This is a genomic window from Paraburkholderia sp. BCC1885 (genome assembly GCF_900996235.1).
Classification (GTDB): Bacteria; Pseudomonadota; Gammaproteobacteria; order Burkholderiales; family Burkholderiaceae; genus Paraburkholderia.
Genome location: NZ_CAAJGM010000214.1, coordinates 1 through 50,440, shown reverse-complemented (window position 1 = coordinate 50,440; position 50,440 = coordinate 1). Strand labels below are relative to the sequence as shown.

The 50,440-nt window shown below is 63.5% G+C and carries 38 protein-coding genes; 20 read left to right on the top strand and 18 right to left on the bottom strand.

The features are described from left to right. Positions 1-299: 299 nt before the first annotated feature. The 7 genes from FQ755_RS23795 to FQ755_RS23765 all read right to left on the bottom strand — a co-directional run bounded on the left by FQ755_RS23795 (position 300) and on the right by FQ755_RS23765 (position 9,311). Complete coding sequence (locus FQ755_RS23795) at positions 300-794, bottom strand: hypothetical protein (protein WP_144157472.1); 495 nt, start codon at positions 792-794, stop codon at positions 300-302. 100 nt (positions 795-894) lie between these two features. Then, positions 895-2,202, bottom strand: a complete 1,308-nt coding sequence (locus FQ755_RS23790; protein WP_144157471.1) for an MFS transporter — start codon at positions 2,200-2,202, stop codon at positions 895-897. Between the two features lie 222 nt (positions 2,203-2,424). Continuing rightward, positions 2,425-4,620 carry a catalase/peroxidase HPI gene (katG, locus tag FQ755_RS23785; protein WP_144157470.1) on the bottom strand — a complete coding sequence of 732 codons (2,196 nt, stop codon included), beginning with the start codon at positions 4,618-4,620 and terminating at the stop codon, positions 2,425-2,427. A gap of 265 nt (positions 4,621-4,885) precedes the next feature. After that, a complete protein-coding gene (locus FQ755_RS23780) occupies positions 4,886-5,656 on the bottom strand; it encodes an EAL domain-containing protein (RefSeq protein WP_186308645.1) in 771 nt (256 codons plus the stop codon). Positions 5,657-6,269: 613 nt separating this feature from the next. After that, positions 6,270-7,304: an ABC transporter substrate-binding protein gene (locus tag FQ755_RS23775; RefSeq protein ID WP_144157468.1), complete on the bottom strand. Its 1,035-nt coding sequence runs from the start codon at positions 7,302-7,304 to the stop codon at positions 6,270-6,272. Positions 7,305-7,437: 133 nt separating this feature from the next. Next, complete coding sequence (locus tag FQ755_RS23770) at positions 7,438-8,262, bottom strand: ABC transporter ATP-binding protein (RefSeq protein ID WP_144157467.1); 825 nt, start codon at positions 8,260-8,262, stop codon at positions 7,438-7,440. After that, positions 8,256-9,311, bottom strand: a complete 1,056-nt coding sequence (locus tag FQ755_RS23765) for an ABC transporter permease subunit (protein WP_144157466.1) — start codon at positions 9,309-9,311, stop codon at positions 8,256-8,258. Before FQ755_RS23765 ends, FQ755_RS23770 begins: the two co-directional genes overlap by 7 nt. Before the next feature lie 290 nt (positions 9,312-9,601). On the opposite strand from FQ755_RS23765, the gene FQ755_RS23760 reads away from it, so the two are divergent. The 6 genes from FQ755_RS23760 to FQ755_RS37585 all read left to right on the top strand — a co-directional run bounded on the left by FQ755_RS23760 (position 9,602) and on the right by FQ755_RS37585 (position 14,344). After that, on the top strand, positions 9,602-10,372 hold the full coding sequence (locus FQ755_RS23760) for a GntR family transcriptional regulator (protein ID WP_144157465.1): 771 nt from the start codon (positions 9,602-9,604) through the stop codon (positions 10,370-10,372). Continuing rightward, positions 10,369-12,108, top strand: a complete 1,740-nt coding sequence (locus FQ755_RS23755) for a fumarate reductase/succinate dehydrogenase flavoprotein subunit (protein ID WP_144157464.1) — start codon at positions 10,369-10,371, stop codon at positions 12,106-12,108. Before FQ755_RS23760 ends, FQ755_RS23755 begins: the two co-directional genes overlap by 4 nt. Positions 12,109-12,120: 12 nt before the next feature. Beyond that, a complete protein-coding gene (locus tag FQ755_RS23750) occupies positions 12,121-12,366 on the top strand; it encodes a ferredoxin family protein (RefSeq protein WP_074299197.1) in 246 nt (81 codons plus the stop codon). A 101-nt stretch (positions 12,367-12,467) separates the two neighbouring features. After that, on the top strand, positions 12,468-13,463 hold the full coding sequence (locus FQ755_RS23745; RefSeq protein WP_144157463.1) for a HEAT repeat domain-containing protein: 996 nt from the start codon (positions 12,468-12,470) through the stop codon (positions 13,461-13,463). After that, positions 13,460-13,795: a gamma-butyrobetaine hydroxylase-like domain-containing protein gene (locus FQ755_RS23740; protein ID WP_144157462.1), complete on the top strand. Its 336-nt coding sequence runs from the start codon at positions 13,460-13,462 to the stop codon at positions 13,793-13,795. Before FQ755_RS23745 ends, FQ755_RS23740 begins: the two co-directional genes overlap by 4 nt. A 93-nt stretch (positions 13,796-13,888) precedes the next feature. Next, positions 13,889-14,344 (top strand): hypothetical protein, encoded by a 456-nt coding sequence (locus FQ755_RS37585; RefSeq protein WP_186308644.1) that lies wholly within the window; start codon positions 13,889-13,891, stop codon positions 14,342-14,344. 22 nt (positions 14,345-14,366) lie between these two features. On the opposite strand, the gene pgm is transcribed toward FQ755_RS37585, so the two are convergent. Together pgm and FQ755_RS23725 are read right to left on the bottom strand one after the other, a co-directional pair. After that, positions 14,367-16,013 carry a phosphoglucomutase (alpha-D-glucose-1,6-bisphosphate-dependent) gene (gene pgm, locus FQ755_RS23730; protein ID WP_144157460.1) on the bottom strand — a complete coding sequence of 549 codons (1,647 nt, stop codon included), beginning with the start codon at positions 16,011-16,013 and terminating at the stop codon, positions 14,367-14,369. Positions 16,014-16,186: 173 nt separating this feature from the next. Further along, entirely contained in the window at positions 16,187-17,482 is a 1,296-nt protein-coding gene (locus FQ755_RS23725; RefSeq protein WP_144157459.1) for an MFS transporter, read from the bottom strand. Positions 17,483-17,868: 386 nt separating this feature from the next. Here FQ755_RS23725 and FQ755_RS37580 point away from each other — a divergent pair, with 386 nt between their 5' ends. Then, positions 17,869-18,027, top strand: a complete 159-nt coding sequence (locus FQ755_RS37580) for a hypothetical protein (protein ID WP_186308643.1) — start codon at positions 17,869-17,871, stop codon at positions 18,025-18,027. 4 nt (positions 18,028-18,031) lie between these two features. Here FQ755_RS37580 and FQ755_RS23720 read toward each other — a convergent pair whose 3' ends face one another. Further along, positions 18,032-19,963 carry a S9 family peptidase gene (locus FQ755_RS23720; RefSeq protein ID WP_144157458.1) on the bottom strand — a complete coding sequence of 644 codons (1,932 nt, stop codon included), beginning with the start codon at positions 19,961-19,963 and terminating at the stop codon, positions 18,032-18,034. Between the two features lie 176 nt (positions 19,964-20,139). Here FQ755_RS23720 and FQ755_RS23715 point away from each other — a divergent pair, with 176 nt between their 5' ends. Further along, entirely contained in the window at positions 20,140-22,074 is a 1,935-nt protein-coding gene (locus FQ755_RS23715) for a tetratricopeptide repeat protein (RefSeq protein WP_144157457.1), read from the top strand. A gap of 10 nt (positions 22,075-22,084) precedes the next feature. Here the strand turns inward: FQ755_RS23715 and FQ755_RS23710 are convergent, their stop codons facing one another. The 5 genes from FQ755_RS23710 to FQ755_RS23690 all read right to left on the bottom strand — a co-directional run bounded on the left by FQ755_RS23710 (position 22,085) and on the right by FQ755_RS23690 (position 31,780). After that, complete coding sequence (locus FQ755_RS23710) at positions 22,085-26,287, bottom strand: bifunctional nitrate reductase/sulfite reductase flavoprotein subunit alpha (protein WP_144157456.1); 4,203 nt, start codon at positions 26,285-26,287, stop codon at positions 22,085-22,087. Positions 26,288-26,303: 16 nt separating this feature from the next. Further along, a complete protein-coding gene (nirD, locus tag FQ755_RS23705) occupies positions 26,304-26,651 on the bottom strand; it encodes a nitrite reductase small subunit NirD (RefSeq protein WP_144157474.1) in 348 nt (115 codons plus the stop codon). 43 nt (positions 26,652-26,694) lie between these two features. Further along, positions 26,695-29,238 (bottom strand): nitrite reductase large subunit NirB, encoded by a 2,544-nt coding sequence (nirB, locus tag FQ755_RS23700; RefSeq protein WP_144157473.1) that lies wholly within the window; start codon positions 29,236-29,238, stop codon positions 26,695-26,697. A 389-nt stretch (positions 29,239-29,627) separates the two neighbouring features. Further along, a complete protein-coding gene (locus tag FQ755_RS23695) occupies positions 29,628-31,031 on the bottom strand; it encodes an MFS transporter (RefSeq protein WP_144157455.1) in 1,404 nt (467 codons plus the stop codon). Positions 31,032-31,054: 23 nt separating this feature from the next. Beyond that, the gene (locus tag FQ755_RS23690) at positions 31,055-31,780 is read right to left on the bottom strand and encodes a type IV pili methyl-accepting chemotaxis transducer N-terminal domain-containing protein (protein ID WP_144157454.1); all 726 of its coding nucleotides are present in this window, start codon (positions 31,778-31,780) and stop codon (positions 31,055-31,057) included. Positions 31,781-32,411: 631 nt separating this feature from the next. Between FQ755_RS23690 and FQ755_RS23685 the strand changes: the two genes are divergently transcribed. The 11 genes from FQ755_RS23685 (at position 32,412) to FQ755_RS23635 (ending at position 46,051) form a co-directional block, all read left to right on the top strand. Next, complete coding sequence (locus tag FQ755_RS23685) at positions 32,412-33,902, top strand: MDR family MFS transporter (RefSeq protein WP_144157453.1); 1,491 nt, start codon at positions 32,412-32,414, stop codon at positions 33,900-33,902. A gap of 528 nt (positions 33,903-34,430) precedes the next feature. After that, entirely contained in the window at positions 34,431-34,997 is a 567-nt protein-coding gene (locus FQ755_RS23680; RefSeq protein ID WP_144157452.1) for an acyloxyacyl hydrolase, read from the top strand. Between the two features lie 178 nt (positions 34,998-35,175). Further along, a complete protein-coding gene (locus tag FQ755_RS23675) occupies positions 35,176-35,541 on the top strand; it encodes a hypothetical protein (RefSeq protein ID WP_144157451.1) in 366 nt (121 codons plus the stop codon). A gap of 238 nt (positions 35,542-35,779) precedes the next feature. Beyond that, positions 35,780-37,111, top strand: coding sequence for a TAXI family TRAP transporter solute-binding subunit (locus FQ755_RS23670; RefSeq protein ID WP_144157450.1), 1,332 nt, complete (start codon positions 35,780-35,782; stop codon positions 37,109-37,111). A 116-nt stretch (positions 37,112-37,227) separates the two neighbouring features. Next, positions 37,228-38,619 carry a cytochrome ubiquinol oxidase subunit I gene (locus tag FQ755_RS23665; protein WP_144157449.1) on the top strand — a complete coding sequence of 464 codons (1,392 nt, stop codon included), beginning with the start codon at positions 37,228-37,230 and terminating at the stop codon, positions 38,617-38,619. A gap of 61 nt (positions 38,620-38,680) precedes the next feature. Then, the gene (cydB, locus tag FQ755_RS23660) at positions 38,681-39,679 is read left to right on the top strand and encodes a cytochrome d ubiquinol oxidase subunit II (RefSeq protein WP_144157448.1); all 999 of its coding nucleotides are present in this window, start codon (positions 38,681-38,683) and stop codon (positions 39,677-39,679) included. Between the two features lie 20 nt (positions 39,680-39,699). After that, entirely contained in the window at positions 39,700-39,921 is a 222-nt protein-coding gene (locus tag FQ755_RS23655; RefSeq protein WP_144157447.1) for a DUF2474 family protein, read from the top strand. Positions 39,922-40,063: 142 nt separating this feature from the next. Beyond that, a complete protein-coding gene (locus FQ755_RS23650) occupies positions 40,064-41,278 on the top strand; it encodes an MFS transporter (protein WP_144157446.1) in 1,215 nt (404 codons plus the stop codon). A gap of 252 nt (positions 41,279-41,530) precedes the next feature. Continuing rightward, positions 41,531-44,665 (top strand): CheR family methyltransferase, encoded by a 3,135-nt coding sequence (locus FQ755_RS23645; RefSeq protein ID WP_144157445.1) that lies wholly within the window; start codon positions 41,531-41,533, stop codon positions 44,663-44,665. A 17-nt stretch (positions 44,666-44,682) separates the two neighbouring features. Further along, positions 44,683-45,054 (top strand): response regulator, encoded by a 372-nt coding sequence (locus FQ755_RS23640; RefSeq protein WP_144157444.1) that lies wholly within the window; start codon positions 44,683-44,685, stop codon positions 45,052-45,054. A gap of 241 nt (positions 45,055-45,295) precedes the next feature. Then, a complete protein-coding gene (locus FQ755_RS23635; RefSeq protein WP_186308642.1) occupies positions 45,296-46,051 on the top strand; it encodes a DUF3667 domain-containing protein in 756 nt (251 codons plus the stop codon). A 180-nt stretch (positions 46,052-46,231) separates the two neighbouring features. On the opposite strand, the gene FQ755_RS23630 is transcribed toward FQ755_RS23635, so the two are convergent. From FQ755_RS23630 to FQ755_RS23620, 3 genes are read right to left on the bottom strand one after another with little or no spacing between them, the layout of a single operon-like run. Next, a complete protein-coding gene (locus FQ755_RS23630) occupies positions 46,232-47,587 on the bottom strand; it encodes a sensor histidine kinase (RefSeq protein WP_144157442.1) in 1,356 nt (451 codons plus the stop codon). A 40-nt stretch (positions 47,588-47,627) separates the two neighbouring features. After that, on the bottom strand, positions 47,628-48,317 hold the full coding sequence (locus FQ755_RS23625) for a response regulator transcription factor (protein WP_144157441.1): 690 nt from the start codon (positions 48,315-48,317) through the stop codon (positions 47,628-47,630). Between the two features lie 10 nt (positions 48,318-48,327). After that, positions 48,328-49,158: a MipA/OmpV family protein gene (locus FQ755_RS23620; RefSeq protein ID WP_260858819.1), complete on the bottom strand. Its 831-nt coding sequence runs from the start codon at positions 49,156-49,158 to the stop codon at positions 48,328-48,330. 523 nt (positions 49,159-49,681) lie between these two features. Here FQ755_RS23620 and FQ755_RS23615 point away from each other — a divergent pair. Then, complete coding sequence (locus tag FQ755_RS23615) at positions 49,682-49,981, top strand: hypothetical protein (RefSeq protein WP_144157439.1); 300 nt, start codon at positions 49,682-49,684, stop codon at positions 49,979-49,981. Positions 49,982-50,440: the final 459 nt, after the last annotated feature.

The window sequence follows — 50,440 nt, the reverse complement described above, 5'->3', positions numbered from 1 at the left end:
GCAATTCCTTTTTACTGTGCTGTCGCAAACCTAACGGATTCCAACAAAAATTTCCATGGCAGGAACCTGTTTTGGATTAACTTTGACAACACTTCACAGTCCTGATGTTTTTTTACTCTCCGGACTACAGGATCGACGCTTTCGAACCATTTCACTTCATCCGGAGTTGTGTCCTCGATCCTTACCCGACAGGAAATCGATGATGCGACCAATCGACGACACCCGGCGCGAAATGCCGCTGAAGCGGCGTGAAACTTAATCGAAGGGGGTGCAAGCCGATCAGACCGCCGCACGCCAGCTCAGTCCGACTTCACCATGACGAGGGCAAAGAGATGCGAGTAGCCCCAGGCCCTGTCGCCGACGTAGCCCAGCACCTGCAGCGTCGCGCCACCGCGCATGGCATCACCCAATGCTTCGTCGATCTTGTACTGGTATAGCGAAGCGGTGTGCCCTTGCGCGTCGTAATCGTAGGCCCATTTGGCGGTCTCCTTGAGTACGGAGGGATCTTCGATCCCTTTGTATTTCAGCAGAACAGCCGCGCTATTGAGCGTGATAACCGAGCCGACCGCCGGCAAGCCGTACTCGTGCAGGAGCTTGCCGGAGGTATCCAGTTTGTAGCTCACCGCGTTGACGGTGACAGCGTGAGTCTCCGGCAGCACGGCAATCTGGCTATCGGGGATATAGAGGTAGCCTATGTTGCCGGCGCACCCGACCATCCAGCACTTCTGCGCAAAGGCGGAGAACGGTGCAAGCAGTATGACAAGGCTCAGAACGAGGCGCGGCCAGGTGGGCAAAAAACTCTCCAATGGAACAGGGGCAAACAGAAGCATAAACGACGCAGCACCGGGCGCGCACAAACTGCCACGATGCCGCGTCTTGATGCCTCGGCTTGGCTTATGCCGCGTTGTCGTCGCGGATCGGCTGACGGGCCATGAACCAGTAGAACAGCGCCGCGCATCCGGCGATCACGCCGCCCGAAATGAAGGCAAGTGCATAAGAGCCCGTATGGTCGACGACAAACCCTGCCACGACCGGTGAAAACGCCCCGCCAAAATAGCCGCCAAAGTTTTGGATTGCACTCACCGACGCCACCATCGACGACGGCGCGATATCCGCCGCGAGCGCCCACGCCGACCCCACCACGGCGGCGATGAACGCGAGGCCGACGGTAAACAGCACGAGCGTCACGCTGAGCGCATGCGTAAACGGCAGTGCAATCGCGCACACGGCAGCGCCTGTCGCGCAACCGGCAATCAACAGCCGCTTGGCGTCGATCGGCGAGGCAAGCTGGCGATCCACCATCTTCTTCGCCAGGTAGCCGACGGCGATTTCACCGAGCGCGCCACCGGCCCACGGAATTCCCGCCACCGCGCCGAGTTGCGTGAACGAGATATGAAAGCGGTCGAGCAGATACAGCGGCAGGAACACCAGAAAGATATTCCACAGCCAGATCGTGCAAAAGTAGCCCAGAATCATGCCCCACACGCTGCGCCGCGTGAACAGCGAGCGCCACTTGAGCGACGAGGTCGCCAGCGAGCGTTCGTGACCCCCGCCGCCCGCTTCGATATAAGCGAGTTCCGGTTTCGACAGGCGTTTGCTGTCGATCGGGTTGCGATAAAACATCAAGAACAGCAAGGCAAACGCAATCCCGAACGCGCCTGTCACATGAAACAGCGAACGCCAGCCGAATGCGATCATAAGCGCAACGAGCATGGCGGGTGCAAGCGCCGGTCCCCACTTCGATGACGAATCCCACACGCCGGTCGCGAAGCCGCGTTCCTTGGCGGGAAACCATGCCGCGGTGATTTTTGCGGAGGTCGGCCAGCACGGCGCTTCGCCTACCGCGAGCAAGGCGCGCATCACCAGCAAGGCCGAGATGGAACCGACCACGCCCGTCAACCAGGTGGCGACGCTCCACCAGATCATGCCGAGCGCGTAGGCGCGTTTCGCGCCGAAACGGTCGATCACCCAACCCGCCGGCAACTGCATCACGGCATAAGTCCATGCGAACACGCTGCCGAGCAGACCAATCTGCGTGCGGGTCAGGCCGAGTTCGTGGATCATGCCGGGCGCGGCAATCGACAGGCTGGCGCGGTCCATATAATTGATGATGCCGCCCACCAGCAGCCAGAGCAGCACATGCCAGCGGTAATTGAAGCGAGCGGGTGGCGCCGCCGCGGCGGAAAGGGTCTGTTTGTCCAACTCGTGTCTCCATCCGGATGGCCTTTGCGCGGCCATTCATCGTTGTCTTGGGCAATCGGTGACTGACCGGCACTGAACGGCCAGTGTACGGATGCGGCCTCCCCGCTCCAATGTCGAAACCGCATGAGGCGATAGCGTTTGCGTTATCGGCGCTCGATGTAGAAACAAAAACGGCCGGTCTCGCGACCAGCCGTTGTGCTCCCACGATCAGCCGTCTACAGCCTACCGTTTGTGATCGGCCAGATCGAAACGGTCGAGGTTCATCACCTTGACCCAGGCAGCGACGAAGTCACGCACGAACTTTTCCTGCGCATCCGTGCTGGCGTAGACCTCGGCAAGCGCCCGCAACTGCGAGTGTGAGCCGAAGATCAGATCGACACGCGTGCCGGTCCACTTCAATTCGCCGGTGGCGCGGTCGTGCCCCTCGAACACTTCTCGCTCTTCCGATACCGGCTTCCATTCCGTGGCCATATCGAGCAGATTGACGAAGAAATCGTTGCTCAGCGTTCCCGCCCGCTTCGTGAACACGCCGTGCTGGCTTTGTCCATGATTGGCATTCAGGACTCGCAGGCCGCCGACGAGCACCGTCATTTCCGGCGCGGTCAATTCCAGCAGTTGCGCCTTGTCGACCAGCAACGCTTCAGCCGTCACCGCGTACCTGCTCTTCAGGTAGTTGCGAAAACCATCCGCGATGGGTTCGAGCACGGCGAAGGCGTCCACATCCGTTTGCGCCTGCGAGGCGTCCATGCGTCCCGGCGCGAACGGCACCGTGACATTATGACCGGCATTCTTCGCGGCCTGTTCGACACCCGCGTTGCCGGCCAGCACGATCAGGTCGGCCAGCGAAATCTTTTTACCGCCGGATTGCGCGCCGTTGAACTCGCCCTGAATGCCTTCGAGAGTCTCCAGCACTTTCGCCAGTTGCGCGGGCTGATTGACCTCCCAATCCTTCTGCGGCGCGAGACGAATGCGCGCGCCGTCCGCCCCGCCCCGCTTGTCCGAGCCGCGAAACGTCGAAGCGGACGCCCATGCGGTCGACACCAGTTGCGAAACCGACAAGCCCGCCGCAAGGATTTTCGCCTTCAGTGCTGCGATGTCCTGCGCGTTGACCACTTCGTGATCGAGCGGCGGAATCGGGTCTTGCCAGATCAGTTCTTCGGCCGGCACTTCCGGGCCGAGATAGCGCGCACGCGGACCCATGTCGCGATGCGTCAGCTTGAACCACGCGCGCGCAAACGCGTCGGCGAGCTGGTCCGGATTCTCGAAGAAGCGCCGTGAAATTTTTTCGTAAGCGGGGTCGAAGCGCAGCGCGAGGTCGGTGGTCAGCATGGTGGGCGCGCGGCGCTTCGACGGATCGTGCGCGTCCGGAATGGTGCCGGCGCCGGCATCGCCCTTCGGCTTCCACTGATGCGCGCCGGCCGGACTTTTCGTCAATTCCCACTCGTAGCCGAACAGGTTTTCGAAAAAGCCGTTACCCCATTGCGTCGGCGTGCTGGTCCACGTCACTTCCAGGCCGCTGGAAATCGCGTCGCCGCCGGAACCCGTGCCATAACTGCTTTTCCAGCCGAGACCCTGCTGCTCGATGGGCGCCGCCTCCGGTTCCGCTCCCACGCTGGTCGCGGGACCCGCGCCGTGGGTCTTGCCGAAGGTATGGCCGCCCGCGATGAGCGCCACCGTTTCCTCGTCGTTCATGGCCATGCGAGCAAACGTCTCGCGGATATCCACGGCCGCCGCGAGCGGATCCGGGTTGCCGTTCGGACCTTCCGGATTGACGTAGATGAGGCCCATCTGCACCGCCGCCAGCGGATTTTCGAGGTCACGTACCCCCGAATAGCGTTTGTCGCCTTCCAGCCAGATTTTTTCCGTGCCCCAATAGACGTCTTCTTCCGGCTCCCAGACATCCGGGCGGCCACCGGCAAAACCGAAGGTCTTGAAGCCCATCGATTCCAGCGCGACGTTGCCGGTGAGAATGATCAGGTCGGCCCAGGAAATCTTGCGGCCGTATTTCTGCTTGACCGGCCAGATCAGCCGGCGAGCCTTGTCGAGGCTGACGTTATCGGGCCAGCTATTGAGGGGCGCGAAGCGCTGCTGGCCGGCACCGGCGCCGCCGCGGCCGTCGCCGGTGCGATAGGTGCCCGCGCTATGCCATGCCATGCGGATGAAAAACGGTCCGTAGTGGCCAAAGTCCGCCGGCCACCACGGTTGCGAGTCGGTCATCACCGCCAGCAGGTCCTTCTTCACGGCGGCGAGATCGAGCGTTTTGAATGCTTCGGCGTAGTTGAAGCCCTCGTCCATCGGGTCCGATAGCGACGAGTGCTGATGCAGGATTTTCAGGTTGAGTTGCTTCGGCCACCAGTCCCGGTTCGACGTGCCGTCGCCGGATGTGTGGTTGAAAGGACATTTCGCTTCGGTCGACATGCGCTTCCTCCTTCGGTGCGTCCTGTTTGTTCCTGTCAGAACATGAGGCCACAGGATATACCAACGGCGTTGCGCCTGCGTGGACGGGCGTCAGGCCTTCTTTTGGGAGGTATTGCCTGACAGTTTGCCTGCACGAACCGGCGGATCTTCCAATCCGGATTGTGCGTTCGATCAGGCTTTACTGATCATGCCAGGCACCCCAGAATATTATTTCGCATTCCTATATTCTAAAGTCGAAGGCAGAGAAAGCACCCTGCCCGCCGGATCAGCCCAGCAGTTCAGCCAGGCCTTTCACCGGCTTGGCCAGATACAGACCCTGAGCGAAAACATTCTCCCACCGACCCACCCACTCCGCCTGCGCCGCCGTCTCGATGCCGCTCACCACGATCCTCACGCCGAGCGAATCGAGCAGTGTGAACAGGCCCGCTGCAACCGCACAGGCGCGCGTGTCGTGCGGCACGGCGGCCAGGATGCCGGGCGCCAGCTTCACGGTATCCACGCAAAGCGTGGCGAGGTACGTCAGCGACGCGCCGCCCGCACCGAAATTGCCATACGACATTGCCACGCCCGCATCCCGAAGCTCGCCGCTCAACGCCCGGATCGACAGCAGTTGCGCGGCATCCTCGCTTTCGGCCAGTTCGATTTCGAGCAGATTAGGCGCGACGCCCTCAGCGCGCGCAATCTCACTGACGTCCTGGGCAAAACGCTCATGCAGCACCACCGACGGATCCACCTCGAGCGCGATCCGGCACGGTTCGAGTCCTTGCCGGACGCAGGCGCCCAGTTCGCGACAAGCGCTTCGCACCATAAAACAGGCCAGTTCATACAGCACTTGTGCCGACTCGATCTGCGCCATGAAAACGCCAGGCAGCAACAGCCCGTACTCGGGATGCGTCCAGCGCACCTGTGTTTCGACGCGCGACAACCGGCCCGTGCCTACGTGATAGACACCCTGAAACATGAGATGGAACTCGCCCGCGCGCAGTCCGTGCGACACGCGAGGCCCGAGTCCATCCTGTCCATTCCCCTTGGCCATTCGATTCTTCTGCCTGCTTGATAGCGTGATTACCGCACCGCCAGTGCGCGGACGCTCCGGCTGACTCCGGTTCTGATTGGCCTGCATGACCCGCCCTATCCCATGCCAAATGGACTGCTGTGCGCAAATTGCATGCCAATTTTAGGCGCAACCGGCGCGTCGCCTTATGACACGGACAAAATCTTTCTATAACAAGGGTTTATCACGCCGTGGCAGATAGGAACGTTCGTTAGCCCACGGTCTCGCCGGACGTGTTGCACGGCGGTGTTACGGCGCGCATGTTACGGCGTGACGTAACGCCCATGGCTTTACGGCCGCGTGGTAAGGAGGGCCTTGGACGTCGCAGCGGCGCTATATATCGGGGCAGCGTTGTGCCATGCGACGCGCATAACGCGTCTGCCTTGGAGGGCTGGAACAGAAGTCTTCAAGGAGAGGATGCGGCTTTTCGCCGGTTTGCTGAACCCGGAATAATGGCGTTGATAATTTTTCGGGGAGGAACGCCGCGGTGTCTTCCACGCGGCGCCTGAGATTCGATAAACCGCTGCGCGGCCGCTCACGGCCTGCAAAGGAGGCCGCGCACATATCCACGCGCAGCCCCTTTGCCCGCTTCGACTTACACCAGCACGTCCGCAAACACGCGGTTTGCAAAGCGCGCCGAGTCCGTGCCGCTGTTGACGACGCCCACGGTCTTCAGGTCATCCGCGTAAAGCGCGATTTCCTTTTTGAACGCATCGCCCACCGGATGATGATGGTCCGTGTGGCTTTTGAGCATGGCCGTGAGTTGGCCGACATCGGCCTGCGGCGCGTGCTCGGAGAAAATGGCTGCCGCTTCGGCCGGATGATTGGCGGTCCATTCGGTGGCGTCGAGCAGTGCCTGGGTCAGCGACTGCGCTGTCGCGCGATCCTTGCGCACCAGCGATCCCCGCACACCAAGCACGCAGCACACACGGTTTTCGTATTCGCCGCACAGGTTGTTCGACACTTCGATCAGATGGTCCGAGTCGCGAATGCTCCAGATGGTCGGATCGCCGTCCGCGATGGCCTGCACTTCGCCCTTTTTTAACGCTTCGCCCAGCAGACTCGCTGGATACTGACGCCATTGCACCTGGCTGTCCGGATCGACGCCGAGCTTCTTGAGCGTGATGGCGAAGAAATTCTTCGCGGGACTGGCCATATCGCTGACGCCGACCGTGCGTCCCTTGAGACCTTGCAGATCGACGATTCCCGATGCGCGCGTCGCCAGCAGGCGCATGCAGCCACCGTGGATACCCGCAGTCAGCTTGACGTCGAAGCCCTGCTCCAGCGGCTTGATCCAGCGTAATGCCATGCCGACGCCTGCATCCGACTTGCCGGTGGCGATGGCTTCGAGCAATTGGTCCGTCGAACCGGCGAAGTTGACGAGTTCGACCTGCAAGCCGTGCTGCCTGAAAAAGCCCTGCTTGACCGCGACCGCGACGGGCGCCGTGCAGATTGCGCCCGCGTTCCACGAAAGCTTGAGCGGTGTCAGCGGCGCTTCTGCAAAGGCGAGCGAACTGGACAGGCCGAGCGACGTGCCGCCCAGCGCCGCCGCGCCGGCGGCCCACGCCGTCTTGCGCAACCACGCGCGGCGCGCGAGGCTGGCGGGAGAAGTGTCGTCGAAAGATGTCATGGCGGGTGGTTCCTCAAGTCATTATTGGTCTGATGCTGCGGGTTTTGTGCCGCAGGTTTTGTGCTGCGCGAGACGCGGCGACGCGCATGGAGACACTCGTGCATTTGCGCACGGGCGTTCATACATCGATCGCTCACGCCTCCAGTCCGAGTTGCGCGAGTACCTCACGGCGCAACGAAACCAGCTTTGGGTCGTCGCGATGCCGCGGATACGGCGCGTCGTTGTGAACCTCGGCGACAATTCGCGCCGGCCGTTCGCTGAACACGATGACGCGATTCGCCAAAAATAAGGCTTCCTCAACATCGTGCGTGACCAGCAGCACCGAAAACTGCGCGTCCTGCCACAGCCGCACGAGTTCGCCCTGCATGCGGATGCGCGTGAGCGAATCGAGCTTGCCGAACGGTTCGTCCAGCACCAGCAGCGCCGGATCGTTCACCAGCGCCCGCGCAAGCGCCACACGCTGCGCCATGCCGCCGGAGAGTTGATGCGGAAAGGCATCGGCGAATTCGGCGAGGCCAACCAGTTCGAGTGCCGCATCGATGCGTTGCGAGACGCCATCCGGTTCCTGCTTGGTCCACCAGCCGTGCTTGCGACGCTGCGCTTGCGGCCCGAGGCCTACATTGGCGCGCACCGTGCGCCACGGAAATAACGTCGGGTCCTGAAACACCACCACGCGCGACGGGTCCGGCCCTTCGATCACGGCGCCATCTGCATGGACACTCCCCTGTGCAGGTTTATCGAGGCCCGCGACCAGGCGCAACAACGTGGACTTGCCGCAGCCGCTCGGTCCCAGCAGCGCGACGAACTCGCCCGGTTCCACCGCGAAGTCGACCTCCTGTAGCACCGGCAACGCCGCGCCCTGAAACGTGAACCGGTGACTGACGTTGCGCACGTCGATGCGCGCACCGCCGCGCTGCGCGGCAGGCGGCCCTTCGTTCAATGCGGGTATGGCTACCATTTGAGCAATCCTTTCTGCCACGCGAGCAAACGGTCGCGAAAGCGGAACAACAGCGTGATCAGGCCCGAGCACATCAGGGCCATCACCAGTAACGCCGCGTACATGTTCGAATACGCGGCCCAGCCTTGGGCCCATTGCAGATACCAGCCGAGACCCGCTTTTACGCCCATCATCTCCGCCACGATCAGCACGGAAAACGACACGCCAAGGCCCATGAACAGACCCACGAACACCGAGGGCAACGCGGCCGGAATCGCCACGCGCAGAATCAGGAAGGACGGCCGCGCGCCGAGCGTGCGGGCGATGTCGTAGTACGCGGCGTTCACGCCCGCGACGCCCGACCATGTCAGCACGGCCACCGGAAACGCCGTGGCCAGCGCAATCAGAAACACGCTTGCGCTAAAGCTGGACGGAAAGAAGAAAAACGCCAACGGCAGCCACGCGGTGGACGGCAGCGGTCCGATCAGGCGCAACACCGGATGCAGCCAGTAGCTCACCGCGCGCGACCAGCCGATGCTCACGCCAATCACGAAGCCCGTCACGGCGCCCAGCGCATAGCCATACGCGAGCAGGCCGAGCGAATGCACGACGCTCGAACCGAGACGCGGGAAGTCCTCCACGTAGACGGCAATCAGCGCCTGGGGCGGCGCGAAGAACGGCCGCGGCAGCCATTCGAGCTTCGCCGTCAGCACTTCCCACACCGTGACGCCCAGCGCCAATGCAACCAGCCACGGCATCGCGCCGAGCCAGCGGTCGATGCGCGAGGGCGGATCCTGACCCTCGTTCTGGTCCGCTTCGCCCGGGCGCACGCGCCACCCTGCGATGCCGAGCAGCGCGGCAATCGCCGCGAGCACGAGCTTGATAGCAACGAGCTCGCTGGTGTAGGGCCAATCGTCGAGATTCGGCCACCATTGCGTAAGCGCGGCGCTGCCCAGCCATGCCAGGGCGGCGAGCCCGGCGATCACCACGCGCCGCGACACATGACGCAATGGCGTCGCGCGGCTCGCGCGCGCCGTGCTCGAAGGGATCGTTTCAGATTGAGTAGACACGGTAGTAACACGCTCCGTCAGGCCGGCAAACGTCCTCGCGGACGGATTCAACGCACAGCGTAACGGTCCGGAACGCCGTTGAGAATTATTCGATTTGTATATGTTTATTCGAATCCGACATTTAAGGTTTGCATGTTCTCGCCGATGCCCCGCGCCGGTGCAACGCGTCCCGTCGTCGCTTTCAGGTGGCGCTTATCAGCAAAGCCGCCAATAGATATCGCAAATGCTTGGTTTGCTACGGCCGCCCTCCTGACTACACTCTGCATTCATCTTGTTATGACAAGTGATTCATGCCCAAATCCAATCTCGTGCCTTTCTCGCCGCAGCCGCTCTATGCGCAGATCAAGGACACCTTGCGCGGCCGGATTCTCGACGGCACTTACGCGCCGCACAGCCAGATGCCGTCCGAGCACGAACTGTGCGCGCTGTTCGGCGTGAGCCGCATCACCGTGCGTCAGGCGCTCGGCGATCTGCAGAAAGAGGGACTGTTGTTCAAGTTGCATGGCAAAGGCACCTTCGTCTCCAAGCCGAAGGCATTTCAGAATGTCACCTCGCTGCAGGGCTTCGGCGAGGCGATGACGTCGATGGGCTATGAAATCGTCAACCAGTTGCGCAGTTTTCGTATCGTCGAAGCGAGCCGGCAGGTCGCCGCCAAACTGAATCTGCCGGAAGGTGCGCCTGTCGCCGAGATCCATCGGGTGCGTCTGTTGAATCGCGAGGCTGTTTCGCTCGAAATTACCTGGTTACCCGAAGTATTCGGCAAGCGCCTCGCGAGCGCCGATCTCGTCACCCGCGACATCTTCCTGATACTCGAAAACGACTGCGGCGTGGCGCTCGGCCATGCCGACGTCGCCATCGACGCGATCCTCGCCGACGACGAGATAGCCGCTGCCCTGCCGGTCGAGGAAGGCAGCCCGGTGCTGCGCATCGAGCGCCTGACGCACGATGCGTCCGGTGCGCCGATCGACTACGAATATCTCTACTTCCGTGGCGACGCGTTTCAATACCGCTTGCGCACGGACCGCCACAAACCGCGCGGCACGACGAGGAAAGCCCCATGAATACGCATGTTCTGGAGTACGACATTGTGGTGGTGGGCGGCGGCACCGCCGGGCCGATGGCCGCCATCAAGGCGAAAGAGCGCAATCCGGACCTGAAGGTGCTGGTGTTGGAAAAGGCTCACGTCAAACGCAGCGGCGCCATCTCGATGGGCATGGACGGCCTGAACAACGCGGTGATTCCGGGCCACGCCACGCCCGAACAGTACACGCGCGAAATCACCATCGCCAACGACGGCATCGTCGATCAGGAAGCCGTGTATGCCTACGCAAAGCACAGCTTCACGACCATCGAGCAGCTCGATCGCTGGGGCGTGAAGTTCGAGAAGGACGGCACCGGCGACTACGCGGTCAAGAAAGTCCATCACATGGGCTCGTATGTGCTGCCGATGCCGGAAGGCCACGACATCAAGAAAGTGCTCTATCGGCAACTCAAGCGGGCGCGGATTGCCTTGACCAACCGGATCGTCGCGACGCGGCTGCTGACGGATGCACAGGGGCGTGTCTGCGGCGTGCTCGGCTTCGACTGCCGCACGGCGGATTTTTACGTGGTGCGCGCCAAAGCGGTGATTCTCTGCTGCGGCGCGGCCGGACGCCTCGGCCTGCCCGCCTCCGGCTATCTGATGGGTACCTACGAAAACCCCACCAACGCCGGCGACGGCTATGCGATGGCCTATCACGCCGGGGCTGCGCTGGCGAACCTCGAATGCTTCCAGATCAATCCGCTTATTAAGGACTACAACGGACCTGCATGCGCCTACGTCACTGGACCGCTTGGCGGCTTCACCGCGAACGGCAAGGGCGAGCGCTTCATCGAATGCGATTACTGGAGCGGCCAGATGATGTGGGAGTTCTATCAGGAACTGCAAAGCGGCAACGGACCGGTGTTTCTGAAACTCGATCACCTCGCCGAAGAAACCATCCAGACGATCGAACAGATTCTGCATACCAACGAACGTCCGAGCCGCGGACGCTTTCATGCAGGACGCGGCACCGATTACCGGCAGCAGATGGTCGAAATGCATATCTCGGAGATCGGCTTTTGCAGCGGTCATAGTGCCTCCGGCGTCTATGTGAATGCGCGGGCCGAAACCACCGTGGCGGGACTTTACGCAGCGGGCGATATGGCGGCGGTGCCGCATAACTACATGCTCGGCGCCTTCACATATGGCTGGTTTGCCGGCCAGAACGCGGCGGACTACGTGGCCGGCCGCGAGCACGCGGCAATCGACGAACAGCAGATTGCCGCCGAACGGGCGCGCATCTACGCCCCGCTCGAACGCGAGCATGGACACGCGCCGTCGCAGGTCGAATACAAGTTGCGCCGCATGGTGAACGACTACCTGCAGCCGCCGAAAGTGACGCGCAAGATGGAGATCGGGTTACAACGCTTCGACGAAATCGCCGAGGACATCGACGCGATTCGCGCGCTCAATCCCCATGAACTGATGCGGGCCGCCGAAGTGCGGGCGATCCGCGATTGCGCGGAAATGGCGGCACGCGCCTCGCTGTTTCGCACCGAGAGCCGCTGGGGTCTGTATCACCACCGGGTCGATTACCCGCAGCGCAACGACGCCGAGTGGTTTTGCCATACGCATCTGCGCAAGGACGAGCATGGCCGCATGACGAGCGAGAAGCGCGCGGTCGAGCCCTACGTCGTGCCGCTTGCCGATGACGAGCGCGGCGCTTACCAGAAATTGCGCATCCGCGAGTCGGCTACGCTCACTGAAACGGTTTGACCGAGGCACACCATGTCCTATACCCCGCACGATATTCTTCAGCGCAGCAGCGCGCCCGTGACGATCGACGAAGACCTCTGCATTGCCGATAAAGGCTGCACGGTTTGCGTCGACGTATGCCCGCTCGATCTGCTCGCTATCGATCTGAGCAAAGGCAAAGCCTACATGCAGTTCGACGAATGCTGGTATTGCATGCCCTGCGAGCGCGATTGCCCCACCGGGGCGGTCAAGGTCGAAATTCCTTATCTGTTGCGGTAGACGATATTCGCGCGGCAATCATTTATACCTGGCAATCCTGATCAATCCTCAGAATCCGACCTCGACCTTCAGATCAATCATCCTGTGCGAATCTTTTGCCCATGACCGTGCCGTCTTTTAACCCTCCTCACCTCGACGCAACCGATCCCGCCAGCGCCGCGCTACTCGCGCGCCTGGCCGACGCGGACGCCGCCGTGCGCCGCATCGCGCTGCTCGACATCGCGGACCTCGAAGAGGTCGAACTGCTGCCGGCGCTGGTGGCCGCCTTGCGCGACGATCCCGCGCCGGAAGTCCGGCTGGAAGCGGCGCGAGTGCTCGCGTCATGGGAACAGGCGGAGATTGTCGAAGCCCTGTGCGGCGCGCTTCTCGATGCGGATGAAACCGTCCGTGCCGCCGCCGCACAAAGCCTCACCGAACTGAAAGATCCCGCCTCGGGCGCGATATTGAGCCAATGGGTCGCGCACGAAGAGCCCTTCGTGCGGGCCGCGGCATTGCGAGGTTTGCGCGAACTGCGCGATAGCCGCGCGTTCGATCCGGCCTTGCACGCGCTCGGCGACAGCACGTCCAGCGTCAGGCTTGAAGCGGTCGGCACGCTCGGCTGGCTGAAAGACCCGCGTGCCTTGGCGCCGCTCGCCGCGCTGGCGACCGGAGATGCGCAAACGGAGGTGCGGCGCGCCGCGGTCGGCGCACTCGGTTTTGCGGAAGCGACCGATGCAGTCGTCACCTCCGCGCTTCTTGGCGCATTGCGCGACGACGCCTGGCAAGTACGCGAGGAAGCGGCCACCACCCTCGGCAAACTGCGTGCCGCCGGGGCGTACGAGCCGCTGCTCGCGGCGCTCGACGACGATTATTGGCAGGTTCGCCTGCGTGCGGTGCGCGCGCTTGGCCAGATCGGCAACCACGAGGCCGCGTCCGCAGTCGCCGCTCTTCTCGCCCATACCGTCAGCAATCTGCGCAAGGAGGCAGCGTTGGCGCTCGGCGAAATACGCGATCCGCGCAGCTTGCCCGCACTGCGCGAGGCACTCGAGGATCGCGACCCGGATGTGCGCAAAGCGGTGCGCATCGCCTTGCAACAGATCGAGGACGCGGCCGCATGAACGACGCGCCGCCGCAGATCGTCAGCAACGCCGTCACGCGGAGGCTGACACTGCACTGGCCCGATGGGCGCGAACAGCAGTTGGCACACGCGCAATTGCGGCAGGCCTGTGCGTGTGCCGAATGCCGCCGCATCCGGATCGACGGCGGTGCGCTGCATACGTCGGACGACGTCACACTCGTCGACGTGCAGTCAATGGGTTATGGCGTGCAGCTCGTCTTCAGCGACGGCCATGCGCGCGGCATCTATCCCTGGCACTACCTGGCGCAGCTTGCGGAGACGCAGGTGTCACCGCGGGATCAGGCGCATGGACAAACGCCTGGCGAGGCGTAACATGGTCTGCCCGCCGGCCATCGCGCAGCGCCCCTGGCGGCTCGTGCTCCGCTCCACACCGGCACGGGGTCAACCGATTGCCCAGGAGGAGACATGAACGCCAAACACAGCAAAAAGGAACATCTGGAGGCTGCGGCGTCGCATCACGAGCAGGCCGGGCGCCTGCATCGCGAGGCGTCGCGGCATTTCGAGGACGGCAAGGACTTTGCGCACGCCGCCCATCAGGCGATGCTGGCGCACGGCCACACCTTGCATGCCATTGAGCGCGCCAACGACGCCCTCAAGCACCACACCGGCGCGCCGCTCGTCGTGCCGCCCACCGACGGCCCTCTCGACAGCCATGCAGGCGCAGCCCAGCATCACGCGATCGCCGCCGAGCTTCACGAGGATGCCGCGCGCCACCTGCGCAACGCCGTCAAGCACTTCGACGACGACCGTAGCGCCGTCGCGCACGAAGCGCAAACGGCGCTCTCGCTGGCGTTACGCGGGCTGTTTCACAGCAATGAGGCCGCGAAACTGCATGTCGCGGCCTTGCGCGAAAAGAGCTGAAGCCATGGCGTCGGCTCGCACGCTATGCTTGCGCCAGCGTGCTATCCACCATTGCCTGGGCCTCCTCAACAATGCGGGTCAGGTGCTCGTCGCCGAGGAAACTCTCCGCGTAAATCTTGTAGATGTCCTCGGTCCCTGACGGACGCGCGGCAAACCAGCCGTTCTTCGTCATCACCTTGATGCCGCCGATGCCCGCCTGATTGCCCGGCGCGCGGTCGAGCACCTGCTCGATTTTCTCGCCAGCCAGTTCGGTGTGCGGGAATTGCGCCGGCGCGAGTTTGCCCAGCCTGGCCCGCTGTGGCGCGGTGGCGGCGGCTTGCACGCGACGTTCGACGGGCTCGCCCAACCGTTGCGTCAGATCGCGGTAGATTTCGGCGGGATTGCGGCCGATGCGCGTCGTGATCTCCGCCGACAGCAAGGCGGGTACGATGCCGTCCTTGTCGGTGGTCCACGCCGTGCCGTCGAGTCGCAGACAACTCGCGCCCGCGCTCTCCTCGCCGCCAAAACCCAGCGAGCCGTCCACCAGACCGTCGACGAACCATTTGAAACCCACCGGCACCTCATGAAGCCGGCGGCCGAGGTTGCCGGCGACGCGATCGATCATCTGGCTGCTGACGATGGTCTTGCCCACCGCCGCCTGCGCCGGCCAGCCCGGCCGATGCGCGAACAGGTAATCGATCATCACGCTCAGATAATGATTAGGCGGCAGCAGACCCCCGCCGCGCGTGACGATGCCATGCCGGTCGTGATCGGTATCGCAGGCGAAGGCCACGTCGAAGTGATCCTTCTGTGCCAGCAGCGGCTGCATGGCGTATGGCGACGACGGGTCCATGCGAATCTTGCCGTCCCAGTCGAGGCTCATGAAGCGAAAGGTCGGATCCACTTCGTCGTTGAGCACGGTCAGATTCAGGCCGTAACGTTGCGCAATCGGCTCCCAATAGTGCACGCCCGCGCCGCCGAGCGGATCGACACCGAGGCGGATCGGCGCGCCGCGCAGCACGTCCATGTCGATCACGTTGGCAAGATCCTCCACATACGCGTTGAGGTAATCGTGCCGGTGCGTGGTGGAGGCGGCCAGCGCACGGCTGAGCGGCATGCGCAGCACGCCGTCGAGACCGGCTTCGAGCAAGGCGTTCGCCGCCTTTTCGATCCAGCCGGTGACGCTGCCGTCCGCCGGGCCGCCGTTGGGCGGGTTGTACTTGAAGCCGCCACTATCGGGCGGGTTGTGCGACGGCGTGACCACGATGCCGTCCGCGAGCCCCGAGGTACGGCCGCGGTTGTACACCAGAATCGCGCGCGAGACGGCGGGCGTGGGCGTGTATTCGCCGTGCGCCGCGATCATGACTTCCACGCCATTGGCGGCCAGTACTTCGAGCGCGCTGGCGTGGGCGGGCTCGGAGAGCGCATGCGTGTCGATGCCGAGAAAAAGCGGCCCGTCGATACCCTGCTGCTTTCGATAGTGACAGATGGCCTGCGTGATCGCGAGCACATGCCACTCATTGAAGCCGCGCTCGAACGGCGTGCCGCGATGCCCCGAGGTGCCGAACGCGACGCGTTCCGCAGCCACGGCCGGGTCCGGCTTTTCAGCGTAGTACGCAGTGACGAGACGGGGAATATTGACAAGCATGCCGTGCGGCGCGGACTTGCCGGCGAGAGGACTGAGCTTCATGGATGCCATCCATTTATCGTTCGCAAAAGTTGAGGCGCGGGGGATGCGTCGCGATGCTTTGGCATGGTCGCGGCGCACGCCGGCGACGTTATCCATTGAATCACTTATCCCACCGCTCAGGAGCCCCGGATTACCCGAGCATACCCCAGTAGCAACTTTCGCTCCTGCTCGAACTACGCCCTCGCGGTCCCCGTCAACTGCGCATTCGCGCGCCGTTCCGCGAGAGCCGGACGCACCAGGCTCCAGATCAGCGCCACCCCGACCAGATCGCCCAGCCCCAGGGCCACGAAGAACGGCGAGTAACCGATGGTCGCCACCAGCGCGCCCATGACCAGCGTAAAGCCGAGGTTGCCGATTCCCGCGCTCAACGCGGCAAAGCCGGTAACGGTGGCGACCTCATGACGCGGGAACAGATCCGCTGACATCGAGATCACCGTGACGGACAGGGTCTGATGCGCGAAACCGCCGAGGCATAACAGGAAAATCGCCATGCCTGGCGACTTCACGTAACCGACGCCGGTCATGGCCGTCATCAACAGTGCGGCGCCGGTGAAGACCACCCGCTTGCCGTTGACAATCGACAGGTTGAAGCGCTTGTTCAAAAGAAAGGACACCGAACCACCCATCATGCAACCGATATCCGCCGCGACGAACGGCAGCCACGCCGTCATGGCAATCGCTTTCAGATCGAAACCTCGCGCCTGATGCAGATAAAGCGGCATCCAGAACACCAGCGTGCCCCAGACGGGATCGGCGAAGAATCGCGGCAGCGCAATGCCCCAGAAGTTGCGCGAACGGAAGATCTCGCCGAGGTTTGGCTTCGTGCCGTCTTCAGCGAGACCCAACTGCTTGCCGTCGACGATATGCGCGGCTTCCCGCTCGCTCAATGCCGGGTGCGCGCTGGGATGACGATAGAAAGCAATCCAAAGTATCGCCCACACAAAACCGATGCCCCCCGCGATGATGAACGCAGTCTGCCAGTTATAGCGCAGGATGGACCAGGCGATCAGCGGCGGCGCCGCAATCGCGCCGACCGAGGTGCCGATATTGAACACGCCCGCCGCAATCGCGCGTTCGCGCAGCGGAAACCAGAACGCCGCGAGGCGCATGCCGGCCGGAATAAACGAGGCCTCGACGAGCCCGAGCATGCCTCGCAATACGAACAGACCCACCCAGCCGGTCGCGAAACCATGCGCCATGCAGATCACCGACCACGCGAGACCGCACAGCAGAAAGCCGAAACGCAGACCAATCCGGTCCATCAGATAACCGGTGAGCGGACCACCCAGCGGGTACATGACGAGAAACGCGCCGGTGATCCAGCCGTACTGCGCGGTGCTGATGTGCAGGTTTTGCATGACCGTTGGCGCCGCGACGCTCAACGAACTGCGCGCCAGGTAGTTCATGACCGTGCCGAGCGACAGCAACGCGATCATCCACCAGCGCAGCCCTTTTACCTTGATTCCCATGATGATGTCTCTCTCCGATCCGGATATTTTTTGCCGGCGATCCGCAGGCCGATACGGAATTCACCTCGGCAGACATCGTATGTCTTAAGCGGGGATCGGAGCAAGGTCGGAGGGACGGGTGTTTACCCGGTAAACGCAAGGTAAATCGTTATTCAATAAGCGATTCGTGCGGGCGCTTCAGGCCCGGCGTGAGCGAGGTTTTCATGCCTAAGCTCGACCTGTTGTACGACAACCAGCCACTATGGTCGTCTGAGACCGGATCAGCTGGTTTCTAAATATCTCTTCATTTTCACGCCTCGCTTGCGATAGCGCGCGCGTCTTATCCTGCCTGTCACACGGCCGCCCCACGCATTCGCGCCGGCGCCCTTCTCGAATGACGGAACATCATGAAACCGCGGACTCTTTATTTACGATTGATTCGGCTCGCCGTCTACGTCGCCGCCGGGGCGACGCTATGCGGATGCGCCGCGTTGCACGGCGCGCCCGACGGCCCGGGCGATTGCGTCGGACCGCCGGATTACTGCACGCCGTTCTTCGGCGCCTAGCGTGCTAATCCTTCTGCCGGGTAGGCAAGTCGAGCAACGCCGCGCCTTCGAGTATCTCGGCGCTCGAGCCGTTCCACTCCGCCTCCCGCATCGGTTCGGCGCGCCCGCCCAGATGCCGTTCGAGAAACGCCTCCGTAATCGCGTTGAACGAAATGCGATTTTCAGGGCGCGCGAAACCGTGGCCTTCGTCCGGAAACAGCACATAGGTGACGGGGATGCCGTTGGCCTTCATCGCGTTGGCCATCTGATCGCTCTCGGCCCGCTTGACGCGCGGATCGTTCGCGCCCTGCCCGATCAGCAACGGCCGGCGGATGCGGTCGGCCTGATGCACCGGCGAGCGCTCGCGCAGCAGCGCCAAACCCGCTTCGGTCGTTGGGTCGCCGATAGCCTGCATGAGCCGCGTGCGAAACGACTCCCAGTAAGGCGGCGTGCTCGCCAACAGCGTCTCCAGATTGGATGGCCCGACAACGGCCACGCCGCACGCGTAGCGCTCGGGATTGCGCGTCATGCCGGCGAGAACCGCATAGCCGCCATAGCTGCCGCCCATGATCGCGACGCGTGACGGGTCGGCGATCTGCTGATCCACGGCCCAGGCCACGGCGTCGAGCAGATCGTCGTCCATACGGCGGCCCCATTCGCCATCGCCGGCATTCACGAAGGTCTTGCCGAAGCCCCTCGAGCCGCGGAAATTGACGCTCAGCACGCTATAGCCGCGGTTCGCGAGCCATTGGTGCCCGGCATTAAAGCCGAATCCGTCGCGCCCCCAGGGTCCACCGTGAACCAGCAACACGAGCGGCCCTGGCTGATCGGCACCGGCCGGGCGCGTCAGATAGGAGATCAGTTCGAAGCCGTCGCGCGAGCGGATCACGACAGGCTGCATCGGCACGAGCGGCGCCCCGGCCAGCTCGGGACGATGCTCGAACAGCGTGCGTAGCGTCTGCGGCTCGCGGTCATACAGGTAGGTCGTTGCCGGCCGGGTATCCGAGGCGGCGCTGATGATCCACAGCCGGTCGTCCTCGGTGCGTGCCGCGACATGCCAGTCGCCCAGTTGCCTGCTGTTCAGGAAATCGAGGTCGCGCTGGATTTTCGCTGTAAGCGCAACATATTCGGGGCGCTCCACGTTGACGGAATAGGCTATCGGCTCGAGCGTATCGGCATCCAGCATGAAGCTGAACAGATCGACGCGCGAGTTGGCGGCCACCACCTCGGTCGCGCCGCTGGCGAGATCGATGCGCGTCAAAGCGGCCGTATCGCGGCCGCGGCTGTCGAACATGAACAGCGCGCTGGCGTCCGCGTTCAGGTGACGGGGTCCGGAAGTCCGCGCGTCTTCCGTGGCAAAGGTGGTCCAGAGAGCCCACTCGCCTTGCGCGTTGCGCTTGAACACCTCGCTGGTGCCGTCGCTTGCCGTGCGCGTGGCGAAATGCGTGCGGTAGAGCCGATCGGTGATAAAGCCGGCGAAATCGGGGTTCTGTTCGACCAGCACGAGTTCGCCGGTCGCGAGGTTCAGCGTATGCAGATCGAAATACTTCGGATCGCGCTGGTTCATCGCGACCAGAATCCGGTCGCGCACCACCTTGCTGACGCGCGCGACATGCACCGTCACGCCTTTGAAGGGCGTCAGGTTACGGGCGGTGCCGGTGTCGAGATCCACGACGTAGAGGTGAAAATCTTCGTTGCCGTCTACGTCCTGCTGATAGAAAAGCTGACCCTCGAAGGTCCAGCCATGGATGCGGATACCGCGCTTCGTGTCGCTCGTCACGGCTCGCGCCTGGTCCGGATCGTCAACCGGTGCGACCCAGATATTCAGCACGCCATCCAGAGGCGCCAGCCACGACAGGTACTGCCCGTCCGGACTGATATGCACGGAAGCGCGCTCCGGATTGCCAAACAGGTGTGCGCGCGCAATGAGCGGAACGTCCGTTGCGGTCGATGTCACAGGAAACTCCCCAGGCTAACGCGATTAATGTGGGACGGCGATGGCATCAGGCAGGATAGCCGGATTTTGGCGGAGCGCAAATGGCGCGCGAGAATGGGCGCGCAAGAACGGACGCACGAGCGCGGTGTGCCGGTTAGGCCGTATACTTGCCGCCGTGACTCCCTGGCTCGCATCGCATGACACCTTCCCCGCCCGACAAGGCCGCACAAGCACAGCAACTGGCGCTACAAGGCGCGACGCTATATCAGGGCGGACAAACCGCGCAGGCGCGCGAGGCATGCCTCGCTGCATTGCAACTCGCGCCCGGTTCCTGCGAAGTGTTGCTATTGCTGGCGTTTATCGCGCTGCGCAGCGGCCAGCCACACGAAGCGATCGGCTGGCTCGACCGCGCCCTCGCGGAGAATGAAGAACTCGCCGACGCCTATTTTCTGCGTGGCGAAGCGCAACAGATGACGCAGCAATACGAAGCCGCTATCACCAGCTATGATGCACTGCTGCGCCGCAAGCCGAATCATGCCGACGCGCTGAATAACCGGGGTAATGCCTACCACGCGCTTGGGCAACATGAACGGGCGCTGGAGGACTATGACGAGGCAATTGCGCTAGATCCAGCCAAGGCGTCGTTTCACAACAACCGGGGCCTGGCTATCAAGGCACTCGGTCAGCATGCGCAGGCAATCAGCTGCTTCGAGCGCGCCATCGCACTCCAGCCGGATTACGGACTCGCGCACTTTAATCTCGGGCTATCGCTCTTTGCCATGGCGCGCTATGCCCAGGCCGCGGCGAGCCACGATGAAGCGATCCGGTTGATGCCCCATCACGCCGCCTCGCATTGGGGACGTGCAGACGCATTGCGCGCTAGCGGGCAATACGAGGCGTCGTTAGCGTCGTACCAGACCGCAAGCGCGCTCGAACCACGCAACGCCGACATCTACAACAATCGCGGCCTGTTGATGCATGTTTGGGGGCGGCATCGCGAGGCCCTGGCTGATTTTGCCATCGCAATCCGCCTCGATCCTGCGCACGCGGACGCTCATTGCAATTGCGGCATGGCGCTGGAGGCATCAGGACAGCACACCGAGGCCCTGGCTCACTACGAGACGGCCATCGCGCTCTCGCCCAACCACGCCGCCGCGCATTTCAATCACGCGCTCTGTAATCTGACGCTGGGGAACTACCGCGAAGGTTGGGCGGAATACGAATGGCGTTGGCGTACACAACAACTTAAGTCATCCGAACTGATTTCAGACAAGCCATTATGGCTCGGCAACGAATCGCTGCACGGCAAACGGATTCTCGTGCACGCCGAACAGGGGCTGGGGGATAGCCTGCAGTTTTGCCGCTATCTGCCCATGGTGGCCGAGCGCGGGGCAACGGTAATCGTGCAGATCCCCGCGTCGCTCACGACGTTGATCAGGGCGATAAATGGCGTTGCTCAGGTGCTCGCGCCGGGCGAGGCTCTGCCCGCATTCGACCTTCATTGTCCGCTGATGAGCCTGCCGCTGGCTTTCGGCACGACGCTGGAAACAGTGCCATCCGCGCCGCGCTACGTATCGCCCTGCGCGGAAAAAACTTTGGGCTGGCAAAAGCGACTTGGGCCAAGGCATGCGTTTCGGGTGGGCCTCGTTTGGGCCGGTGCGCCGCATGGTTCGCTGGCGGTGCAGCGCCCTGTGGATGCGCGTAGGTCGATTCCGCTGACACAGTTTGCCGCTTTGAATCTGCCAGGCGCCGAGTTTTTCAGTCTGCAGAAAGGCGAACCCGCCGTGTCGCAGTTACGGGAACTCGAAGCGGCGAATTGGAAGGGACCCGCTATCGTCGACCATACTGCAGATTTGCACGACTTCGAAGACACCGCCGCCTTGGTGGATCAGCTCGACCTGGTGATCGGCGTCGACACCTCGGTCGCGCATCTGGCGGGCGCGCTCGGCAAACCGGTATGGTTGCTCAACCGCTTCGACACCTGCTGGCGCTGGATGACGCAGCGCGACGACAGTTCGTGGTATCCGAGCATGAAGATTTTCCGGCAACCGGCCCCGGGCGATTGGGACAGCGTGATTGCACAGGTGCGCGCCGAACTGCAGCGTCTTCTGGCGGCGCACGCCTCGTTTTAATAGACATCCTTCAATAAACATCCCGCACGTAGCGCTTGTCCCGCGCGAGCCGGTTGACATATTCGAGCGCCTTTTCCTCGCTCATGCCGCCGTGACCGGCTACCACCTTTTTCAAGGCCGCATCGACGTCTTTGGCCATCCGGCTCGCGTCGCCGCAAACATAGAAGTGCGCACCGGCTTCGAGCCATGCCCACAACTCGGCGCCATGCTGGCGCATACGGTCCTGCACGTAGATCTTCTCGCTTTGATCGCGCGAGAACGCCAGGTCGAGTCGGTTCAGCAAGCCCTTCTCGCGCATCGTGGCCAGTTCATCGCCGTAATAGAAGTCTGTTGCAGCGTGCTGCTCGCCGAAGAACAGCCAGTTACGGCCCTTGTCGCCGCGCGCGAGACGCTCGTGCAGAAAGCCGCGAAACGGCGCGACGCCGGTGCCGGGTCCGACCATGATCATCGGCGTATCGCCATCGCGCGGCGGGCGAAAATTAGCGGACTTCTGTACATACACCGGCACGCTGACGTCACCGGCGCGATCCGCGAGGAAAGTGGACGACACCCCTTTGCGCTGACGCCGGCCGTTGTTATAACGCACCGCCGACACCGTCAGATGTACCTCCCCCGGATGCGCTTTCGGGCTCGACGCAATCGAGTAAAGCCGTGGCTGCAGGCGTTTGAGCACGCCAAGCAACTCGGACGCCGCCAGCGTCACCGGAAACTCGTGCAGCACGTCGGCCAACTGTTGTCCCCACAACCACTTCTTCAGATCCGCCTTGCGGTCTTCGGCGAGCAGCGCAGCGAGCGCGCCACTGGAATCGCGCGAGGCGATAAACGCCAATGCTTCGGGATTGGGACGGGCTATTTCGTAGTGCTTGCCAAGCGCATCGGCAAGACGCATGTCGCCGACGCCGCTGACGTTGACGGTGGTGTCGGCGGCGAGCCCACTTAAATCAATCAGTTCGTCGACGAGTTCCGGGCAGTTGCTCGGCCACACGCCCAGGGCGTCGCCCACTTCGTATTCGAGGCCTGACTCGTCCGTCGACAAAGAGAAGTAACGCGTGTCCTTCGACGCGCCTTTTTTGTTGAGCCGCAGATTCGCCACGAGCCGCGAAGCCGCAGGATGCGCCTTGGTCGCGAGCGCGCCTGGCAACACCGAGGGAATCATGCCGGCCGCGGGGACGTCATGGAGTGCCGCGTCCTCTTCCTTGATACGCACGACGATCTGTTCGAGCCACGCGTCGGCCGTGGGTTGAAACTCCGCGTCGCAGTCGACGCGCGGCAGCATGCGGGTGGCGCCTTGCTGCGCCATGCGCGTATCGAGCGCGCGGCCGTGACCGCAAAACGCGTCGTAATTGCGGTCGCCGAAGGCCAGCACGGCGAAGCGCACGTTATCGAGGCGCGGGGCATCGTCCGCCTTCAGCGCGCTCCAGAAACCCGCGCCGTTGTCGGGTGGATCGCCGTCGCCGAATGTGCTCGACATCAGCAGCACGTATTGCGCCTTCGCCAATGCGGCCACGTCGTAATCGGCCATACAGGCGGTGCGGATATCAAAGCCGGACTCCATTAATTGCGTCGCGTACTGCTCCGTCAACGATTCAATATTGCCTGTCTGCGAGGCCCACAGCAGCAGCACCTTTGGCCGTGCTCGGGCAATACGCACCGAGGCAGCGGATGACGTCGCGCCCGCATCGATCTCGGCCGGCGGCGCGCCGTTCAACGACGAGGCAGGGGTGCCCGTCCGGCTGTAAAGACCCGCAAGCAGGCCGTCGAACCAGACCCGCGCGGCAAACGGCAGCGGCGCGCTGGCGGGCAGCACAGGCACCCCGTCCGTGACACCGCCAGGGCTCGCGCGCAAGCCGCCAATGAAGCCGGAGACGTAAGCGCGCTGCGCCTCGTCGAGTTGCGGCGCGGGCAGTTCGGGCAAGCCGAGCACGCGCACGAGAGCGTCGATACGGGACATGTCCCTTTCCTTCGTAGAACTGACATCATCTGCCAGCACCGGGCTGGCGGTTTCGAGGCTGGACTGGATGGTGGCGGAATCGATCGAATCGTCCAGCGAAACGGGTTCCGCTTCGACCCGCGCCAGCGCCACTGCGCAGAACTTGAGTTCCGGTTGCTGCGAAATCGGATCGACCGCGTCGTTGGTCACCGCGTTGATGCAGAGGTCTTCGCCGAACACGTCGTTCCAGTGCATCGGTGCAAAGCAGGAGCCGGCGCGCACACGGTCGGTCACCACGGCGGGCAGCACGGCGCGGCCGCGCCGCGAACGCACCTCCACGCGGTCTTTCGCGGCGATGCCCAGCGCGCTGGCGTCCTCGGGATGAATCTCGATGAACGGCTGCGAATTGAGCTTGTTCAGCATCGGAATCTTGCCGGTCTTCGTCATCGTGTGCCATTGGTGCTGCAGGCGCCCGGTGTTGAGCACAATCGGAAACTCAGGCGCCGGCATTTCCGCCGGGTCCGTATGCGGCCGCGCGAAAAACACTGCTTTGCCGCTGGGCGTCGGAAACACCAGCGCGGGACGGCTGCCGTCCGGCGCTTCCTTGAGCGTCTGGCTGACGCCGTCGTTCAGATAACGCAGCGGATTGCGGTCATGCGCCGCATCCGGCGCACACGGCCACTGCAACGGGGTTTCGCGCAGCCGCGCGTGGCTCGCGCCGCGCAGATCGTAGCCGGTCTTCGGATTCGACGCGCGCGTGATCTCCGCGAACACCTCGTCTGCCGATGCATAAGTGAACGCGTCGGCAAAGCCCATTTCGCAGGCCACTCGCGCGATGATCTGCCAGTCGGGCAACGCCGCGCCCGGCGGGTCGATGGCCTTGCGCATGAGCGTGAGGTTGCGCTCGGAGTTGATCATGACGCCCTCTGCTTCGGCCCACAACGCGCCGGGTAAGAGGACATCGGCATAGCGGTTGGTCTCTGTGTCGAGAAACGCATCTTGCGCGATCACCAGTTCGGCGGCCTGCAATCCGGCAATCACGGTCTGCCGGTTGGCGACGCTTGCCACCGGATTGGTGCAGATGATCCAGCACGCCTTGATCTCGCCCACGGCCATGCGCGAGAACATATCGATGGTGCCTTGCCCGACCGTGGTTTTGAGCGTACCCGGCGCGATCCGCCACAGGTCCTCGATAAATGCGCGATCCTCCGCGACCAGCACCGAACGCTGGCCAGGCAGGCCCGGTCCCATGTAGCCCATTTCGCGGCCGCCCATCGCATTCGGCTGGCCTGTCAATGAAAACGGGCCGCTGCCCGGGCGGCAAATCTTGCCCGTCGCCAGATGCAGATTGCAGATCGCGTTGGTATTCCAGGTGCCGTGCGTGCTCTGGTTCAGCCCCATGGTCCAGCAACTCATCCACTCGGGCGCGGCGCCGATCCATTGCGCGGCGGTGCGGATATCGGCTGCTGGGATGCCGGTTATGGCCGCGACCTTTTCCGGCGTGTAATCGGCGAGAAAAGTGGGCAGATCGGCCCAGCCTTCCGTGAAGGCGGAAATAAATTCGGAATCCGTATCACCATTTTCATGCAGCAAATACAGCAGACCATTCAGGAGCGCCAGATCGGTGCCCGGCTTGATCTGCAGAAACAGGCTTGCCTTCTCCGCGGTCGTATTGCGGCGCGGATCGACCACGATCAGTTTCGCGCCGGCCTTGACGCGCTCCATCATGCGCAGATACAGGATGGGGTGGCAGTCGGCCATATTGGCGCCGATCACGAAGAACAGATCGGCCTTGTCGAAATCCTCGTAGGAGCCCGGCGGACCATCGGCGCCCAGCGAAAGTTTGTAGCCGCTGCCGGCGCTCGCCATACACAGCCGCGAATTCGATTCGATGTTGTTGGTGCCGACAAAGCCCTTGGCGAGCTTGTTGACGAGGTACTGCGCCTCGATGGACATCTGTCCCGACACATAGAACGACAGCGCGTCCGGGCCATGTGTATCGAGCACTGTGCGCAGGCGGCGGCCGGTGTCCGCCATCACCTGATCGAGCGGCAGCGGGATCGGGTCGCTGCCGCGCTCGTCGCGCTGGAAAGCGCTTTCCAGCCGTCCCGACTTGCGCAGCGCGACGTGCGCCGAGGTCCCCTTGGTGCAGAGCCGTCCGAAGTTGGCAGGATGCTCCTTGTCACCGGAGATCTTGACCACCTGGCCGTCTTTCACCTGCAGCACCATTCCGCAGCCGACGCCGCAGTAGGGACACACCGTCTTGACGCTTGCGCTGCTCATCACGTGGCCGGCTACGCTAGACCGCAACCCACACCTGGCCGTCCCTGACCTGGGCGGCGAAGGCGTTCACCGAATGTTCGGGTGCTTCGAGACACTCGCCGGTGCGCAGATCGAAATGCTGCTTGTAGATCGGCGAGGCCACCACCACACGCTCGCCCAGGCTGCCGATCAGCCCACGCGAAAGCACGGCCGCCTGCGAACAGGGGTCGTAATTGTCGATCGCGTAGACATGGCCTTCGCCTTGCGCGACGTTAAATACCGCCACCTGCTTACCGTCGACGAGCGCGCACACGCCGGTGTTCGGGACGATATCGTCGAGCGCGCAAACCGGCACCCAGTTCAGCATGGTCTGATCGTGGCTCATCATAAGTTTTTCGAAGTAAATGGCGTGGACCGCAACGCAAGACTCAGGCAGTCTCGACGATCACCGGAACCGGGAACGGCTTCGCGCTTTCGCGCTCGGCCGGTGTCGCGGGACGAATCTGGCCGCGCTCTTCGACGAAAGTCACGTTGTCGTCGAGCTTGTCGCTGTTGACGAAATGGCGGAAACGCTTGCGGGTCTCGGGATCGGTGACGGCCTTCTTCCACTCGCATTCGTAGGTGTCCACGACGTTGCGCATATCCGCTTCCAGATCCGCGGCCAGTCCGAGCTTGTCGTGCACGACCACGTCGATCAGATAATCGAGGCCGCCTTCGAGGTTATCGCGCCACACGCTGGTGCGCTGCAGACGGTCGGCGGTGCGGACATAGAACATCAGGAAGCGGTCGATATAGCGCACCAGCGTCTCGCGATCCAGATCCGCCGCGAGCAGTTCGGCGTGACGCGGCTTCATGCCGCCATTGCCGCACACGTAGAGATTCCAGCCCTTTTCGGTGGCGATGATGCCGATGTCCTTGCCCTGCGCTTCCGCGCATTCACGCGTGCAGCCCGACACGCCGAACTTGATCTTGTGCGGCGAGCGCAGGCCCTTGTAGCGGTTTTCGAGCGCGACGGCGAGCCCGACGGAATCGCCCACGCCGTAGCGGCACCATGTGGAACCCACGCACGACTTCACCGTGCGCAGCGCCTTACCGTAGGCATGGCCGGATTCGAAGCCGGCTGCGATCAGTTCTTCCCAGATGAACGGCAACTGATCCACGCGCGCGCCGAACAGGTCGACACGCTGGCCGCCGGTGATCTTCGTATAGAGGCTGTATTTCTTCGCGACCTGGCCCACTGCGATAAGCCCTTCCGGCGTCACCTCGCCGCCCGGCATGCGCGGCACCACCGAATAGGTGCCGTCGCGCTGGATGTTGGCGAGGTAGTAATCGTTCGAGTCCTGCAGGCTCGCGTGATCTTTCTTGAGCACGAACTCGTTCCAGCAGGAAGCGAGAATATTGGCCACGGTCGGCTTGCAGATATCGCAGCCGAGGCCATGACCGTGTTTTTCGAGCAGCACGCCAAAGCTCTTGATGCCCTCCACGCGCACGATGTGATGCAGTTCCTGGCGCGAATACGGAAAGTGTTCGCAGACGTGGTTATTGACCGTCATGCCCTGCTTCTTCATTTCCGCCTTCATCACCTGGGTGACGAGCGGCACGCAGCCGCCGCACGAGGTGCCGGCACAGGTCGCGGTCTTGAGCGCGCCGATACTCGTGGCGCCCGCACCCACCGCCGCGCAGATCTCGCCCTTCGAGACGTTGTTGCACGAGCAGATTTGCGCGGCGTCGGGCAATGCATCGACGCCGAGGCCGGGTTTCGCCTTGCCGTCGCTCGATGGGAGAATCAGGAATTCCGGCGCCTCGGGCACTTCGATGCGGTTCAGCATCATCTGCAACAGCGTGCCGTATTCGGTGGCGTCGCCGACCATCACCGCGCCCAGCAGTTGCTTGCCGCAGTCGGACACCACCAGCTTCTTGTAGACCTGCTTGCGTTCGTCGCTGAATTGATAGGTGCGGCTGCCCGGCGTCTTGCCGTGTGCGTCGCCGATGCTCGCCACGTCCACGCCCATCAGCTTCAGTTTGGTGCTCATATCCGCACCGGCAAAGGCCGCCTGCTCGCCGAGCAATTGTTTTGCCGTGATGCGCGCCATGTCGTAACCCGGCGCGACGAGTCCGTACACCATGCCGTTCCAGGCCGCGCATTCGCCGATTGCGAAGATGTCGGGGTCGCTCGTGCGGCAGGTATCGTCGATCGCAATGCCGCCGCGCGGACCCAGTTCGAGACCGCAGGCGCGGGCAATTTCATCGCGCGGCCGGATGCCGGCGGAGAACACGATCATGTCGGCGTCGAGATGCGTGCCGTCGGCGAACTTCATGCGGTGCGTGCCGGCTTGGCCGTCGACGATCTCGAGCGTCTGCTTGCCCGTATGCACCTGCACACCCAGTTCTTCGATCTTGCCGCGCAAAACCCGTCCGCCGCCCTCATCCACTTGCACCGCCATCAGGCGCGGCGCGAATTCGACCACATGCGCGGCCAACCCCATATCGCGCAGCGCTTTGGCACATTCGAGCCCCAGCAGGCCGCCGCCCACCACCACGCCGGTTTTCGCGCGCGTGCCGCAAGCCTGCATGGCTTCGAGGTCTTCGATGGTGCGATACACGAAGCAGTCCTGACGATCGTTACCTGCGATCGGCGGCACGAACGGCGACGATCCGGTGGCGAGCACCAGCTTGTCGTAGGAAAGCGTCTCGCCCGTCGAGATGCGCACGGTGCGCGCCGCCCGGTCGACCGACAGCGCCTTCGCGTTGAGCTTGAGCAGCACGTTCTCGCGCTCGAAAAAGCCCGGCTTGACGAGCGACAGATCGTCCGCCGACTTGCCGGAAAAGAATTCGGACAGATGCACGCGGTCGTAGGCTGGACGCGACTCTTCGCACAGCACGGTAATGTGCAGCGCCGATTTCGCTTCGTCCACAAGGCATTCGAGGAGCTTGTGACCCACCATGCCATGGCCGATCACCACCACGTTCATGACCGGGGTCCCGTCCGCTTTCAGCTCGCTTTGTGGTCCGCTTAGTAGTCCGTTTTTCAGCTCAATTCGCGACATGATTTTCGTCCGGCAAATAAAAAAGCGTCCCGCGGATTCAATCGCCGATGCGACTGAATTCAGGGGACGCCGTTGTCCAAAAGCCCGTAATCCAAGAGGTGACTTTTGCTGCATGCTGGCCGGATCATCGTTGATCCGCCAGGCAGTGTTATGCAAAGGCTATGCCATCTACGCGAATTCGCGCGCCGGCCCCGCTGGCGGCGGGTGTTGCGGGCCGCCACCACGCCCGACCGCACGCCGCCTGGCGATGCATTTTGATGCGATAGAGCACAGTGCTGGTGCGCTGCAGCACCCGATCCGTGCAGCGCGCAATCTCACGCGCCGCTATCCGCCCGCACGCCGGCAGCCGAGAGCGGGCTCGACGCCACCGCCATGCTTTCACCCGGCAGCGCCCACTTGAGCCAGCGCGCCCGATGCAGCGCGACCAGCGCGAAAGCCAGCGCAGAGATTGCACCGAAGGTCGCAAAGCCCATCTGATAGCTGCCGGTGCTTTCCTTCGCCATTCCCATGATGACGGGCAGATAGAAGCCGCCGATGCCGCCGGCCGCGCCGATAATCCCCGACATCAAACCGGTCTTGCCCTTCCAGCGTTGCGGCACGAGCTGGAACGTCGCACCGTTGCCGAGCCCGAAGCACAGATACGTCGCGACCAACAATGCAATGCCGGCCGGCAACGGCGGCATCCATGCGGCGAAGGCGAAGTCGCACAGCGAGATGCCGGCGAGCAGCAGCACCAGCGCACGCACGCCCGAAATGCGATCGGCGATCAGGCCGCCCACCGGCCGCACCAGCGCACCGGTGAAAGCCAGCAGCGACATGAACAGACCCGCTTCGAGCTTGGGCAACTGATACAGCGACACCAGCAGCGTGGTCACATACGACGACATGCCGACGAAACCGCCGAACGTAATGCTGTAGACGAGCATCACCACCCACGTGTCGCTTTCCGCCAGCACGCTGCGATAGTGCTTCGGCAGCACCGCGATGGCGAGCAGCGCGCCCAGCACCGGCAACAACAGCACGCCGGTTTTGCCGCCGCCCAGCACACCCGCATGCACGGCGAGCACCAGCGCGATCAGCCCCGCCAGCGTGACGCAGAAGCTGCCGAACGCACGCGGCGCGCTGCCCGATTTCGGCCCGAGGTCCTTCGCCCAGAAGAACAGGGCGACGGCGGCGAGCGCCAGCAGCGGCAGCGCCGCGCCGGCTGCTTTGGCCCAGCCGAACTGGTCCGCGATGCTCGGGAACATGAAGCCGTCGAGCACCGCGCCGATGTTGCCCGCAGCAGCGAGGCCGAGCACCAGCCCCTGCACTTTCGGCGGATAGTTGCTGCCCGCCATGGGCAAGGCCACGGCGAAACTCGCGCCGCCCACGCCGAGAAATACGCCGAGCACCAGCAGCATCACGTAGGACGGCGGCGTCGGCGACAGCAGCAGAACGATCGACGGTAATGCCGAGAGCGCCACGCCGAGCAACGCGATGCGCCGGCCGTCATATGCCTGGTAGAGATTGCCGAGCGTCACGCGCAGAATCGCTGCGCCGAGCACAGGGACGGCGACGAGGAAGCCCAGTTCCGCGGGCGACATCGCGATGTCCTTGTGGATGAACGGGGCCAGCGGGCCGAACATCACCCACACGGTAAACCCGGTATCGAAGTATAAGAAGCACGCTAACAATGCACGCCAGTTGCCGCTCGTTAGCGAATTCAATAGATGTTTCATGGGTCTCTCTCGCAGGGTGATGACTATTGAAGAGCGCGGTCGGCACGGACGTGCCCACCTTGAGATGGAGCGCCGCGACGCGCTGCGGCGCCGCTCGCGCCGCGCGTATCGACGACGCTTTGGATCAGTTCGTCCATCTCTTTGATGATGTCCGCGAGCACGGTGGTGATCACCGCGAATTCGCGGCCGAACTTGCCGGCGCGCGCCGCCGAAATGCGTGCATTGAGCGCGACGATGTTGGCCTGCATCGAAATACTGCTGAGCCGCCCGGCGATATCCATCTGCCGCTTGGTGGCGGCGGCCTCGATGCCGCGCATCTCATGCTGATACGCGAGCGTGATCTCCTGCAGCAATTCGAGCAGTGGCGTGGCCTGGGTCACCAGCGCATCGACCTGCGACTGCGGCTCGTCACTGCCGGCTTCGATGCTCGACACGGCGCGTGCGGCAAGCGCGACGAACTGCTGGATGCGCTCGTCGGCCTTGCCTGCGCCGAAGTAGACCTCGCGCAACGCGGCCGAAAACACGCCGGGCAAGCGGTCGTTGCCGTGCACGAGTTCGGCGTGCGCCTGCGCGAAACTGGCGAGGCATGTCTTCAGCACCACGAGCGCCGCGGCGTCGCCCAGCGACGCGAGCAACGCATGCAGCACGATGCGCTGCGAGAGCATGCGCTGCCGCCCCGACAGGTTGATCAGCTCGCCGATCACCGGTCCGGAGACGGCGTCGGGGCTCGAATGGGTCTGCTGTTTCATCGTGAACGTCATCGTGAACGTGTGACTCGCCTGCACCGTGAATCCATAAACGAAGCGCAAAAAAAAGCGTCCCGAGTGCCTGGCGCACGCCGATTGCTCGGTGGCTTGCCAGGTACCCGGGACGCCGTTGTCCCTGCGGGCCGCTTCGCTTTAGTTGCGCGCAACCCTTCAAGTGTCAATTCGTTGAGGCCGCCATTGGCCCCGGTGCGTTGCAATGCAATAGGTATGCCATAGGGGCTTCGGCTGGTTGCGTCTGCAACGGAGTGCGGACGGTAGGCAGACCGGTGAGGCGCGGCCAAAGCCCTGCCGGATACGGCTTTCGGACAGGGTGGCAACGGACTTCGCGCGCAGCGCCGAACCCGGAAAAACACCCTCAAATGCAGGCTCGCTCGCATGGCGCCCTTGGCGGCCTAAGCCCCTTCGCAGCGCGGCGTGAATTGAGTTGGTGCAATTTTGTGGTGCGTCGCACCATGTTATGGCACTCCGGCGGGCGGCACCTGCCTTCCACCCGGCAGTATCCGCAAGCGAACCTCGCTGGTCGGTTCGCAAGCAGCAGGTCCATTCACGCGGTAACATCCGTACTCGCGCTTAAGCAAACACTGCAGAGCGTTCCCGCTTCCATATAGACGGCATGTCACAACATCCCAAGACAGTTCGCTCCCTCGTGATCGCCGCGGTGATGGCTTCGATGGCGATGGTCGCGATCGAAGCCACCATCGTCTCCACGGCGATGCCACAGATCGTCACGCAACTCGGCGGCCTGCATCTCTACAGCTGGGTGTTCTCCTCCTTCCTGCTCGCGCAGACCGCGATGACCGTCGTGTTCGGCAAGCTCGCGGACCTGTATGGCCGCAAGCCCGTCGTGCTGATCGGCATTGCGATTTTCCTGGTGGGCTCGGTGCTGGCCGGCTTCGCGTGGTCCATGCCGGCCATGATCGTGTTTCGCCTGATCCAGGGCGTGGGCGCCGGAGCGATCCAGCCGGTCACGCTGACCATCGTCGGCGATCTGTACCCGGCTCGCGAGCGCGGCAAGATCCAGGGCTATCTGGCGAGCGTATGGGCGATTGCCGCCGTAATCGGGCCGATGGCGGGCGGCTTGCTGATCCGCGATCTGTCGTGGGCTTGGATCTTCTGGATCAATATTCCTATCGGGCTCGCCTCGGCGGCCGGCTTCATCGCCTTCCTGCATGAGCACGAAAAGCATCAGCGGCCGTCCATCGACATCGCCGGCGCCACACTCTTCACGGTCTCCATCGGCGCGCTGATGATGGGCCTCACGGATGCCGGATCGTCGAGCAACGCGCTTGTCGCGTTCGAATTCGCCCTGTTCGTCGTATGCGGCGTCCTGTTCGTGCTACAGGAGCGCCGCGCCGCCGATCCGATGATTTCGTTCGCGCTGTGGGGTCACCGGCCCATTGCGGCGTGCAACGTCGCCACCGTGCTATCGGGCATGGCGCTGATGGGCCTGACCAGTTTTCTGCCGATGTATGTCCAGGGCGTGCTGGGCCGCTCGCCGGTGATAGCGGGTCTCGCGCTGACGATGATGATGGTCGGCTGGCCGAGCGGCGCCACCGTCGCCGCCCGCTCGTTTCATCTGCTCGGGCTGCGCCGCACGCTGATCGGCGGCAGCGCGTTTCTGCCGATCGGCGCCGTGTTCTTCGCCACGCTGACACCGGCCAGCACGCCGATGTTCGCCGGCATCGGTTCACTGGTGATGGGCTTCGGCATGGGGATTGTCAGCGTCAGCTCGCTCATCCTGATTCAGGAAATCGTCAAGCCGTTCGAGCGCGGCAGCGCCACCGCCTCCAACCTGTTCTCGCGCAATCTGGGCAGCACACTCGGCGCGGCGATGTTCGGCGCGGTGCTCAATTACGGGCTCGCTCATTCATCCACCGGTTCGTCGGCAACGGCAACGGTGGCGGTGACCGCCGACCAGTTGCGGCAGATCCTCGACGCCGCGCCGGGCAATGCAGCCGGCGGCGGCGCCGTGCGCTTCGCCTTGCATCAGTCGCTGCATCTGACCTTTGTGTCCATTCTGGTGATCTCGGTGCTCTCCGTCATTTCGGTGATGGTCGTGCCCGCCATCAAGCTCAGTCAGACGCGCCCCGCTTCGGCGAATTGAACCGGCTTAGGTCCAGGCCTTAAACCCAGGCCCTAAACCCGGGTCTTAACCCGCGACCTCAAACCGGCCGCTTCCAGCCGTTCACGTTATAAGCACGATTTGCGCAGGTCGGATAGACTTCAAAAAAACGCGCCGGACACTGGAACAGTACGAGACCTCAAAAATGCGGCATACGACTTTCGTTAATCCGCTTTAAACCGGTCTGTGCTCCGCAGTGAATTCAATTCTCTGACGAATATGCAAATGCGAATGGACCCCACCCGATTGCTGCATCTCCATCGTTGCGGAAATCAACAAACTCATTTGCCCCCAGACTCATACTCCGCACGGCCGTCTCACTCTAAAATGCCGTTCGTTATTCAAGCACCAGACTGATTGCGTATGTGGCCCGCTGCACAGCTGACGTGCGCGAAGGCCCCATACAGTGGTGACGCGTGCAATGGTTGCAAGCCGGGCCGTTGTGCGCGTGGTCATGCGTCGGACAAAAAAGCCTCTATATAAACAAGTCACTCGAGTCGTCGGAATCCCATGCGATCAACCAAAAAATCTCTGCAAAGAAAATTGGTCCGCACGCTGGCAGTTTGCGCTCTAACAATTGGCTCAGCGTCTGCCCACGCTGATCAGTTTGGAGTGCAATTTGCCGGTGGCGTCGCCGACCATGATGTAAAAAAGGCCGATCTCGGTTTTGTATGGGACCCAGGTTTAAGCTGGTGGGAAATCGGCGGCTTTCACTTTACCGTGGTCGGCGAAGCGCATGCGGCCTATTGGGACATTCGCGAAAGCAATGCCTCGCATCCGAATATCTGGGAATTCGGCCTGACGCCGGTATTCCGTTTCATCAAAAGCTCGGGCTGGATACGCCCGTATATCGAAGGCGGCGTGGGCGTGCGCCTGCTCTCGCATGTGCGCGAGACGGAGGATCGCACCTTCTCCTCGTCATTCCAGTTTGCCGACATGATCGGCGTGGGCGCCCAGTTCGGCGGCCGTCAGCAGTATCAGGCCGGGTTGCGCTTCCAGCATCTGTCGAACGCCGGCCTCGAACATCCCAACCCCGGCATCAACTTCAGCGAAGTCTATCTGCAGTACAACTTCTGACGCCGTAGCCGTGGCGGTGGCCGTGGCCGTATCCGCCGCGGCCCCTGTTGCGCGCCCGCGCGCCAATCAGCACAAGGTGTTCCGGATTGCGGGCCGCGCGTGCTATCGTTGTGTTGCATCCTGGGACGGTTCCCGCAGCCTCGGGGACCGAACGCAACTCATCGTAGCGAGTGTCGCCATGAGTGATGTACGCCTCCATCTGAGCCCACGCGACCGCGTGGAACTGCTGTGCTGGCTCACCTGCGGGAGCCTCGGCGCCTATTACCTCAATGAGACCTGGCCGGAACCGGCCTTTCACGTGCAGGCGGCTCACAAGTGGCTTGACCGGCACTTACGGGAAGCTGACTGGCTGAGCGTCGCGAAGTTATCCGCCCTCGCGCTGGAGATTGCCGGGCGGCATGCGCGCTTTGTCGAAGCCGAATGGGCGCGCGACGCCGTCGAAGAAATCCTCGATACCGACGACCTCAATTTCCAGGCCCGCCTCGTCACCCAGGTCCTGGCCGACTGCCAGTACGCGCTGGCCGACAAACGCATCGCGGACTGAGCCATACCCGGATGCATCTGACACGGCGGCGGCTGCGGTGCTGCATGTGCCTCGGCAGCAGGGTTTTCACGTAGCGAATCGTATAAGTACCTTACGCGCATTAATCAGCCATCCTGACTAACCGCGCCCGCCGCGCACGGCAAACATCAGACCACCGTCAATACTGCTACGCTATACGCGCAGACAGGCCGCCTCGCTCGCCCGACAAAACACGCCCCGCCATCCGAACGGAGCTCACATGAGACACCATCGCCCGCGCCCTCCGAGCTTCTCCGGCGAGCATTCGCATGCCGATCTGCGCGATCTGAGCCTGACGTTCGCGCCGCTCGCCATCTTCGTGGTGGTGGCGATCACGCTGGTGATCTGGCTGATAGACCCGGCGCCGCCGCATACCATCGTGATGAGCGCCGGCCCGCAAGACAGCTCGTTTTCACAGGCCGCCAACGAGTACAAAAAAATTCTCGCGCGCAACGGCGTCACGCTGAAGGTATTGCAATCGGACGGTTCGCTGCAGAACCTGAAGCGGCTGCTCGACCCCAAACAGCACGTGGATATCGCGCTCGTCCAGGGCGGCGTGGCGGATGGCCTCGACGTCTCCGCGCTGATGTCGCTCGGCAGCGTGTTTTATGCGCCGGTGGTGGTGTTCTATCGCGGCAGCGGCATCACGCGCCTCGCGCAGCTCGAAGGCAAACGCATCGCGATTGGCCGCGAAGGCAGCGGCACCCGCGACCTGGCGCTCAGGCTGCTGGCGGCAAACGGCATCAAACCGGGCGGCGACACCTCGCTCACGCCCGACGACGGCCTGCAGGCGGCCACCCGGCTGGTGTCGGGCGAGATCGACGCGGCCATCCTCAACGGCGACTCGGCGACCCGCACCCTGATGCTGCGGCTCCTGCACGTACCCGGCATCTCCGTGATGGACTTCCAGGAAGCCAGCGCCTATACGCGGCTCTTTCCGTATCTGGACGAGATCGACCTGCCGCCCGGCGTGCTCGACCTGGGACACCTGATTCCCGCCGACACCATCCATCTGATCAGCCCCACGGTGGAAATCGTCGCGCGCAGCAACCTGCATCCCGCCATCTCCGACCTGCTGATCGAAGCCGCCCAGGAGATTCACGGCACGGCCGGGCTGCTGCAGCACGCGGGACAATTCCCGAGTCCGGTGGCGCGCGAATACCCGGTCAGCGAAGACGCCCAGCGCTACTACAAGACCGGCAAGAGCTTCCTGTACCGCACCCTGCCGTTCTGGCTGGCGAGCGTGGGCGACCGCACGCTGGTTCTGCTGCTGCCGCTCGCGGTGCTGCTATTCCCGGCTTTGCGCCTGATTCCGGCGCTGTACCGCTGGCGGGTACGCTCGCGCATCTATCGCTACTATGGTTCGCTGATTGCGATCGAGCGGGCGGCGCTGAAGGGCCCCTCGCCATCCGAGCGCGAGGCGCTGTTCCAGGAACTGGACCAGATCGAGGACGCGCTCAACGGCCTGCACATGCCGCTCGCGTATGCGGATGCCTTCTACGTGCTGCGCGAACACGTGGGCTTCGTGCGTTCCCGCCTGAATCCAGCCTGATCACCGAAACAACACCGAAACATCACTAGGCGTCGGCGCGACTCCGGTGTATGTTGCCAACGTGCATTTAGGATCGCATCCTCGATCCAGCCCGCACGCGCCGACCGGAGCCTGTCATGATCAACCTCAGTGCGCTCGATCTCTCGCGATTGCAGTTCGCTTTCACGGTATCGTTTCACATCATCTTTCCCGCGATGAGCATTGGCCTCGCCAGCTTTATCGCGGTGCTCGAAGCCGCGTGGCTGATAACCGGCAAGCCGCACTACAAGGAACTGTGCCTGTTCTGGTCGAAGGTCTTTGCGATCGGCTTCGGCATGGGCGTGGTGTCGGGCGTCGTGATGGCTTATCAGTTCGGCACCAACTGGGCGGGCTTTTCGAAATTCGCCGGCCCGATCACCGGGCCGTTGCTGACCTACGAGGTCATGACGGCCTTCTTTCTGGAAGCGGGTTTCCTCGGCATCATGCTGTTTGGCTGGGAGCGCGTCGGACGCAAGGCTCACTTCGGCGCCACGCTGCTGGTGGCGCTCGGCACGCTGATCTCGACCTTCTGGATTCTCGCCTCCAACAGCTGGATGCAAACGCCGCAAGGCTTCAGCGTCGAGAATGGCCACGTCGTGCCGCTCGACTGGTTCAAGATCGTTTTCAATCCGTCGTTTCCGTACCGGCTCGCGCATATGGCGATTGCCGCGTTCATCGTCGGCGCGTTGCTGGTGGCGGCCGCCGGCGCATGGCATCTGCTGCGCGGCCGGCGCGATCCGGCGGTCAAGACCATGTTCTCGATGGCGCTGTGGCTATTGCTCGTGCTCGTGCCGATCCAGGCGCTGGTGGGCGACCAGCACGGCCTGAACACGCGCAAGTACCAGCCGGCGAAGATCGCCGCCATCGAAGGCCTGTGGGAAACCGAACACGGCGGCACCGCGCTCAATCTGATCGGCTTTCCGGACATGCAGGCGGAAGTCACGCGTTACGCGATCCAGATTCCGCATCTGGGCAGCCTGATCCTCACGCATTCGTGGGATGGCGAAATTCGCGGCCTGAAAGAGTTTCCCGCTGAAGACCGGCCGAATTCGTCGCTCATCTTCTGGACCTTTCGCATCATGGCCGGCCTCGGCATGCTGATGATCCTGCTGGCGCTGATCGGTCTGATCTTGCGCCGCGGCGGCCGGCTCTACGAAAACCGCCTGTTCCAGCGCAGCATGGTGGCGATGGGCCCGGCCGGCTTCATTACCCTGCTGGCCGGCTGGATCACCACCGAGGCGGGCCGCCAGCCGTGGGTGGTGTACGGCGTGTTGCGCACGGCGCAGGCGGTCTCGCCCGTCACGCAGCAGGACGTGAGCGTGTCGTTGATGATTTTCGTGATCGTCTATTTTCTGGTGTTCTGTACCGGCATTTTCTACATTCTCAAGCTGCTGCGCATCGGGCCGCCGCATGACGACATGGCGACGCGCCCCCCCTCGGGCGCCGACGCCAACAGCAGCGGCCGCCGGCCGCTCGCCGCGGTCGAGTGACAGGCAGCACGACAACAATGCACACAGCAGCCATTTCGCTTCATCCGAACCGGAGCACAGCATGGACGTGACGACTATCTGGGCCGCAATCATCGCCTTGGGACTGTTCATGTATGTCGCGCTCGACGGCTTCGATCTCGGCATCGGCCTGATCTTCCCGTTCTTCCCGGAAGAAGGCGAGCGCGATCTGATGATCGCCACCATCGCGCCCGTCTGGGACGGCAACGAGACCTGGCTGGTGCTCGGCGGCGCCGCGCTGTTCGCGGTGTTCCCCGACGTGTATTCGATCGTACTCTCGGCGCTCTATCTGCCCATTGTCACGATGCTGGTGTGCCTGATCTTTCGCGGCGTCTCCTTCGAGATCCGCGAGAAGGCCACTCGCACCCGGAACCTCTGGAACCTCGCCTTCATCGCCGGATCGGGCGGCGCCTCGTTCTTTCAGGGCGTGATTCTGGGCGCTTATCTGCAAGGCATTCCGGTGCACAACGGCGTATTCGCCGGGCCGTCGTTTTTCTGGCTGACGCCGTTCAGCTTGCTGACCGGCTTCGGCCTGATGGCGACCTATGCCCTGCTCGGCGCCTGCTGGCTGATCATGAAAACCGAAGGCGATCTGCAGCACCGTCTGCACGAAGTGGTGCGCCCGCTCACGTTTGTGCTGCTCGCCTTCATGGTGGTCGTCTCGATCTGGACGCCGCTCACCGACGCGAAAATCGCCCAGCGCTGGTTCGATTCGGGTTTGCTGTACCGCCTGCTGCCGGTGCCGTTTCTGGTGGTGGTGGCCGCGCTGTTCATGTTCCGCGCAATCCGCCGCCATCACGACAACACGCCTTTCTTGCTGGCGCTGCTGCTGGTGCTGCTGGGCTATGTCGGCCTGCTGGTGAGCATCTGGCCGTATGCGATCCCCAATGTCCTGACGCTGCAGGACGCCGCCGCGCCGCGTTCGAGCCAGCTCTTCACGCTGGTGGGCGCGGTGATCATCCTGCCGGTGATCATCATTTATACGACGCTCGGGTATCACGTGTTTCGCGGCAAGTCGGCGCCTGGCGCGAAGTATCACTGAACTCGACGGGACCCGCTGCAATGCGATTCTTCCGCTCTTCTATCCCGCGCGATTCGTCTGCGTCCGCGCCTGCGTCTGCCTCTGCGGCCGCTTCGGCGCCGCGCGCACAGGCTGCCCATGAAGCCGCGCATGGATGGCTCAGGCGTGCCGGCTGGTTCGTCGCCTTGTGGTGCGCCGGAGTGGCGGGCGCGCTGCTGCTGGCGCTGCCGTTTCGTCTCCTGATGCACGCCGCCATGCGCTGACGCGGCACCGCGCCCACTTCAGACATCGCAATCCGCTATCCTATGCGGATTCTTTTTTTCAGCCCCACGCCGTGCCCAGCCGGCACGCGCCGCGGCAAGGCTGATCGTCCGATCGCCGTTGCCCGGTCACGAAGGATTTTCCATGACGTCCAATACATCTGGCGCCGCTCCGCATGGCGGCGCCGTCCAGCTCACTCGCGGTCTGACCGCGATGTTCGCCTTCTGTTGCGGCGCGATCGTCGCCAATCTGTATTACGCCCAGCCGATCACCGAGCTGATCGCGCCGGATATCCACATGGCCGGCGGCACGGCCAGCCTGATCGTCTCGCTCACGCAGATCGGCTACGCGCTCGGCCTGTTCTTTCTCGTGCCGCTTGGCGACCTGCTGGAAAACCGCAAGCTGATGATCACCACGGCGCTGGTTTCGATCGTGAGTCTTTCGCTCGCCACCGTCACGCGTCAGCCGGGCGCGTTCCTCGCGGTGTCCCTGCTGGTGGGCTTCAGTTCGGTGGCCGTGCAGATCCTGATTCCGCTTGCCGCGCATCTTGCGCCCGACGAATCGCGCGGCCGCGTGGTCGGCAATATCATGAGCGGCCTGCTGCTCGGCATCCTGCTGTCGCGGCCGATTTCGAGCGTAATCGCCGGGCATTTCGGCTGGCGCGTCGTGTTCGGTTACGCCGCGGTCCTGATGGCGATTGTCACCACCGTGCTGGCGTTGACCATCCCGCCGCGGCAGCCGTCGCACCAGGCGACCTACTTCCAGTTGATCCACTCGCTCGGCGAGCTGGTCGCCACGTTGCCGGTGCTGCGGCATCGGGCGCTTTATCAGGGCCTGATGTTCGGCACGTTCAGCCTGTTCTGGACCGCTGTGCCGATCGAGCTGACGCGTCACTACGGCTTATCGCAAAACGCGATCGCCCTGTTTGCACTGGTCGGCGCGATTGGCGCCACTTCGGCGCCGATCGCAGGACGGCTCGCGGACGCCGGCCATTCGGTGCGCGCGACCTTGATCGCGCTAGTGGTCGGCGCGCTCGCCTTCACGCCCGGACTGATTCATCCGGCCTGGGGCGTGGGCGGGCTCGTCGTGACCGGCGTGGTGCTCGATTTTGCCGTGCAGATGAACATGGTGCTCGGCCAGCGCGAAATTTACGCGCTGCATGCCGCGAGCCGCAATCGTCTGAATGCGCTGTATATGACGAGTATTTTTGTCGGCGGGGCGATCGGCTCGGCGCTGGCGAGCACGCTTTACGACCATGGTGGCTGGACCTTGACCGCGCTGGTGGCAAGCGTGTTCCCGCTGCTGGCGCTGCTGCACTATCTCGCCGTCGGCAGATCGGTGGCGGCAGCGGCCACCTGAAGCAAAGGCCCGGCGCAAGCCGGGCATGCGGAATGCTGCATTACACGGATCCAGGGCTGCGGCGTCCCTGCTGCGCCTCGCGGGCCGGAGCAAAAAGCCGCTCCCCCGCAGTCATCTGGCGGTCAAATCAGGGTAGGATTCTTGGCTACCCTCCATCCGTCCCGCCGTCAGGAACCCCATGCCGAGTCCACACGCGGTCAGCGCCACGCTGACTGCCCGCCTTTGTCAGATATTTGACAAGCGGCATGCATCATGACCACGCCGGCACGGTTTCCGATCGTCGGCGTCGGCGCTTCAGCGGGCGGAATCGAGGCATTGGAAGGGTTTTTCCGCGGCCTGCCCGAGGCGCCGGGTGTGGCTATCGTGATCGTCACGCATCTCGCACCGGCGCGCGACAGCCTGCTGCATGAGATCGTCGCCCGCTATACGGGTCTGCCCGTGCAGGTGGCGGCGGATGGCCTGCTCATCCAGAAAGACCATGTCTACGTGCTGCCCTCCGACGTCATGCTGACTGTCGAACAGCGCTGTCTGCGCATTCATCCGCAAAACGCGTTGCAGCGCGAGCGCAAACCCATCGACGTGTTTTTCGGCTCGCTCGCGGACGACCAGGGCGAACTGGCGGTGTGCGCCGTGCTCTCCGGCGGCGACTCGGACGGCACGCTCGGCCTGAAGGCCATCAAGGAGCGCGGCGGCCTGACGCTGGCGCAGACCGCCGGCAGCTTCGGCCCGCAGCATGCCAGCATGCCCGACAGCGCCATCGCCACCGGTTTGGTGGACTACGCGCTGCCGGTCGAAGACATGGGCCGCAAGCTCGCGGAGTTCGCCGGCAGCGGCTATGTGCTCGACGACATCCCGTTCAGCGCCAGCGCCCACGACGATCTGCAAAAACTCGAACACACCCGCGCGGAAATCTACGGCATTCTGCGCGGCCAGATCGGCCACGATTTCAGCGGCTACAAGTCCAACACTTTCATGCGGCGGGTGCAGCGGCGCATGCAAGTCGTGCAGATCGGCGAACTCGATGCCTACGTCGGCTATCTGCGCGAGCATCAGCAGGAAGTGAGCGCGCTGTTTCGTGACCTGCTCATCAACGTGACCCACTTCTTTCGCGACGCACAGGCCTTCGACACGCTCGCCGCGATGGTCGTGCCGAAGCTCTTCGAAGACCGTGGCGCCCAGGACATCGTGCGGGTCTGGGTGCCTGGCTGCGCCACCGGTGAAGAGGTGTATTCGCTGGCCATTCTGCTGCGCGAGCAGATGGACACGCTCGCCGTCGTGCCGCGCGTGCAGATTTTCGCCACGGATATCGACGATCAGGCGCTCGCCGTCGCGCGCGCCGCACGCTACCCCGGCGCGTTGCTCGACAGCGTGTCGCTCGCACGGCGCGAGCGTTTTTTCATCGCCGACGGCGGCAGCTTCGCCGTGGCCAAGGAAGTCCGCGACCTGTGCATCTTCTCGCCGCACAACGTCGCGCGCGACCCGCCCTTTTCCCGCATCGATCTGGTTTCCTGCCGCAATCTGCTGATCTATTTCGGCCTCGACCTGCAAGGCCAGGTGATTCCGACCTTTCACTACGCGTTGCGCCCGGAAGGCTTTCTGTTCCTCGGTACCTCGGAAAGCGTGAGCCAGTTCGACGACCTGTTCGTGCCGCTCGATAAAAAGCAGCGGATTTTCCTGCGCCGTTCGGACGTCATGCCGCGCGTGCGGCTGCCGCTCATGGTGGCGGCGCTGCAGCCGGGGCAAACCCGCGAACTCGCGCCACGACGCCCGCCGCCCAGCAGCGCGGCCATGCGCCAGATGGTCGACACCCAGGTGCTCGACCGCTTTGCACCGCCCCATGTGGTGGTGAATCGCGAGGGCGACGTCGTCTATTATTCGGCGCGCACCGGCAAGTATCTGGAAGCCGCGGCCGGCATGCCGACGCAGCAGATCTTCACGATGGCCCGTAAAGGCGTGCGGCTCGAACTGCGCACGGTGTTCCGCGAAGCGGTGGAGTCGGGACGCACGGTGACGCGCGACGGCATCGCGATCGAGGAAGAGGACGGCCGCGTGCAGATGCTCAGCCTGACGGTCGAGCCGCTCAGCAGCCTGGCTGGCGCCGATCCGCTGTATCTGGTGCTGTTCGTCGACCAGGGTCCGATACTGAGCCGCGAAGAGGCGCTCAGCCGCGCCCGCGCTACCACCGCAGGCACCGCGCTGCAGATGGAGCGCGAGTTGCGCGAGACGCGCGAGCGCCTGCAATCGATGATCGAGGAATACGAAACCGCGCTCGAAGAGCTGAAGTCCTCGAATGAGGAACTCGTCTCGGTCAACGAGGAACTGCAGTCGACCAACGAGGAAATGGAAGCCTCCAGAGAGGAACTGGTTTCCCTCAACGAGGAATTGCATACCGTCAATACCGAGCTGAACGGCAAGATCGAAGCGCTCGACCGCGCCCGCAACGATCTGCAGAACCTATTCGACAGCACGGCCGTGGCCACGGTGTTTCTCGACAGCGAACTGGTGATTCGCAGCTTCACGCCGGCCATGTCGGAAGTGTTCAACATCCGCCCGGCCGACCGCGGCCGACCCATCACCGACCTGGCGAGCCGCCTGCGCCTGAGCGCCTTCGACGAGGCGATCGCCGGCGTGGTGGCCAGCGGCGAGGTGATCGAAAACCGCGTCGACAGCGAAGACCGCCAGAGCCATTACCTCGTGCGCCTCGCGCCCTATCGCGACGGCGACGCACGCGCCGACGGCGTGGTGGTCACGTTTCTGAACGTCACCAACCTGACGCACGCCGAGCAGCGGCAGAAACTGCTGGTGGCGGAATTGCAGCACCGCACCCGAAATCTGCTGGCGGTGGTCGAGTCCATCGCCTTGCAAACACTCGGCAAAGGCGCGCCGCTGGAAGCCTTTACGACGCGCCTCGGCGCACTCGGGCGTCTGCAGGGCCTGCTCGGCAAAGCCACGGGCGAGCAGATCGAACTGGAAGAGATTGTCCGTTCGGAAATCGCGACGATTGCCGGCGAAGCCGCCGACAAGGTCGCAATCTCAGGGCCGACGGTGCCGCTCGGCCTCGAATACGTGCAGAACATTGCGCTGGCGATTCACGAGCTCACCACCAATGCGGTGAAATACGGCGCGCTCAAAAGCGATGCGGGCGACCTGGAAATCAACTGGCGAATCGAAAACGAGCAGCAGGAGCATTCCTTGCTGGTTCTCGAGTGGCGGGAGAGCGGTTTGCCCGAGCCGCCGGAATCGACGCGGCGCGGTTACGGGCGCCAACTGATCGAACAGGCTCTGCCGTTTTCGCTGCGCGCCAAGGCTGAACTCGTGTTCGGCGAAGACGGCATTTCATGCCGCATCGCCATGCCGTTCAGACCGGGCCGGCGCCCACTCAATTAAAGCAATGGGAGACCACCATGGGACCAGGCGCTGAGTTGCAGGGCCGCCGCATTCTCGTGGTGGAAGACGATTTCCTCGTGGCGCAGGGTTTGTGCGGGTTGCTCGAAGAAGCCGGCGCGACGGTCGTCGGGCCGTTGGGCTGGGCCGACGAAGCGCTGAAGTTCGTCCACGCGCATCTGGACAAGTTCGATAGCGCGGTGCTCGATGTCGATCTGCACGGCGAAAAGTCCTATCCGATCGCGGACTGGCTCGCCACGCGCGAAGTCCGCTTCGTATTCACCACCGGCTATGGCGCCGACGCGCTCGACTCCGGCTATCTGCACTATCCCCGCTGCGAAAAGCCGTTCGACGTGCGCATGCTGTTTCAGGCGCTAACCCGTAGCGCGTGAGCGGCGAGCGGTGAGCGGTGAGCGACCCGGCGGATATGCCGGTGCGTCCGCGCCGGAGTTTTGTCCTTGTTGACGCCTTCCGACCCCGCGTTCAGAATCCGGCGTGTCGAGACTCCTGGGCTAGACACGCATGTCGCACATCCCCGAAGCTGCACACCCACTGCCCGCCACATGCCCTAACTGCGAGGCGCCGGTGCATGGGCCGTATTGCGCGCAATGCGGCCAGGAGACGGTCCACGAAATGCCCACCCTGCGCGAATTCGCGCATCAATATCTGCATCACTACGTCGCCGCGGAAGGCAAGCTCTTGCCCACCGTCAAGCTGTTGCTGCTCAAACCGGGGCAACTGACGCTCGAATATCTCGCGGGCCGGCGGCGCCGTTATGTGATGCCGCTGCCGCTTTACGTCACCTTCAGCTTTCTGTTTTTCCTGCTGCTCGGCTGGTCCGGCGCGATGACTCACACGCATCCCGTCTATATCGACAACCAGCCCGTCGCGCATCCCACCCAGGCGCTGGCCGCGCTCGCAGCGTCCGATTCCGATGCCGACGAGAAGCGGATACTGAGCTTCGCCAGCAGCGTGATGAGCGTGTTCGACCAGCCCGAGAAGGTCGCGGCATTCAGCGAGCACATGCTGCACCGCCTGCCCTATGCGGTGTTCGTGCTGATGCCGGTATTTGCCGCGATGTGCGCGTTGCTCTACCGTCGCCGGCGCCAGCATTACGGCATGCACCTGCTCTTCACGGTGCATCTGCATGCGTTCATTTTCGCGGTGTTTCTGTTCTGCCTGATACCGGGTCTCGGCGCCTACGCGGCGTGGTCGATGCCGGCGATTCTGGCGTACCTGGTGGTGGCGCTCAAGCGTGTTTATGGCGGCCGCTGGTGGCCTCAGGCACTGCGCGCGGTGCTGCTGGGCGCCTGCTACGCCGTGATCAGCAGCCTCGCGCTCGCGGTCGTGACCTTTGTTTCGAGCGGGGTCGACTGGCATCTTTCGTAGGGCTGCTGTGCTGCGCCGATAGGCCCGATAGTCTGATAGCGGCCTATGGCCCGCCATACAGCCCTTTAGCCCCCTGGACTTTAGCTGCCGACTTTAGCCCTCGAATTAGCCCCTGATTTAGCGCGATAGCACGCCGTGGACACAGCCTGCGGCCGCCGCGCCCAAGGTGCGCCCTCGCGGCTAGAACTGGACAATAAAGCGCGTACCCGAAGCCAGCCGGCTCACCGTCAGCCCCCACTCATGGGCGAGCGCAATTTCCTTGCAGATGGCGAGGCCCAGGCCCGCGCCGTCGTGTTTCGCGCCGGGCGCGCGCCAGAAGCGCTTGAACAGAAACGGCAGATGCTCCTCGTGAATGCCGGGCCCTTCGTCGCTGACCTCGATCGAAGCCGCGCCCACCACCAGCCACACGCTGCTGTTCGGCGTCGACACGTTGAGCGCGTTCTCGACAATATTCTTCAGCAGAATGAAAAGCGCGCTGCGGTCCGCCCATACCGACGCCGGCGCCTCGTGCGTATCCAGTTCGAGCCGGACGCGCTTCGCGTCGGCCTTGCGTCCGAGATACGCCAACACGTCGCGCGCCACTTCGGCGCTGCTGATCTCGCCGAAGGTGAAGTTCTGCGCCTCGCTGACTTCGGCCAGATGCAACAACTGCCGCACCTGGCGCGCCATCAGGTCGATCTCGCGCAGCAGCATGTCCTTGTCCGCGATGTCGGGCTGCAACTCGATCTGTCCGCGCACCAGCGTGAGCGGGGTCTGCAGTTCGTGGGCCGCCGAGGCGAGAAACTGCTGCTGCACCATGAAGCCGTTTTCGAGCCTGCCGAGCGCCTCGTTAAAGCCCTGGATCAGCGGTTTGATCTCGCCCGGCACGCCTTGCAGCGACAGACGCGTTTTCAGGTTGCGCGGCGTGATCAGCGCGGCCGCGCTCGATGCCTCGCGCAGCGGCCTGAGGACCCGGTGCACGGTGATCGTCAGGGTCAGCGCGAAAATGATCGCCGCGATCACGATGATGGTCCGTACCGTGCCGGGGATCTGCCGGACCTTCGTGCCGATCATCGCATCGACGAGACGCGCGCTGGTGGCGGTCTGGGCATAGAAACGCGCGCTGCCATGCGGGATCTCGAGCGTCGTGATGTCGAACGGCCGGCCGCCGATCACCACCCGCTCGCTGCGATCGAGCACCGTGGCGAGGTCGCCGGGAATCCACGGCGTACCGTCGCGCGTGGTGGAAGAAGCGAGCAGCACGTGACCGGCGGCATCCGAGACACGGTAGCTGATCTCGGTGGGCGCCGCGTTGAAAATCCAGGCCTGCGTCTCGGTCAGCCGGACGGCCACCGGACGCCCCGCGCCGTCGAAGCGCAGCGCGCTCGCCACCTGACGCGTCTGCAACATCTGTTCGCGGCGCCCGAGCATCTTCTCCGGATAGTGATTGAAGGTGTAGGTCACGATCATGGTGATCACGCTCAGCGAGAGCGCGAGCGCGATGATGCTGGTCACCCACAGCCGCGCGGACAGGCTTCGGATCCAGTTTTCAATCATGGCAAATGAGCGTGGCAAATGAGCATGGCGGATGAGCAGGTCAAGATGGCGTGGCGGACGCCGCCTGCAGCGCGAAGCCCGCGCCACGGATATTGGCGAGCCGGGTCGTGGTGCCCACCGCCGTCAGCTTCTTGCGCAGCCGATGCACGGTTACCTCCAGCGCGTTGGGCGTCACCGCCTCGCCGAGGCCCCAGGCGGCGTGTTCGAGCGCCGCATGCCGCACCGTCTGACCCGCGGCCTTCACGAGGCACAGCAGGACCTGCAATTCGGCCTGAGCGAGCGAAACCGAGCGCGCGGCACAGCGCATGGCGTGCTGTTGCGGATCGACGGTGAGGTCCGCGTATGCGGCCACCAGCGTGGTCAGCGCCGGTGGCCGCCGCATCAGCGTGCGCACCCGGGCCACCAGTTCACTCATGGCAAACGGCTTGGTGACGTAGTCGTCGGCGCCGCTTTCCAGTCCGTCCACCCGGTCGTGCAAGGCGTCGCGCGCGGTCAGCATCAGGCAGGGCGTCATCTGGCCGGCCGCGCGCAAGCCGCGCAGAAACGCCAGGCCGTCGCCGTCCGGCAGGCCGCGATCGACGATCAGCACGGCGTAGTCCGCGTGAGCGACGCCATAGCGGGCTTCGGAGAGCGTGTGAAACAGATCGGCTTCGATGCCCGCGGCCGCGAGCGCCTGGCGCAGCATCTGGGCGAGGCGCTCGTGGTCTTCGACAATCGCAACTCGCGACATGGCGCTGCGCTCATTTGAATTGATAAACGTAGCCGAGTCTGGCCGCGGGAATATAACTGTGTCCGACAATCGGGCTGTCGCTGATGCCGTTCGTGAAATGCGACACGCCGAGGTCCAGCACCACTTTCTGGCTGCGCGTGATGTTGTAGTTCAGGCGCGTGCCGACCGACGCGTCGTAGGCGGCGCGGCCAGTGTACTCGGGTCGCCCGGCGCGCGCCTCCGAGGCCCGCACGCCGTAATAGTAATCGACATAGTCGCTGCTCAGCCATTCGACCCCGGCGTAGGGTTCGACGCTGAAGCGGCCGAAATCGAACAATTTGCTGTAGTCGACCCTCGCCCGCTCGCCACGGTTGCCGCCTAGCAGATAGTCGGCCGAGAGCGTGCCGAAGGCGCTTTTCCATGCGACCGCCGGACCGTACCAGAACGTGCCGTCGCGGTTCTCCATGCCATTCAGGATGTGGGCGTCGTCATTGCGGTAGCCATCGCCGATCGCGTATTGGCCGCGCAAGGCGAAGCTCAGGCCGTCCCATTTGCCGATCTTCAGGTCGACCGAGGTGCCGAACGCGTGAATCCATTTGTCGTCGAAGGCGATCAGCGGAATCGGCGTGAACTTCGTCTTGCCATCCTTGTACGGCGAGCTCGAAATACCGGCGCCGATTCCCAGGCCCCAATGGGTCACATTGGTGGCGTTGCTCAATACGGTGAGGCCGGAATCGTCCGCGCCGGGCTGAGTGGCGGACTGGACGTCAGGCGCGCCGTCGGCCCACGCGCCGCCCGCATGCAGCAGGACGCACGCCGCGGCCAGCAACGCCGGATACCGGCGATAGAAAGTTCTTTTCACAGTCGTTCCTGAAGTGATGGGATGAAACGGCATCGACTTTAGGGGCGGCTGACTTACCGCTCACTTACCAACCAGTTACCAAACGGCTATCAACCGGTTATTGCCGGGTACTCGCCCGGTTGCCGGGTGCCTGTAGCTGATTAAGCGCGAAGTGGCCGCGGCCACCGGATTGCCGGTAGGTCCTGGCGGTAAGCCTCGGGTAAGTCACGCGCGGGCAAGATGAGCGCCTTTACGCGGCTCTTATCGCCCTCTTACCGCCCTCTTACCGCCGAGATTACGCAAGGCCACACGGCAAGCCGCGCGTGCCGGGCGTCAAACGCGTTGCAAGGCGCTTACGGTTATTACCGTCCATTGCAGCCTCGCGTGGCCTTTGCACGTCAAGCGCAGTGGCCGCGCGCGGCGCGGCTCGCTGGACGCTAATACGAAAAATTTCAGCCGTTAATCTTGTTGCACTTACGTAACTCAAAAGCGAAACGGGAGCGCTAAAGTGAAGCTGTCTCTTCTCCCTGATTTGGAGGTCAATATGAAAAGCAAACTGTTAGTCAGCCTCGGACTCGGGGCTCTGATCCTCGGGGCGTCGCAAATGGCCAATGCGGGTGTTTCCGTCGGGCTGAATTTCGCGGCGCCGGTGTATGTGGCCCCCGCCCCCGTCTACGTGGCGCCGCCGCCGGTGTACGCGCCGCCTCCGCCGCCGGCCGTGGTCGCCTATCAGCCAGTGCCGGTGGTCGCGCCGAGCTTCGTGATCGGCTGGCACGGCGGCAACTACTGGGACGGGCGTCGCTGGTGGTCCCGTCACGACTACTACGCGCATCGTCACTGGTAAAACCAGACGCGTGACGATTAGCCGGGCGAGCCCACCCCAGCGAAGCGGGTGCTCGCCCTCCTGCCTTTGCTTCTTCTCCCCTCGTTTCTTCCCGCCGCCACCGCGCCTGCTGCGCGTCTCGCCCTCGCCGTTCGTTCCCCGCATTTCATTCAGATTCTCCCTTGCTGAAAGGAAGAATCGGTAATCCGTAGGTAATCAGCACTGCTTGCCGTTGTCCTAGACTCGCTCTCCAATGTCGTCCGGAGCGCCCTCATGTCACAGCCGTCTGCCCTGGCAATTCACTTTCCTGCCAGCCCATATGAACTTTGAAACACTGTCGGCCCGCTGCGCCCGCGCGCTGACATTTATCGGCCTGAGCGTCACCGCAGTCTCGGCTTTTGCCACCGACTCATTTGTGGTTCGCGACATTCGGCTCGAAGGCTTGCAACGCGTCGAACCGAACACCGTTTTCTCGTACCT

What these genes read in the sequence shown, in the direction of transcription:
- FQ755_RS23775 (WP_144157468.1), bottom strand. Translation starts at nt 7,304, where the DNA reads ATGACATCTTTCGACGACACTTCTCCCGCCAGCCTCGCGCGCCGCGCG.
- FQ755_RS23675 (WP_144157451.1), top strand. Translation starts at nt 35,176, where the DNA reads ATGAGTGATGTACGCCTCCATCTGAGCCCACGCGACCGCGTGGAACTG.
- FQ755_RS23640 (WP_144157444.1), top strand. Translation starts at nt 44,683, where the DNA reads ATGGGACCAGGCGCTGAGTTGCAGGGCCGCCGCATTCTCGTGGTGGAA.
- FQ755_RS23625 (WP_144157441.1), bottom strand. Translation starts at nt 48,317, where the DNA reads ATGTCGCGAGTTGCGATTGTCGAAGACCACGAGCGCCTCGCCCAGATG.
- FQ755_RS37580 (WP_186308643.1), top strand. Translation starts at nt 17,869, where the DNA reads ATGAAACCGCGGACTCTTTATTTACGATTGATTCGGCTCGCCGTCTAC.
- FQ755_RS23690 (WP_144157454.1), bottom strand. Translation starts at nt 31,780, where the DNA reads ATGAAACAGCAGACCCATTCGAGCCCCGACGCCGTCTCCGGACCGGTG.
- FQ755_RS23780 (WP_186308645.1), bottom strand. Translation starts at nt 5,656, where the DNA reads ATGGCCAAGGGGAATGGACAGGATGGACTCGGGCCTCGCGTGTCGCAC.
- FQ755_RS23680 (WP_144157452.1), top strand. Translation starts at nt 34,431, where the DNA reads ATGCGATCAACCAAAAAATCTCTGCAAAGAAAATTGGTCCGCACGCTG.
- FQ755_RS23650 (WP_144157446.1), top strand. Translation starts at nt 40,064, where the DNA reads ATGACGTCCAATACATCTGGCGCCGCTCCGCATGGCGGCGCCGTCCAG.
- katG (WP_144157470.1), bottom strand. Translation starts at nt 4,620, where the DNA reads ATGTCGACCGAAGCGAAATGTCCTTTCAACCACACATCCGGCGACGGC.
- FQ755_RS23745 (WP_144157463.1), top strand. Translation starts at nt 12,468, where the DNA reads ATGACCGTGCCGTCTTTTAACCCTCCTCACCTCGACGCAACCGATCCC.
- FQ755_RS23635 (WP_186308642.1), top strand. Translation starts at nt 45,296, where the DNA reads ATGCCCACCCTGCGCGAATTCGCGCATCAATATCTGCATCACTACGTC.
- nirB (WP_144157473.1), bottom strand. Translation starts at nt 29,238, where the DNA reads ATGAACGTGGTGGTGATCGGCCATGGCATGGTGGGTCACAAGCTCCTC.
- pgm (WP_144157460.1), bottom strand. Translation starts at nt 16,013, where the DNA reads ATGAAGCTCAGTCCTCTCGCCGGCAAGTCCGCGCCGCACGGCATGCTT.
- FQ755_RS37585 (WP_186308644.1), top strand. Translation starts at nt 13,889, where the DNA reads ATGAACGCCAAACACAGCAAAAAGGAACATCTGGAGGCTGCGGCGTCG.
- FQ755_RS23760 (WP_144157465.1), top strand. Translation starts at nt 9,602, where the DNA reads ATGCCCAAATCCAATCTCGTGCCTTTCTCGCCGCAGCCGCTCTATGCG.
- FQ755_RS23665 (WP_144157449.1), top strand. Translation starts at nt 37,228, where the DNA reads ATGATCAACCTCAGTGCGCTCGATCTCTCGCGATTGCAGTTCGCTTTC.
- FQ755_RS23750 (WP_074299197.1), top strand. Translation starts at nt 12,121, where the DNA reads ATGTCCTATACCCCGCACGATATTCTTCAGCGCAGCAGCGCGCCCGTG.
- FQ755_RS23725 (WP_144157459.1), bottom strand. Translation starts at nt 17,482, where the DNA reads ATGGGAATCAAGGTAAAAGGGCTGCGCTGGTGGATGATCGCGTTGCTG.
- FQ755_RS23630 (WP_144157442.1), bottom strand. Translation starts at nt 47,587, where the DNA reads ATGATTGAAAACTGGATCCGAAGCCTGTCCGCGCGGCTGTGGGTGACC.
- FQ755_RS23710 (WP_144157456.1), bottom strand. Translation starts at nt 26,287, where the DNA reads ATGAGCAGCGCAAGCGTCAAGACGGTGTGTCCCTACTGCGGCGTCGGC.
- FQ755_RS23670 (WP_144157450.1), top strand. Translation starts at nt 35,780, where the DNA reads ATGAGACACCATCGCCCGCGCCCTCCGAGCTTCTCCGGCGAGCATTCG.
- cydB (WP_144157448.1), top strand. Translation starts at nt 38,681, where the DNA reads ATGGACGTGACGACTATCTGGGCCGCAATCATCGCCTTGGGACTGTTC.
- FQ755_RS23645 (WP_144157445.1), top strand. Translation starts at nt 41,531, where the DNA reads ATGACCACGCCGGCACGGTTTCCGATCGTCGGCGTCGGCGCTTCAGCG.
- FQ755_RS23740 (WP_144157462.1), top strand. Translation starts at nt 13,460, where the DNA reads ATGAACGACGCGCCGCCGCAGATCGTCAGCAACGCCGTCACGCGGAGG.
- FQ755_RS23770 (WP_144157467.1), bottom strand. Translation starts at nt 8,262, where the DNA reads ATGGTAGCCATACCCGCATTGAACGAAGGGCCGCCTGCCGCGCAGCGC.
- FQ755_RS23615 (WP_144157439.1), top strand. Translation starts at nt 49,682, where the DNA reads ATGAAAAGCAAACTGTTAGTCAGCCTCGGACTCGGGGCTCTGATCCTC.
- nirD (WP_144157474.1), bottom strand. Translation starts at nt 26,651, where the DNA reads ATGAGCCACGATCAGACCATGCTGAACTGGGTGCCGGTTTGCGCGCTC.
- FQ755_RS23695 (WP_144157455.1), bottom strand. Translation starts at nt 31,031, where the DNA reads ATGAAACATCTATTGAATTCGCTAACGAGCGGCAACTGGCGTGCATTG.
- FQ755_RS23655 (WP_144157447.1), top strand. Translation starts at nt 39,700, where the DNA reads ATGCGATTCTTCCGCTCTTCTATCCCGCGCGATTCGTCTGCGTCCGCG.
- FQ755_RS23755 (WP_144157464.1), top strand. Translation starts at nt 10,369, where the DNA reads ATGAATACGCATGTTCTGGAGTACGACATTGTGGTGGTGGGCGGCGGC.
- FQ755_RS23715 (WP_144157457.1), top strand. Translation starts at nt 20,140, where the DNA reads ATGACACCTTCCCCGCCCGACAAGGCCGCACAAGCACAGCAACTGGCG.
- FQ755_RS23685 (WP_144157453.1), top strand. Translation starts at nt 32,412, where the DNA reads ATGTCACAACATCCCAAGACAGTTCGCTCCCTCGTGATCGCCGCGGTG.